We start from the raw sequence: 49,068 nt of genomic DNA, 5'->3' as shown, positions 1-49,068 counted from the left end.
GTGGGGCTGCGTTATGACTGGCTCGAGGCCGACAATACCATCACCAACTTTGTAAACGACGGAATCGATCAGGATGAATACCTGGAAGAGTCCGGCCTGGGCACAGAGGCGAAGGACCCCGAGCGCTACAGTATGATGATCGACTATTCACCCAGCCATTACAGTCGCCTGCGCCTGCAGTACAGTGAGCTGGACAACGGGCACGAGCAGAACGACATGCTGATGCTGCAATACATCATGAGCCTGGGTGCGCATGGCGCACACCGGTATTGAAGGGGGAATGATGAGAAGCGTCAGGCATCTGCTGTCCATTGGATTGATTGCCCTGCTGTGGGCCCCGGCCGCTCAGGCCGGGGCAACGCTCAATGTACTGGCCTGTGAGCCGGAATGGGCCGCGCTGGTACAGGCGATCGGCAAGGAGCATGTTGAGGTGAAGTCGGCAACCACGGCCTTCCAAAATCCGCATCACATCCAGGCGCGGCCCTCATTGATCGCACGGGCGAGAAATGCCGACCTGGTGGTCTGCACCGGTGCTGAACTGGAAGTGGGCTGGTTGCCCCTGTTATTGCGCCAGTCCGGTAATGCACGCATCCAGCGGGACAAACCCGGTTATTTTATGGCCAGCGAACAGGTCGAGCTGATTGAGCAGCTGGAGAAGGTGGATCGCAGCATGGGTGACATCCACGCGGGGGGTAATCCGCATGTGCATCTTGACCCCTATCGCCTTCTGCAGATTGCCCGGCAACTGGGCGAACGCATGAAGCAGATTGACCCGGTCAATGCCCGAGACTATCAGGCCAATCTGGAGAGCTTCGCCAGCCAGTGGCAAACGGCGATCGAACGTTGGGAAACAAAGGCCCGTCCGCTGAAGGACATAAAAGTGGTGGTACAGCATCGTAGCTGGAGTTACCTGTTCACCTGGCTGGAGATGGAGGTCGTGGCGGATCTGGAGCCGAAGCCCGGTTTACCACCGACCAGCGGACATCTGGCGGGTCTGTTGGACGTTATCCAGGCGGAGCAACCGCGGTTTATTGTGCTGACAACCTATCAGAGCGATCGCGGTGCCAGCTGGTTGTCGCGCCGTACCCAGCTGCCGGTCATTACACTGCCCTATACGGTGGGCGGCCATGAGCAGGCCACGGATCTGTTCGGGCTGTACGAGACAACGCTCGATATGCTGCTGAAGGCTATAGAATGATGCCGGACGGCCTGGGCGCACAGCTAGCCATTATTCTGCCGGCATTGCTGGCCGGGATGGTGGTATTGAGTACTCATGTCCCGCTGGGTCGGGAGGTACTGCAGCGAGGCATTATTTTTCTCGATCTGGCCATTGCACAGATGGCAGCGCTGGGACTGATCGTGGCCCATTTCGCGGGGCTGGAGGCATATGGCGCCTGGCTCAACCAGCTGGTGGCGATCGGTGCCGCGGTGATTGGTGCAAGTTTGCTCTACCAGGTTCGACATGCGCCAACGGGCATCCAGGAGGCACTGATCGGAATATTATTCATGTTGGCGGCTACCGGCAGTATTTTGTTATTGTCCAAGGATCCGCACGGTGGCGAGCGTCTGCAGGAAATGCTGGTGGGTCAGATACTGTGGGTGGAGTACAGTGATCTGGTGATGATCGCGCTGGTGTATCTGGCGGTATTGTGGCTGTGGTTTGGCTGGCGGCAAAAACTGGGCAGTTACGGGTTTTATCCGGTCTTCGCGATTACCATTACACTCTCCACGCAACTGGTCGGCGTCTATCTGGTCTTTGCCAGTCTGATTATCCCCGCGCTGGCGAGTCTGCAGCAAAAGAATCCCTGGCTGATCGCGTACGGGATCGGTATGACAGGCTATGTCGCCGGTTTACTGGTGTCCGCATTAATTGATCTGCCGTCGGGTGCGACGATTGCCTGGTCTCTGGCCGTGGTGGCCTTGCTGGTGACGGGGCTGCGCCGCATCAGCGGCGGACCTCATGCCGATGATCCGGTATAGCAGAGGCGGTTGCGGCCCTGCCCTTTGGCTTCATAAAGCTGGATGTCGGCCTGCTCGATTATCTGGTTGAGGGTTTGTCCACGTATATGCTTTGCCAGACCGGCGGAAGCCGTCACCTGGATACTGTCGCCACTATCATCGATGGTAATGGAAGTATTTGCCAGTGATTGGAGATGGGCGTTGAACAGATTGGCCGCATCTTCGAGACAGGTGCCGGGTAAAAAGGCAATGAATTCTTCCCCGCCAAAACGGCAGAAAACATCACTGCTACGTAGCCGTTTTTGCACCAGGTCGGCAGTTTCCTTGAGTATCCGATCACCTGTGAGGTGACCATAGCGGTCATTGATCTGTTTGAAGTGATCGAGATCGATCATCGCAACCACATAACTTTCACCGGTGCGCTCGGCCAGGGAATGTTCTTTTTCCGCGATCAGATAAAAAGCATTGCGGTTGATCGCCCCGGTCAGTGGATCGAACGAGTATGAGCTCTCGATTAGCTGATCCCGTAACTCGCCCATCAATCGGATCAGTTTCTGCTGGTCATGATAAAAAGTGGCATAGTCCACGGGCGTGATCGCCTCACCGCGGGAAGATTTTTGAGCAAGCAGACGCGCCACGTCATGCATGCGGGTATGAAGCTGTTCAAGTTGTTCGAATTTTTTAAAGGACCTGAGGGAGTCAGGCGCATGAGTGTAATACCATTGTCCGAGCTTGCAATGACGATGGGCATCTTCCCGGTAGACATCATCATTAAAAGGGGTGTTGCAGATCAGACTTTCATGCAGATGCTTGAGCCACTCCAGGTGATAAAAGATGGCTTTTTCCAGAATGGCAATAGTGCTTTCGGTTTCCTGGTTGGTGAGATTGTTTTTTTGCGTTAAAACCATTGGCTACTCTTATCACTGGCCATACCATCGAGTATAGAACATATTGTCCGGTTTTCCGGCCTGGGGCGAAAATTATTTAAAGCGGCTCATAGCTGAAACGCTGCCCACCGACCGTGGCCTCGTACATCAACCCGCCTTTGGCCATGGTAAAGACTGCGACACCCTGCTCATAACTGGCGTCGGCCGAAGCACCGGTCGTGACAGCAACAGCCGAGAGCTGGGCCGAGAGTTTTAGTTGGCCAGACTTGAAACGCTCGAAGGCGCGTTTATCGCGGAAGAAAATCATTTCATGGTAGGCCTGGCCGCCGAGCTGTAAACCTACCGTCACCTGGGTCAACGAGGTGAGGGCCATCGCTTTACCTTCACGATAGACCAGCCCCTCGCCGTAGGCACCGCCGATTCCCACGCCACCTTTGGCCACGGTTGGGAAGACAGCATAGGCATAGGCGTTGTCGAAAAAGCGCTGCAGACCCGGATCCCGGTTACGGAATGCCTTTATCGTATTGGCCGCGTTTTTATGCAGATTGGCTTTATTATCCGGATCCCAGGTTGTGCAGCCTGTCGTGGTTGCGAGTAACGCGACGATGAACAGTATCAGGTTAAACGTGCGCGGCATGCGTATAAATCTCCGGTGTAAGCTTGCTATGTAGTTTACTCGCTTTGCCGCTGTTGTCGAATTTCGCTCAGGGTTTGACGATAGGCCTCGAGGTGCTCGCCACCCAGACTCACGGCGCGTCGGGCGTGTTGCTCGGCCCTGCTGCTGCGACCGCTCTGCAAATAAAGATGGGCCAGATTGTTATGGGCCGGAGCATAGTCGGGATGGTGATGAATGGTCTGTTCCAGGGTGGCGATCGCTGCCGCAGTTTGTCCCCCTGCATGCTGACTGTTGGCCAGCCCCATGAGCAGGCGGGTGTCATTGGGCCATTGTTGCAGGCCGGCCTGGTAACCGGCCTGTGCCTGAGTATGACGATTGACCTGTTCCATGGCGGATAACGCTTGTAAATAACGCCAGTATTCAACCGTGGCCGGCATTTGTCCCGGCCTGAGTGCCAGCATTGCCCAGCGATCGGCCCGTTGCCAGGTACGCTCGAACTGGGCCAGGGTATTGATGCGCCGCCGGTCAGTACCTGAACGCAGGATGATTTCATCCTGTTGCAGGTCATAGCCAACCAGGACTGCATAATGCCAGCGTGGATACCACTCCAGTGCGAGGTTCTGGAATACCAGTACCGGGTTGCCTGCCTCGACTTCGCGCAAGAGATCATCCAGTTCGGGTTTCAGAACATAAGGGATAAGCCCCAGTTGGCGGGTATTGCTGAGCAACTCAATCTGCAGACTCCCTTGTTTACCGGGGATATAGAGTTTCGGCGTCAGTTCCTGCGGTGTGATATCAACGCCCTGCCAGTTGGCGAGCATGGCCAGCGAGGCGGGACCGCACTGATAGGCCTCCTGGGGATGAAACGGGACCTCGTTCAAATCCGACGCCGGGCTGATATCTGCTGGCGGTGCATCGAGCAGGCGATCACTTTGTGGTGTTCCGGCACAGCCGCCAAGCAGCAAAACTGTCAGGATTAAAAGAAAAACCCCCGCAAGGCGGGGGCCGGTATAACAGCGAATCATCAGGGTGAATCTCAGATATTGTAGACGTTGGTCAGATTAAGCAGATCGGTGATCAGCAGTACGACCAGGACAAAGGCGAGCAGCCCCAGTGCGCCTGCGCCGGCGGGCAGTTCTTCAAGCTGACCCGATAACATCTGGATCTCCTGTTCGGTCATAGCGTCAACGCGTTCGATCGCATCGGCCGGATCGACACCGAGAGTAATCAGTTGATCCTGTACTTCGTCCCGTTGGAGTACTTCTTTTACATGTGCACGTTCCTGCTGGAGGCTGTCGCCGGCCAGAATATCGTCAGTCCCGAGCATGGCGGCGTAACCCGGTGTGGTAATGCCCAGCGAAAGCATTGTGGCGACAACCATGAGGCTGATGGTCCTGCGAAGTCTGCGAAGTATGAACATGTGTGGTTCCTCTTATGTTGTTTGTTGTACTTATCCTAGATCAGGTCCGCGGCAAAAGACAGTCAGCAAGGTTGATTTCGGGGATTCACTCACGGCGTTTCTTGCGCGCCCGCGGGTGGGCCTGGTCATAGACTTTGGCCAGATGCTGAAAGTCGAGATGGGTGTAGATCTGGGTCGTGGAGATATCGGCGTGGCCGAGCAGCTCCTGGACCGCGCGCAGATCGCCGCTCGATTCCAGCAAATGGCTGGCGAAGGAGTGGCGCAGCATATGTGGATGGACCGGCACATCCAGCCCCAGCTTGCGGGCCCGATCCCGCAGCCGTTTCTGGATATTGCGGCCAGAGATACGGCGTCCGTGACGGCTGACAAACAGCGCCTGTTTATTTTCCAGCGGCATGTCCTGGCGCACCGCCAGCCAGGTCCGGATGGCGGCCAGTGCCTGTCGGCCGATGGGCAGATCACGTTCCTTGTCGCCCTTGCCATGGACCCGGACCCGGGCCTCTCTCAGATCGAGCTGTCCCAGATCCAGCTGTACCAGTTCACTCAGGCGCAGTCCCGAGGAATAAAACAGTTCCAGTATCGCCCGGTCGCGAACCCACAACGGGTCCCCGGCATCCTCCGCGGTTTCATCCAGTAGCGCGGCGGTTTTATCCACATCCAGCGTCAGAGGCAGTTTGCGTTTGACCCGGGGTGCTTGCACATCGCGCGCCGGATTGGCCGAAAGCGAGCCCTCGCGGATCAGAAAATCAAAAAATCCCCGCAGGGCAGACAATTCCCGCTGCAGACTTTTGGCAGCCAGTCCCCGGCGATGGCGTTGCGCCACATATTGACGAATATGCTGGCTGTCCAGTTGCGTCCAGTCCGTCAGATCCTGTTCGAGACAAAAAGTGGCAAGCTGTTTCAGATCGCGGCGGTAATTATTCAGGGTATGCGGCGAGAGCTGGCGTTCGGTATGTAGTCGGGCCAGATAATCTTCAATAGCCTGCAGGGTAGCCGGGCTCATGAGCCAAGGTGTAACTTGAGAATCCGGGTCAGCACATGACTGAGATGGGACAGGAACAGGGTTCCCATGTTGGCGCGAAAGCGCTGTGGATCCTGGCTGCCAATAGCCAGCAGACCGACACACTGTTTGCTGGATTCACTTGCCACCAGCGGGACGAGCGCGGCCGAGCGTGCTACGTCCAGATGGTCATTGAACAAGGCATCCAGTTGCCCCGGCTTGAGGTTGCCGCAAACCGGTTTGCGGCCGCTGATCACTTTCTCGAACGCGCCCAGTGCCGGCTCGCTCCAGTCCATCAGATCGGGGTGGGCCTTGAGTACCGGGGCACCGGAGTTGAATAGCCGGATGACTACTGCGTCGGCTTCGAAGTCGGACTTGAGGCGTTGCTGGATCAGATTCAGCAAACTCTCAAAATCATCGGCATCGAGCAGGTCCAGAATCAGTTTATTCAAACGGCTGCTCAGGTCCTCATTTTGCCGGGCATAGTCAGTCAGTTGCTGCAGGCGTTGCTTGAGTTCCTGTTTCTGATCCCGCAGCACCGTAACCTGGCGTTCGATCAGGGAGACCGCGCCCTGGGGTTGGTGGGGCAGGAGCATATCGGCCAGCAAATCGAGATGACGCTCGAAAAAGTCAGGGTTGTCACGTAAATAGCGGACAATTTCGCGTTCGAATTCCTTGTCTACCGTGATCGGGTTTTCCTGACGGTTGCTCATGGCGTGTGTTTATCCTCGTGCCTCGATATGACCTTCAAATACCGTTGTGGCCGGACCGGTCATCATCACCGGCGAGTCTGCTCCCGGCCAGCGGATCAGCAGGCTCCCGCCCGGCAAAGCCACTTCAACCATATCACCAACCCGGCCCTGTTGGCGACCTACAACCACCGCCGCGCAGGCGCCGCTGCCACAGGCCAGCGTCTCGCCGGCACCGCGCTCGTAAACCCGCAGGCGAATATGGCCCGGGTCGATCACCTGCATGAAGCCGGCGTTGACCCGCCGGGGGAAACGCGGATGGGCTTCGATCAGCGGTCCGAGCCGCGCCACCGGGGCGCTGTCGATATCATCTACTTCCAGCACGGCGTGGGGGTTGCCCAGCGCGACGGCGCCGAGGTGCACCTTTTCCCCGTTAATCACCAGATCATAAAGCGTGGCCTCGGCATCCGCCTCAAAGGGGATCTCGGACGGCGCGAAGTGCGGCAGGCCCATATTGACTGTCACCTGGCCGTCGGTCTCGATCTGCAGGGTCAGCTGCCCGGCGGCGGTGGCAACCCTGATAGTATCACGGTCGATCAGCCCCTTGTCGCGTACGAAGCGGGCAAAACAGCGCGCGCCATTGCCGCACTGCTCCACCTCGCCGCCATCGGCATTGAATATCCGGTAGGTAAAATCCACTCCCGGCTCGCGCGGCGGCTCCACCAGCAACAGCTGATCGCAACCGATGCCAAAGCGGCGATCGGCCAGCTGGCGGATCTGTTCACGATCCAGCACGACCTCCTGATTGATGGCGTCAATCACCACGAAGTCGTTGCCCAGGCCGTGCATCTTGGTGAAGCGAAGTGACATCAGTCTTCCATCAGGGTTTAAAAGATATCAACGCAGAGGCGCAAAGACGCAGAGGACGCAAAGTAATATTAATGTAGCCCTTTGGTGTGAACCGTGTCTTTTGCCTTGCAGCTTTATAATGTCTATCCAGACTTAATCGTTATTGTAACTAAAATGACAGAGTTTGGCCGGGGTTTAGCGCATCAGGTTCATGTAATCACGGTAGATGCAGCGGTCCATGATCACGGTGAGACCGGCATCGCTGGCGCGCCGGGCCTCGGCCTCGTTAATCACGCCATCCTGCAGCCAGATGGCCGGCAGATGGCGTTCGATACAGACGTCGATGATCGGTGCGATTTGATCCGGAGCGCGGAACACGTTCACCAGATCGACAGGGTCCGGCACGTCGGCGAGATTCGCGTAAGCCGGTTCACCCAGCACCTCGTCCACTGCCGGGCGTACCGGAATAATATGATAGCCGAACTGTTGCAGGGCACTGGCTACCTGGTGGCTGGGACGGGCCGGTTTGGGGGAGAGACCGACCACCGCGATATGACGGATCGTATCGAGCAGGTTGCGGATGTCTTCCGGGCGGGGGTTCGTAAAGGTCATAACGAAAAGCTACTCGCCCAGGTGGCCCTGCACGACCAGATGCCGGTCGCTGACGCTTTTGACCTCCAGATAATCCAGTCCGACCCGGTGTAACTGCTGGCGCACTTCGTCCGGCGTAAAGGCGGCGCACAGCGAGTGATAAAAATCGCGTTGCAGGATCGGCGGTTCATCGGCGGCGTAGTGTTGCATCAGCTCGCGAGCCTGTTGGGGAGTGTCCGGGCGTTGCAGGTCCATGATAAACACCGGCGTGCCAGGGCGCCCGTGCTGTTTGACGGCCTGCCAGAGTACCTGCGGATCGTGCAGGTGATGCAGCAGGCTGTTACTGATAATGACATCGTAGGCGGGCAGGGGAATCGTGTCGCGTGGCAGATTGACCCGGTACAGGTGGATGCGCTCAGTGAGTTGTTCCCGGGCCAGTCGTTCGCGGCCTTCGGCCAGCATCGCTTCGGCGCCGTCGATCCCGTCGATATGGCAGTGCGGGTAGGCGCGGGCGAAGCGCACGCTGATATCGGCCGGTCCGCACCCCAGGTCCAACACGTTGCCATGCAGATGCTTGTTGGTAAAACGCTGCTGAAAACAGTCGATGAAAAACCGGTGTGGCGCATCGAAGTCGGCCCGGGCATAGGCGCGGGCCTGTTCCGCCTCGTCCATCAGTTCCGGTTCGGGAATGCGTTGCATCATCATATTTCAGGGTAGCACCGATTCTCCGGCAAACAGTTCGGACAGGGTTTCCCGTTCGCGTGCCACGTGGATCTGTTCGCCATCGACCATAATCTCGGCGGCGCGCGGACGGGTGTTGTAGTTGGAACTCATGGAAAAACCATAGGCGCCACAGGAGCGAACTGCCAGCAGATCGCCTTCGGACACCGACAGCGCGCGGTCCTTGCCGAGAAAATCGCCAGTCTCGCAGACCGGGCCGACCACATCGTAATAGACGGGATCGCCATGGGTTTCTGTTTTGACGGGGATAATTTCCTGCCAGGCGTTATACAGCGCCGGACGCATGAGATCGTTCATCGCCGCATCGACAATGGCGAAGTTCTTGTCCGGCGTCTGCTTGAGGTATTCGATCCGGGTCATCAGCACGCCGGCATTGCCGGCAATCGCGCGACCGGGTTCGAGCAGGATAGTCTGTGGCCGATCGGCCAGCAGCTCGCGCAGGGCGGCGGCATAATCACCGGGCGCGGGCGGGTTCTCATCGTGATAACGGATCCCCAGGCCGCCGCCCAGGTCCAGATGCTCGATCGGGATTCCATCCTGCGCGAGTTCATCTACCAGCGCCAGCACCCGCTGCAACGCATCCAGAAAGGGCGCGGTCTCGGTCAACTGCGAACCGATGTGACAGTCGATTCCCACGATGTTGATATGTGCCAGATCGGCCGCCCGTGCATAGACCGCCCGGGCCTGCTCGATGCCGATGCCGAATTTGTTTTCCTTCAGTCCGGTGGAGATATAGGGGTGGGTTTTGGCGTCCACATCCGGGTTAACCCGCAAGGAGACGGGGGCGCTGACATTCAGCTCGCCGGCTATCCGGTTGAGACGCTGCAGTTCCGATTCGGACTCCACGTTAAAACAGTGAATACCCACTTCCAGCGCGCGGCGCATTTCATCGGCGCGCTTGCCCACGCCCGAGAAGACCACTCTGGCCGGGTCGCCGCCGGCAGCCAGCACCCGTTCCAGCTCACCCCGGGAGACGATATCGAAACCGGAGCCGAGGCGGGCGAACAGGTTGAGCACCGCCAGGTTGGCATTAGCCTTGACCGCATAACAGATCAGGTGCGGGTGATCGCCCAGGGCCTGATCGAAGGCATGCCAGTGGCGCTCCAGCGTGGCACGGGAATAGATATAACAGGGCGTGCCATACTGTTCGGCAATGGCCGCCAGCGGCACCTGTTCGGCGTACAGTTCGCCGTCGTGATAAGTGAAGTGATCCATGGAGTCAGGATGCCTGTCGGGTTTGTTCGTTCTGATCGGGCAGGTACAGCGGGCCCTTTTTACCGCAGCCAGATAGCATGCTCCCGACGCCCAGGAAAATAACCAGAAGGATAAACAGGATTTGTGGCCAGCAGAAGCGCATGGGCGGACTCATTACTCGAAGGTTTGTGGCATTATACGCGGAAGGTTACGCGGATGTCAGAGTCCGCGTCCATTCAAAACCGGTAATGCCCATGCTGACCAAGCTGATCATCTTGCTGATTTCCCTGCTGGGGGGCGTGCTGCTGCTAAGTGGTATCGCCCGGATATTCAGGCGCAAGCCCCTGCGCGGGGCACTGCAAAGCCTGGGCGGACTGGTCCTGATCGGCGGTGCGATCCTGAGCTGGTCTGTGGCCCTCAACCTGTACGGCTATCAGCAATTGACCCGGGAGCAGCCGGTGGCCTGGCTGCGTTTCGAGGAACGCGGTCCACAACGGTTTCAGGTCTATGTCATTCATCCGGATCAGATGGCCCAGAGTTTCGAGCTGCGCGGCGACGAATGGCAGGTGGACGCCCGGGTACTCAAGTGGAGCGGTCTGGCCACCTTGCTGGGGATGGAAACGGCCTATCAGCTGGATCGCATCACCGGCCGTTACCGGAATCTGCAGGAGGAACGCCAGTCGCCGCGCACGGTCTACAGTCTGCATGAGTCTCGCGGGGTGGATATCTGGCAACTGGCGCGCGAGCACCAGGGCTGGTTGCCCTGGGTCGACGCGGTGTACGGCAGCGCCACCTATCTGCCCATGGTCGATCGCGCCGAATACGCCCTGAGTCTGACCACCAGTGGCCTGATCGCCCGCCCCGATAACGAAGCCGCCGAAGAAGCCGTGCGACGCTGGCGCTGAATAGGTGCGTTAATGCACAGTTCATAAAAGCATTACCACCAGGACACAAAGACACAAAGAATTCGTTATTTGGATTCCTGGAAGTCCCGATTTACCACTTTATTCCTCCTGGTGTCTTCGTGTCTTGGTGGTGAGATTTTGTCGAGCCGGCTGACGAACAGGAAGCGAAACGTTGCGTATCAGAACCAACATCTTCATCTGGGTGTTCTTCGCCACGGTCGTGCCGCTGACCGGGTTGATGCTGGGCGCCACGTATTACAGCCAGAATGCCTATCAGCAGGTTGTCTCGCGGGATGTGCTGACCAGCCTGGAAAGTGTTGCCAGCGAACTCGAGCGTCACCTGCAGGACAATCAGGAACTGGCACTGGGTATGTCCCGCGCCCCGGCGGTACAGGAATTTCTGCCGGTCCTGGCCGGACAGGCCTCGGGGCGTATCCCGCCGCAAAGCCGACTGTTGCGTTCGCGGCTCAATCACTATTTCGAAGGCTTTCAGACCATCCTGCCCGGCACCTTCTATCTGCGATTGCTGGATGTCAACGGCAACACCCTGGTCAAGGTCAGTCACAACACGCGTAGCATGCAAACCTATGAAAGCCTCTCCGGGTTAGCCTACGTGGAACAGGAGATCAATTCCGATACGTTCGTGCAACGTCTGCGCGAGCTGGTCCCGAACCAGGCCCATGCCCTGGAACTGCCGCACAACCAGTTCAATGAAACGCTGGATCAGACCTTCCCCCTGCTCGATTATGTCGTACCGCTTTATACTGGCGAACAGTGGGTGGGCGCGCTGACGGTCACCCTGGGCGGGCGCAATCTGGATCGGATACTGGATAACGCCTCGCGTCTGTACCGGGGGGACCTGTTTGTGGTGGAAAACAACCCTGAACGGCAGAAACATCATGGACGGATTCTGTATGACAAGGGCAGCGATATCCGGTTTTCCCAGATCCGTTCGGATAGCGTCCATGTCGCCGACAAGTACAGCGATCAGGTGCTGAGCGAGGTAGTGGACAGTACCAGTGGCCTGTATCTGAGTAAGGAAGGGGGTTTTCATAATTATTATGTCGAGCTCAACCCCTATCGCGATCGCCTGATCAGCTGGGTGCTGACCTCGCATATCAATTCGGATGTAATCACCTCGCCCTATGCGGTGATTCGTATTGCCATCGCCCTGCTGGGGGTGGCCGCGCTGGTGATCACGCTGTTACTGACCGACATTGGTGTCCGCAAGGTGGCACGACCGATCTGTCGTCTGGCCGGGCGGCTCAAGGCTTATGCCAATGGGGATCATGCCCAGCGGGCAGAGGAGAAACAGGCCATCGATGAAATCGGTGCACTGGCTCAAGCCTTCAATTATCTGGCCGATACCCTCGATACAGCCCGCGAGCAACGGGACCGCGCCGAGCATATGATGTTGCAGAGCAACAAACTGGCCAGTATTGGCCAGATGGCGGCCGGGATCGGACATGAGATTAACAATCCGCTCAATAATGTGCTCTCCTATGCCAAGCTGTTACAACGCACACTGGAAAAAACGGAATACGGAGATGCGCAAACCCGTCAACGTTTACTGGATGATCTGAATGCATTGCGTGACGAGGCGCTGCGCGCCTCGGATATTGTGCGGGGGATTCTCAACTTTGCCCGCCAGGTACCGCCGCAATACAGTCATTTCGAGGTCCGGCCCTGGCTGGAAAATACCCTGGCGCTGGTACGCCAGGCGGCCAAAAGCAAACATGTCGAGCTGCAGCTGGAGTGTGACTACGACGGTGAGCTCGAAGGGGATCGCAGCCAGTTGCAGCAGGCTCTGATTAATCTGTTACTGAACGCCATCCAGGCCAGCCCGGCGGACGCAAAGGTGACAATCCACTGCCAGGCCGAGAAACAGCAATTGCAACTGACCATTTGTGATGAGGGCGAGGGGATTGCCTCCGGAAAGCTGGATAACATTTTCGATCCCTTCTTCAGTACCAAACCCGAGGGAGAAGGTAGCGGGCTGGGCCTGTCGATCAGTCTGGGGGTTATCGAATATCATAATGGCAGTCTGCATATAGACAACAACCCGCAAACCGGCGTCACTGCCACGGTGGTCGTGCCGCTGCGGGCCGTAACCGTCAACCAGAAACCGAATGCTCATGGATAACACGCCACTGATACTGTTTGTGGATGATGACCCCAAGACCGGGGAGCTGATGACCCGCTTCAGCGAAGAGGCGCCATTCGATTGCCAGGTTTTCCAGGATCCGCTGGAGGCTCTAGAATATTTCAAACATCACCCGGTCGAACTGATTGTCAGTGATCTGCGTATGCCCCATATGAGCGGCACCGAGCTGCTGCAGGCCGTGCGAGACGAAGACCACGGCATTCCGTTCATTATTATTACCGGCTATGCCAATGTCGACAGTGCCATCGAAGCAATGCGTCTGGGCGCCACCGATTTCATCAAAAAGCCGTATGACATGGACGAGCTGCAGATGCTCATCGAACGCAATCTCAAGCTCGATGCCCTGCGCCAGGAAAATCTGCTGCTCAAACGGCAGCTCAGTGACGAACGCAATCGTTTTGGCATGGTCGGCCATGCCGGGCCGATGCTGGAAATTTACAAGATCATCAGCAAGATTGCCGATATCCGCTGTAACGTGATCATCGAGGGCGAATCGGGTACCGGCAAGGAACTGGCAGCCCGCGCCATTCATTATCAGAGCGAATACGCCGACAAACCGTTCGTGGTCATCGATTGCGGCGCTTTGACCGATACCCTGCTGGAAAACGAACTGTTCGGGCATGAGAAAGGGGCCTTCACCGGCGCACACCAGAGCAAGCGTGGTTTGCTGGAAATGGCCACCGAGGGCACCATTTTCCTCGACGAGATCGGCAACATCTCCGATGCCATGCAGATCAAATTGATGCGGGCCATCCAGGAGCAGCAGATCACCCGGGTCGGCGGGATTCAGCCCACACCCATTGACGTGCGATTTATCGTAGCCACCAACCAGAAAATCGAGGAGCTGGTCAGCGAGGGCAGGTTCCGCCATGATCTCTATCATCGCCTGAATGTCGTTAAATTCAGCATGCCGGCGCTACGCGAGCGACGCGACGACATCCCCCTGCTGGTGCAATACTTTATTGATCACTATGCCAAACTGTATCAGCGCAATGTAACCGGTTTCGATCAGCCCTCACTGCAAAAGCTCATAGAGCACGACTGGCCCGGCAACGTACGTGAACTGCAGAACCTGATCGAGCGTACTATCGCCCTGGCCGATGCGCCTACCCTGCATCTGGAAGAGATCAGCAGCATTCGCAGCGGCGGCGGCATCGACAGCGACCTGCCCACCCTGGCGGAGCTGGAGCGGCGTTACATTTACAAAACCCTGGACCGTTTCAACGGCAGCCGCGAAAAAACCGCTGAAACCCTCGGTATCAACAAATCCACCCTGTGGCGCAAACTGCAAAGTTACAAGGATGCAACAGGTAGCGAATAACTACGCCGGGGTATTTCTCAATTACTCTGGAACAAACGCGAAGAACGCAAAGATGCAAACAACGCGGAGGAGTGATTTAATAAAATTGTATGGCCTGGCAATATTTCTGTCGACACACATAATTATTACTTGGCGAACTCAGCGTCTTTGCGTTCTTTGCGTTAAATTCAAGAGCAGTTAATAAGAGGACAGGGGCATCTCAGGCACTACACTACTGAATTTTTTCTCACCTGCACTGTCCCAGTTACGGGCTTTGGTGGATATTCGCGGTTATGTCATTTATTTCCAAATGGTTTTATTGCTTCAGTTTACTGCTGTTGCCGGCAGGGGCTACTGCTGAGGAGCTGCGCAATCAGCTGGTGGATCATGGTTCGGCCTACCTGGCCATGCACGGCGATGATCCGGTGCACTGGCAGCAGTGGAACCGTGACGCCGTGGCGAAGGCGAGGCAACAGAACAAGTTGTTGTATGTTTCCAGTGGCTATTTTTCCTGTCACTGGTGTCACGTGATGCAGCGCGAGAGTTATCAAAACGATCGGATTGCGGCCTTGCTTAATGAACACTTTATCCCGGTAAAAGTCGACCGCGAACTGAATCCGGCGCTGGACGATCGGCTGATCGACTTTGTCGAGCGTACCCGGGGCCATGCCGGCTGGCCGTTGAATGTCTTTGTCACACCGGAAGGTTATCCACTGGTCGGGATGGTCTATCAGCCGCCGGAGGATTTTCTGCGTATTCTCGAGCGGATTCGAAGCGAATGGCATAACGATGCCCCGGGTCTGCGGGAGCTGGCCGAATCGACCAGCAAAGAATTACAGCACCGCACCCCGGTCGACGGCACGCCGCAACCGGACGCACTGCGCGAACGCTTTGTGAACGTGAGCCTGGAGCGGGCGGATGAGTTGCAGGGCGGCTTCGGGGATCAGAACAAGTTTCCCTCTGTGCCGCAGCTGGCGACATTGTTGCGCCTGCATCAGGAGGGAAATGAGGCGATACCGGCTGACTTTCTGCATCTGACCCTTGATGCGATGGCGGAGCAGGGATTACGCGATCATCTGTCAGGAGGTTTTTTCCGTTATGTGATCGACCCCGGCTGGCAGGTCCCCCATTTTGAGAAAATGCTGTACGACAATGCGCTGCTGGCCTCGATCTACCTGCAAGCAGCGCAGGTACTGAATCACCCGGCCTATCGGCAAGTGGGATTGCAAACCCTGGCGTTCATGCAGCGGGAGTTTCAGCTTGCCAACGGTGGCCTGCTCGCCAGTTTTTCCGCACTCGACGGTCAGGGTGTCGAGGGCGGTTATTATTTATGGCAGACAGATGAACTGAAACAATCACTCAACGAAGCCGAGTTTGAGGTAGCCAGTCGCTACTGGGGCATAAATGGCCCGCCGGAGCTGGACCACGGTCATCACCTGCATATCAGTCAGGATCTGGATTCGGTAGCGCAGACGCTGAATCAGCCTCGCGCCCGGGTCGAGCAGTTACTCGACAGTGCCCGCAATAAACTGCTCGGACAGCGTCGCCAGCGCAGTCTGCCCCGGGATACCAAGCAAATCGCCGCCTGGAACGGCCTGGCTTTGTCGGCCTTTGTTAGCGGTGCGCAACAGGAACCGGCCCTGCGGGCGTCAATGCAGGCTTTACGCGATTTTCTGGTCAATCAGTTATGGGATGGCGAACGACTCGGGCGAGCCAGCGGCGGCGATCAATCGCTGGGACAGGTCGGGCTGGAGGATTACGCCTATGTGGCGCAGGGACTGCTCGATTACGCGACGGCATTCAACGATACGCGCACATTAAGTATCGCCGAAGCGGTGATCCGCCAGGCCTGGCAACGCTTTTTCAGCCCGGCAGGCTGGCAGTTACAACAACAGCCGCTGCTCAAATACGGTGCCCGGCAGGCCGTACTGGCCGACGGCCCCATGCCTTCGCCCTCGGCCGCCCTGATTCGCTCAACGCGCACCTTGCTCCGGCAACGGCCCGATCCGCAACTGGCCAAACAACTGACGCTGGCACTGGAGCAGGGCGGGGGGGAAATACACGAGAACCCCTTCTGGCATGCAACGCCGGTTTTGCAGTTGCAACAGGAACACAATTGATGAGCAGGGCTGGAATTAAATTGGGTTCAATAAAAGTAAATGTGAAATAAGCTGTTAAGCAGGACTATGTCATGCGCAAGCTTCTGCGAATGGCACGCTTCACTGTTTTTCTTGCTGACTTGTATCGCAGGTATATCCCGTATAAATATGTTTTTATCTCGTCCAGATAAGACAGGTTAAACAATTTGTTTTTTATGTAGATAGAGTCACTTCCGTCTCTGTACCATAATTTGTAACCGTGCTGATTAAACCAGGAAATTATTTCGACCATAAAGGGGTTAAAGTACAGTCCGCCATGTGTCTCTATAGAGATAACATCGGGACGACTTAGCATATGTTTTATAACATACCATTCTCCCCCTTCGATATCGATGCTGATTAAATTTATATCTGTTGGGTCAATCTCATTAAAGCGAACACACCTGACCTCTAATATTTCGCTTGTGTTATTGATGCTGCCGTCGTTTACGATAGCAGGTGTAAATTCAAGATTTCTGGCGTAGGTGGAAGCCCCTGCTTTTACCAGTTCGAGTTTGCCGCTCTCGTCACCGACGGCTACAGGATATACTTCAACGTTTTTATATCCGGAATATCGGTTGTTTATTTTCTCGAGTGACTGGGGATCCGGCTCTATTAATAAAGAAGGTATACCATCATCTATATAATTTCGAATATTCGAGTTCTCGGGAAAATAAACACCAACCTCGGCAACTTTTTCGGGGTAGTAACCTTTTCTGGACAGGTTCTTATATAGTGGTGTTTGTGACACGTTGTATGCTCGGGGACGATGTTGTTTTGTTAATGGGTCATTGTTGCAGGGAGAGTGTCGACAGGCATTTTGCATGATCGATTTGGATGCTTGATATATAAGAGAAAGTCCAGAGACCCGCTAACCGATCGTATCACAGTATCGAACTATACTGTCTGATTTTTGCCTGCGCTGAAATAAGGCTGCAATGCTTCAGGCAATAAATAATGTAGACGGATCCACCGGTGGCCGTTCCATAACATCGAACTCGAACTGGTTAAAGGAGTGGGTCGACAGCTGCAGTTTTTTCAGGCGTACGTAAAACAGCCGGCGTTTCATGTTGATCGACAGTACCGAGTCGATATCAAAGACCGAGGACGGAACGATCAGGCTGCGTCGCTGCTGTGCCGAGACCTGCCTGGGAATCAGCAGACCACGGAAATAGTCGGTGCCCTCGCCGGTACCCTGCAAGCCCTTCACCGCGACCGCGACCGCCGAGTTGGCGAGGCGCATGATGCCCAGTTCCATACCCTCGGCCGGACGGGTTTTGAGCCAGCGAATCACGCCCGGTTGCCAGTGCAGGCAATGTTCATTGTCGCACCAGGCTACGACTTCACCTACTTTGACGTTGGAACAGCCCGATTCGGGGGTACAGGCCAGTGCCGCACCATGAGTGCTGGCGTTCTGCTGCCACCAGGGATTGGCGCTGTAATCATGCGTATGGTAACTGTCTTTTTGCATGGCAGTATCATAGGCCGTTGCCATGAGCTCCCGCGTGATGTCGGTTTCATCGCGATACTTGATCACGAACTCATCCATCTCCGGCGTAAAAGCGTTACGCTGATTAATATAATGATGCGCGGCATTTAACCCCATTGCCATGCGAATGTTGGCCGGCTGGCTATGGCGCGTGGACTGGCGTTTGAGCGCTCCTTCCCACGCATCCGAGAGCCGCAGCAACATGTCACGTTGATAGCGCAGTACCCTGGAGTGGCGATCTTCTTCCAGGTTATGCATGGCGGTCTTGAGGATACGCTGCAGATGCGACTCAAGGCGTTGTTTAACCTCGCCGATCTCGATGAGGCGTCCGTCCCTCGGCTGCCACTGAATCTCCTCGCTGATAAAGCGCGGCGGCTGATCCGATTCAAAGTCCAGGGCAAACTCCCCGGCCGGCGAAGGAGTGGCCAATGGCAACAAATGGCAATAGGGTGTCCAGGCGGAAACAAGATAATGAATATCATCCGCTTCACCGGACATCAGGTGGTAGGGTTCGGCAAGTGACAGCAACAGGGAGCGCTTGTAGACCAGGTCAATAGTATAGCCAACAGGCAGGCTGTAATCAGGAACCGGATCATCGACCGGCTGATCCTGAAAACCCTGCGATTCGGCATAACGATATAACTGATGCAGTTCATACCATACGTGCTCCGCCTCGGTGGCGTAAACCATATAGCAGGTCAGCAGGCGCCGGCCCAGATACTGGATGCTGTGATAGATCGCTTCACGTAACAGTAGCCGCGGATGTTCCTTCTCCGGCTTGCTCAGGACCAGTTCGCTGACCACGATTTTGTAGCCTGCTGCCATGCCGTCCAGCAGGGCATGCAGGTCGTTGTAGGTTTCCAGGTTTTTCTGGCTCAGCGGGATACCGGCCTGCTTCAGATGCCGCGCAAGAGTCACCAGAAGTTGGCGTGCGATCGGCCGCAGGGTATCCATCAGTTGCAGGCGATCCTCGGGCGGGCAGGCGGTCTGATTGAGCTGCTCCAGTTGCTGGATAAACAGGTGAACGGTTTTGCGGGTATTGGCGGTCGGCAGATTGTGTAGCCACTCACGCAGCTTCTTGATGCGCATGGGCGGGGGCGCCCGGCGAGAGAGGTCCTGGGAGGGAATATCCAGAGCGGGTAGAGTCACTTGCACGGTATCCGGTAATCAAGCCAGTGACAGGGAGTATACCTCAGCTGAGGAAAATTGTGCGGTGCAAACTGCAAACAACCGCACTGCAGAGCGCAGTAAAGGCACATCAAAATATGGTGGCGGGGGAACCGCCGCCCGAACAAATTTTGAGACCGGCGTGTCGATTTGAGAATTTAAGGCTCTTCATGGGGGAATATTCAGGGGAAGATATACAGCGGTGCAAAGTTTGCATAGAGATAAAGACTGGAATGTCTTGCTCTGTGTGCCGGGGCAGACTTTTTACTCTTGCTAGCAATATCAATCCCGGTGTTATCAATAAGGAAGCTCTGATCAAGTCATTGCGGCGGAAGCTGGAATCCAGTCCCTCGCCGATTAATTCTGGACCCCGGCTTTCGCCGGGGTGACGAATAAAGGCTTATTCAGAGCTTCCCCAATAATTAAAGGGGGCACCATGAGAGCTCGCATGCTTTTGCTGGCACTTGGTTTTTCTGTCGTACAGCCGTTGCTGGCCGATGCGTTGATCATGACGGCGCCGCCGCGGGAGTCTGAACAGGCCGGGATAAAACAGTATGAAATCACGGCCCGTTATATCAGCGATGTTCTGGGCCGACCGGTGCGCTACCAGCACCCCGGGGCCTGGTTGCGCTATCAACATGACATGCGCAACGATGTTTACGACATCGTCTTCGACGGCCCGCATTTCGCTTCCTGGCGGGTGACCCATCTCGATCACGAAATGCTGGTCAGGTTACCGGGTTCATTACAGTTCCACCTGCTGGCCGCGGCGGACAATGACCAGGTAAGTGAACCGGATGATATGATCGGTCGCAAGTTCTGCGGGATTTCCCCGCCCAACCTTTCCACCCTGAGTGTCCTGGGGGACTTTCGCAACCCGGTGCGCCAGCCGGTAATACGGGGAGTCAAGGGCGGCATGGGAGCGGTCTACAAGTCCTTTCAACAGGGGCAGTGCGACGCGTTTGTGGTTCGTACCGCCTACTATCGAAATGCCATGGGCGAAGACGATCGCAAGGGGCTGAAAGTTGTCTATACCTCGCCGGCCATGCCCAATCAGTCTATCTCGGTGAGCAGTCGTTTAACTGCTGAAGAGCGAAGCAAGTTACGTCAGGCGCTGATTGCCGAAGCGGGAATAAAGGCGTTACAACCCACGTTGAATCGTTTTGCAGGTAAAGCCAAAGGCTTTATCGCTACCGATAACACGGAATTCGAGGATTACAATACCCTGCTTGAAGGTGTGATCTTCGGCTGGTAATAACCGGAACGAGTCCGGGTTACTTATCTTTCCGGTTAGCTGGCAGTAACCAACCGGAAAAGCGGAGTATATTCATGAGTGCTGAGTGCTAAGAACTAAGAACTAAGAACTAAGAACTAAGAACTAAGAACTAAGAACTAAGAACTAAGAACTCAGCACTATATTCAAGCTGCCTGATTATTCTGCTCATTCAGATAATCCCAATCCAGCGGCGTTGCGTTGCGGTCGAAGTGATAAACTATCGGCGTGGCCGTCGGAATCTCGAAGCGTTCGACCTCTTCGGTGGTCATGTTCGACAGCGCCATGATCAGCGCGCGCAGGGTGTTGCCGTGGGCGCTGATCAGCAGGCGCTCGCCGCAACAGATGCGCGGGACGATTTCGTCGTTCCAGTAGCGCATCACCCGCTCGCGGGTTTCGGCCAGGTTCTCCACGTCGGGCAGGTGGGCCGGGTCGATATCCTGGCAGAGCGGATCATGGCAACTGTGACGTTCGTCCTCACGGCTCAGCGCGCCGGCGCGATCGTGATAACCCCGACGCCAGCGCCAGACCTGTTCCTCACCATGGCGTGCCGTGGCCTCGCCCTTGTCCAGCCCCTGCAGCGCGCCGTAGTGGCGTTCGTTCAACTGCCAGGCCTGTTCGCGCGGAATCTCGTCCTGGCCCAGCTCTTCGAGCAGGATATCCAGCGTGGTCACCGCCCGCTGCAAGCGTGAGCTACAGGCCGCGTCGAAGACAAAGCCCTGTTCGCGCAGGCGGGTGCCAGCGACACGAGCCTCGGCGATACCCGCCCCGGTCAGCGGCGGATCGGCCCAGCCGGTGAAGCGGTTCTCCCGGTTCCACTGACTCTGGGCATGGCGTATCAGCACCACCGGTATGCGGTCGAGGAGGTTATTCATGGTTTTATCGTTGCTCGGGTTCATGTGGATAACATGCGCCCGGTTGCTTTATTTTTAAAATCGTTTGTTTATACTGTAGTTATCGGTAATGCCTATCGTAAAGATGATCTGAAAAACTCATGAATCTCAGAGACTTGCAGTACATTATTGCCGTGGCCGAAACCCGTCACTTCGGCCGGGCGGCCGAGCGCTGTTTCGTCAGCCAGCCAACCCTGAGCGGGCAGATCAAAAAGCTCGAAGAGCAGCTGGGCGTGGCGATCTTCGAGCGCACCAACCGCTCGGTGGAGGTGACCCCCATCGGCGAGGACATCCTGCGCCATGCCCGGCTGATGATGGAGCAGATGAACGCCATCGAGCAGCTGGCCCGGGCCCATCAGGACCCGCTGGCCGGGCCCCTGCGCCTCGGGGCGATACCCACTATCAGCCCCTATCTGATGCCGCTGATCCTGGTCCCGCTCAAACAGCAGTTTCCGCAGCTCAAGCTGATCCTCTCCGAGGAGATGACCGATACGTTAATCCGGCGCCTGCAACAGCACGAAATCGATGCCGCGCTGCTGGCTACCCCGGTGGACGAGCCGGAGCTGGAAGCGATCCCCCTGTTCGACGAGCCGTTCTGGCTGGCCCATCCGCGGGATCACGCTTTTTATAATAAAGAGACCATCACTCGCGAGGATCTGGAAAACACCGAACTGCTGTTGCTGGCGGAGGGGCACTGCCTGGCCAGACAGGCGATGGAAGTGTGCCGCCTGAAGGAGCGCAGCGAGCGTGGCGAAATGGCCGATCTGCGCGCCGCCAGCCTGGAGACATTATTGCAACTGGTCGGCGCCGGCTTCGGCTCCACCCTGGTGCCGGCGCTGGCCATGCGCGGCAGCTGGACCACCGGCAGCGGCATCGTTACCCGCGAACTCGATTTGCCCGACGCCTACCGCCGCGTGTCGCTGGTCTATCGCGCCAGCTTTCCGCGCAGGGAAGCCCTGCATACCCTCGCGCGCGTCATCTTCGAAAAGCTGCCCAACACTGTGACGCCATTGGACGCCGTTGGCGTCAAGGGCTAGTTTCCAGGGGCCAGGTGCTAGCACCTGTTTTTGTAGGAGCGCTTTTCAAGCGCGACCGGAAAAATGGCAGAGAAGTCGCCGCTGCAAGCGCCTCCCACCGGTCCTCCATAAACCCGCCACTCAGAACTCAGAACTCAGAACTCAGAACTCAGCACTCAACTGACTGGCCCCTGTATCTATATCCGGCTATGATGCTCTGAAGAACTGCGGGGGAATAAAAATGGATGTCTCGACAATCATTACACTGGTAGTGCTGGGTCTGCTCGTGCTGTACATCATCGCCATCTTCAATCAACTGGTGGCCCTCAAGAACCGGCTTAAAAATGCCTTTGCGCAGATCGAGGTGCAGCTCAAGCGCCGCCATGATCTGATCCCCAACCTGGTGGAAACCGCCAAAGGTTATCTCAAGCACGAACGCGAAACCCTCGATGCCGTGGTCCAGGCACGCAACAATGCCGAGCAACAACTGGACCGGGCGCATAACGATCCCGGCGATCCGTCAGCTATCAACGACCTGGGCCGGGCCGAGGGTAACCTGGCCGGGGCACTGGGCCGGTTCAACGTGGTGGTCGAGGCCTATCCCGATCTCAAGGCCAACCAGAACATGATGCAGCTTACCGAGGAGCTGACCAGCACCGAGAACAAGGTCGCCTTCGCCCGTCAGGCATTCAACGATGCGGTCATGGCCTACAACACCTACAAGCAGTCCTTCCCGCAACTGATGTTTGCCGCGCTGTTCGGTCATGCCAAAGACGCCGCCCAGCTGGAGTTCGAGGACAGCGCGGCCATCCAGGCGGCGCCGAAGGTCTCGTTTTGATCCGGCGTTATGATAAGCAGGCGTTTCGAATGCCGGCTCACAGCGATTGCTTCGTCACGTTGTTCCTCGCAATGACCCCCCTGTTTCCGGTCGTTGCGAGGCCCGCATGGACGCAGGTGGTAGAGCGACGCAGGACGCCAAAGCCGAGCAAAGCGAAGCAATCTTTTGCACAAAGCGATCGGACGTTCGGAACATTCAGATAGGCCATGGACTTTTTTGCAGCACAGGATCGGGCCCGGCGCCAGACAGGCTGGCTGGTTGTACTGTTTATGCTGGCGGTGGCCGGGCTGATCCTGCTGACCAATCTGCTGGTGCTGGCTGCCCTCGCCTATAACCAGGCCGGGGTATTCACCCTCTCCCCTGAACTGCTCGCGCAGCAGTTTCAGTGGGATGTTTTCCTCGGCGTGGCGGCGGTGATCATCGCGCTGGTATTTGTCGGCAGTGCCTATAAAACAATGTCGCTCTCCGGTGGCGGTCACAAGGTGGCCGAGATGCTCGGCGGACGCGCGCTCAGTCCCGACAGTCGCGATCCCGACGAACGCCGTTTGCTCAACGTAGTGGAAGAGATGGCCATTGCCGCCGGTATGCCGGTGCCCCGCGTCTATCTGCTGGAAGAAGAAGGCATCAACGCGTTCGCCGCCGGCTCCAGTCCCAACAACGCGGTGATCGGCATCACCCGCGGTGCCATGGAAACCCTGAACCGGGACGAGCTGCAGGGGGTCATTGCCCACGAGTTCAGTCACATCTTCAACGGCGACATGCGCATGAACATTCGCCTGATCGGCGTGCTGCACGGCATTTTGTTGCTGGCGCTGATCGGCTACTTTTTGTTGCGCTCCTCATACTTTGTCCGCGCCTCACGTAACCGGCAAGCCGGCGGACTGGTGGTGGCGATCATCGGTCTGGGGGTCAGCCTGCTGGTAATCGGTTACGTGGGCCACTTCTTCGGCCAGTGGATCAAGGCCATGGTCAGTCGCCAGCGCGAATATCTGGCCGATGCCTCGGCCGTGCAGTTTACCCGCAACAACCAGGGCATCGCCGGGGCACTGAAAAAAATCGGCGGGGGTCTGCACGGTTCACTGCTGCAAAGCGCAGCCGCCCCCGAGTACAGCCATGCCTACCTGGCCAGGGGGGTTAAAGGCTTCATGCAGTCGCTGTTTTCCACCCACCCGCCGTTGCCGGATCGGATCAAGCGTCTGGATCCCGCCTGGGACGGCGCATTCGTCGCGCCGGTTAAACAATCCACCGCCGCCGATACTGAGCCAGCTTCCGAAGCAGCACCCGAAGCAGCCCCCAAACCGTCACTGGATATCGTCGGCGCCGTGGTCGCCGCCGGTGTCCTCAGCGCCGGCAAGATGGTGGACCAGGTCGGTAACTTCGACGAGCAACAGGTCGAGGCCGCGCGGGCAATCCTCGATAGCATCCCGCGCGAACTGCGCGAAGCCGCCGCCGAACCCTTCGGTGCCCGCGCGGTGATCTACGTGCTGTTACTCGATCCCCGTCCCGAAGTGGAACGTGAACAACAACGTCTGCTGGAACAACAGGCCGATCCGCAGGTAGTCCAGGTATGCCAGGCCCTCGCGCCGCAGCGCCGGGATCTGCCCGAAGCAGTGCGCCTGCCGTTGATCGAACTGGCTCTGCCGGCACTGGAAGGGTTATCGGATGAGCAGTACCGTCGTTTTCGGGGGGTGGTGCAGGCCCTGATCGCTGCGGACAGCCGCGTCGATCTCAAGGAGTGGATCCTGCAGCGGCTGGTGATACGACAACTCGATCAACACTTCGGCCTGCGCAAACCCGCCAGGGCCAGATACGGCAAATTGATACAGGTTAAAGAACAACTGCAGGTGATACTCTCGCTGGTGGCGCATACCGAATACCCCGACGCGCAACAGGCCGCACAGGCCTTCGATGTCGGCGCGGCCGAAGCGGGTATGACCGAACTCACCCTCCTGCCACGCGACGCGCTCGATCTCAACACACTCAACAACGCGCTCGACACCCTCGAACAACTCAAACCCCTGGCCAAGCCCCGCCTGCTCAAGGCCTGCGCCGTCTGTATCCTGTTCGACGGCAACACCACCGTCCCCGCCCAGGAACTGCTGCGCACCCTCGCCAGCTGCCTGGACAGCCCGATGCCATTGTTAGTTAAAAGTACTGAGTACTGAGTACTGAGTACTGAGTACTGAGTTCTGAGTTCTGAGTTCTGAGTGCTCAGTGCTCAGAACTCAGTGCTCAGTGCTCAGTCTTCGCATCTGCCCGAGGGGACACTGACTGTAGTGGTCGGGAGGAAATTCAGAGCTAATAATAAGGCCTGGTGGTTGTACGAAAATCAGGCCGCCCGGGTTTTCACCGCCTTGCGAATTGCCTGGCCGTGCTCAAGCGCCGTCTTCCGTCCAGCGGAAAACCAGGCGCCATTGATCAGCAAGGCGAGATCATTCAAGGGGCTAGACAGGCAGCTCCGTGCCCTGGTTCATGATCGCGATATAGCCGGCGTAACTGTAAACCCGGTTGCGCTTTTGAGCGGTAAGTTCATGGACAATACCAAGGCTTGTCAGCCGTTTTAGACACTTGTTGACCGTAGCAGGGGTAAGGCCGGTATTCTCCACCAGCGATCCGGCAGTGGTGATCGGGTGTCCCATCAGCGCGTTGTGTACGGTCAGAGTCGAGGCTGCGGCACGACCGAGTTGCTGGATCTTGTCGCGATCGGCAGCGGACAACGCCACCAGTTGCTGTGCGGTGTCCACGGCCTGGGTGGCGGTGACAATGATCGCCTCGGCGAAAAAATCCAGCCAGGCCCCCCAGTCACCGGTCAGGCGTACCGTGTTCAACAGGTCATAGTAATATTGCCGATGCGTTTTGAAATAGAGGCTCAGGTAAAGCATCGGCATGCGCAAGACGTTCTGTTCACACAACAACAGGGTTATCAACAGCCGGCCGAGGCGGCCATTGCCATCGAGAAACGGATGAATGGTTTCAAACTGCACATGCGCCAGGGCGGCCTTGAGCAACACCGGTGTCGCTTCGGGCTCGTCGTGTAAAAAGCGTTCAAGCGCCCCCATGCAATCGAGCACCTGGTCAGGTGGCGGCGGCACAAACACCGCGTTACCCGGTCGACTGCCGCCGATCCAGTTTTGACTGCGCCGGAAGTCCCCGGGCGTGTGGTGACTACCCCGGCCCATGCTGAGCAGGATTTCATGGATCTCCCTGAACAACCGCAACGAGATCGGAAAGCCTTCGGCCAGCCGCTTGAGGCCGTGGTCGAGCGCGGCAACATAATTGCTGACTTGCTGGACATCGTCCAGCGGCACCCCCGGTTCTTCATCCAGTTCGAACAACAACAGATCCGAGAGCGAAGATTGCGTACCCTCAATCATCGAGGAGAGGACCGCTTCCTTGCGGACGTACATATAGATAAACAGGCCCGTATCCGGCAGCAGGGTGGAGACGCTGTCCAGCCGGCCCAATGCCAGAAGCGCCTGATCAAACTTGCCGCGCAAGGCCGGCCCCCATTCAATGGGCGGGTCTGGCGGCAAGGGCGCCGGCACAAACGCCTGTGCCTGCTCGCCCGGGGTCGTGATCGGCACGTAATGTCCCTGGAGTTCCCGCTTCATCTGACCGGTTCCGAAGTTAAAATAAGATTTCTGCTTATTTTAAGAAAAGTCATTATCCTAAAATAGTGGGGAGGCTCATGAAAAGCAAGTGAAAGACTCGCCAGGCAGGCAGCCGGGCAAGGCTGTCATTACGAGCAAAGCGTGGCAATCTCCCCAGCGCTTCCATCTACCTCTCTCATGGATGACGTACAGGGAAGTGCTAATGTCGCGAGCGGGCTGGGAAGCCCGCTTGCGAGCGACTGGGGTCAGGGGGAGGGGATCAAAAACAGCCCTGGCAAAACACTTTGTTCCTCGTCCCTCGTAACTCGCCCCTCGACCCTGTCCGAAGGACATTGTGGGAGGGCCTTGCAGGCGCGATTTTCAGATTCAGGCAGGCTCAGCCTTCAGCCCGACTGATCAAGCCGTTCAGCTGCGGCTGATATCTGCCGACTGGGGGCTATTTCTCTGCGTCACTCTTCCCTGCCGAAATAGCCAGAAGGACTCATTTCGGCTAAGGGTTGTCCCTCATATTCATGCAGGTAAATCTGGGTTAGGCTGGATAGCACGGTTGAATAATAAATAGTGTCAGACGACTCGGCAGTGCCCCCGAACGACAGACTACTGGTAGCTCAAACATGTGAAGTGTTTGACCATAAGCTCATCGCGGAGAGTAGTGTTGTGCAGGATAAAGATCAGGTTGAATGATAATGGTACTTATATGTCCCAGACCTCTTGATTAGGTTTGCGAGGTTGGCTAGAACGTCGGCAGGTATTTAAAGGGCTTTGACCCCTTAAATTTTTTCGGTGATCTGCCGGGGTCAGTCGTTATTATGCAATTAGGATATGGTGTTGATGTGCTAGGTCATTTGCCTTGGGTCACTAAGGCTCACTGTATATATTGGGGCGATTTGGATACGCATGGTTTTGCGATTCTCAATCGTGCCAGAAATTATCTTCCCAATCTTAAATCCGTATTAATGGATGAAGAGACTCTACACGGCTATCGGGATATGTGGGTAGAGGAAAGGAATCAACATAGTGCAGAAACATTACATAAATTGACTGATTCTGAGCAGAGAGTATATCAAGCTATTAAACGCAATAGCTGGGGACAGAATGTCCGCCTGGAACAGGAGCGGATTGCTTGGGATGTCGCTTGGAAGGTTTTACAGGAGGTTATATGATCGAGTTGATCGAAATTATGCTGCATCGATGAAATCAGGACAGTATACCTAATTTTATTGTTGGTCTACATAAAAGGGTTTGGTAAAAAAGACGAATCATTATCATTCTACGCAAGTAACTCTAAAGCTCATTAAACGCAAAATGAATAAAAACTGCCCATTCTGTAATATTGTAGATTTAGATAGCGCGGGGCGCATAATCATGCAGAATGATCATGCTATCACTATCCATGATGGTTACCCCATCAGCAATGGACATACGCTCATCATTCCTAAACGTCACTCATCTTCGTTTTTCGATGCCTCTCCCCATGAAAGAGAGGCTCTTTTATCTCTCATTGATATGGCAAAACTAGAATTGGATAAAGAGTTCCGCCCGGACGGCTATAATATTGGAATTAACGACAGTCCAACAGCAGGGCAAACTATTCCTCATCTGCATATCCATTTGATTCCCCGTTATAAATACGATGTCGATGACCCAAGAGGTGGAGTCCGTTGGATTATTCCTGAAAAAGCAAAATATTGGGATGATTGAAAGTATGACTGCATCTCCAAATGACAAAAAATATCTTTGTGCTGGAGCAGATGACCCGTTCTTGCCCAAATTACTAGATAAGATTAATCATGCTATTCAGATAGATATGGCGGTTGCTTTTATACGCACTGCTGGGCTGAACTTAATTTACCAGGCGCTAGAAGACGCACTGAAACGAGAACAGCCTGCAAAACTTCGCTTGATTACTGGTGATTACCTCGAGGTTACAGAGCCACAGGCACTTCGGCAATTAATGCTTTTGCAGGAATTAGGTGCAGAGGTAAAGGTATTTGAGAGCAAGGGACAGCAGAGTTTTCACATGAAAGCTTATATTTTTATTGCGCAGGATGAAGCTGCGGCTGAAAGTGGTAGCGCTTTCGTTGGCTCTAGTAATATAAGTAAAACCGCATTGACTGATGGGCTAGAATGGAATTTAAGAGTTGATAGTATTGAAAATGAGTTACGATTTAGAGAAATAAAAAAGGAGTTTAAGAGGTTATTCGTGATCGGTAATTCTATCCCACTATCGCATGAGTGGATTGATGGCTATCAAGTACGATATCAAAACACACAAATATCTCACAAACCAGAGCCAGTCGACCCTCCAGAGCTACCACCAGTTCCAACAGATGCACAGTCTGAGGCCTTAGATGCTTTACATCAGACCCGCGAACAAGGTTATCAGCGTGGTTTAGTTGTACTAGCAACTGGGATGGGTAAAACTTGGCTATCTGCCTTTGATGCTAAAGCTATGAGTTCAAAGCGTATATTGTTCGTTGCGCATCGCGAGGAAATATTAGATCAAGCTGAACGGACTTTTGTAAGAATTTTCCCTGAATCTAAAGTAGGGCGCTATACGGGACGAGAAAGCCAAGTAAATGTAGATATGATGTTTGCCTCTGTACAAACCCTTGGAAAGATTAGGCATTTAGAAAAGTTCTCGGAAGATCATTTTGATTATATTGTTATTGATGAGTTTCACCATGCGGCAGCGCGTACTTACCTGAAATTATTAACGCACTTTAAGCCGCGATTCTTGCTCGGATTAACAGCGACACCAGAGCGTACGGATCAGGTGGATATTCTTCATCTGTGTGATGACAATCTGGTCTATCGTCAGGGATTGGCCGATGGTATCGATAAACAACTGCTTTGTCCGTTTCATTATTATGGCATTGGCGATGAGCATGTGAATTACCAAGAAATACCCTGGCGCAATAATCGATTTGATCCCGAAGCGTTGATCAATCAATTAGCCACCCAGGCCAGAGCGAGACATGCCTTAACAAAATGGCATGAATTACATCAGAGCCGTACTCTGGCATTTTGTGTTTCACGCCGACATGCGGATTTTATGGCGGAGTATTTCAACCGGCATGATGTTCCGTCCGTTTCGGTGCACAGTGAGTCAGAAATAAGACGTAATGAGGCTCTGGCACAACTGACTCGTGGTGAGGTGTCCGTAGTCTTTTCAGTTGATTTGTTCAACGAAGGAGTGGATGTCCCAGCGATTGATACCGTGATGATGCTTCGGCCGACGGAATCTAAGATATTATTTCAGCAGCAGTTAGGTAGAGGCCTGCGTTTTAGCCCTGAGACCGATAAAAGCCATTTAGTGGTGATTGATTTTATTGGCAACCATATTAGTTTTTTTAAAAAAGCCGAAGCCTTATTTCAATTGGCATCAAACAATAGTGCAAGACGCGAGTTTGTTGACCAAGCGGAGGCGGATGAGCTTCCTTTACCGAAGGGGTGTTTTGTTAACTATGACATCAAGGCCATTGATATTCTTCGTGAGTTGGTAAGTACCCGTATCGATACCCAATTAGAGATATACCGTGGTCTTCGTGAAAGTCTAGATCGCCGTCCCACCTTGTCTGAATTTTATATGGGAGGCGGGGCTTTTACGACTGTACGGCATGAGCATGAACAGTGGTTAGGCTTGGTGGCCTCAGAAGGCGATCTTGATACTGTTGAACAAGTAGTCTTTGAGAGATACAAGGACTTTTTTCGTGAAGTTGAAGTCACGCAAATGACGAAGTCATTTAAGATGATTTTATTGGGAGCATTCATCGAATTAGATGGGTTCATTGGAAATGTCAATCTCAATGACTTGGCTAACAAGTCTTTTGAATTATTGCGTCGTAGACGCCAGTTACTCAGAGATTTACCAGACGAGTTTCGCGATGTGTTAACCCTTGATGAGAAAAATAGTAGAGTATGGTTAGCCTATTGGAAGAGAAATCCAGTTGCAGTATGGACGGGAGCCAATCGCAACGGTGCTAAGGCATTTTTTACCCAACAAGAAGACAGTATTTGCTTTAGCCAGGAGGTACCGCCGGAGCAGGTAGAGGCTATTTCTTGTATGACGCAGGAGTTACTTAATTTCCGTCTTCTGCAATATGAGTCGCGTGATGAGGAATCATCAAATGTGAATGTACTGCCAAGTTCCGAAGAAGAAAAGCATCAGGTACCATTCTTTTCAGACTTAAAGATTGCTTGTGGTTATTTTCGGACTAGTGAGCACAGTTCAGAGAAGATTGAATACATTGCTTTGCCTCTTAGCTATGGTCACTTAGATCCTGCAAGTCACTTTATTGCGCGGGCCTCAGGTGATTCCATGAAGGGTACAAAAAATCCAATTAAGGATGGAGACTATCTACTCTTAGAGCTAATTCGCAGTGACAAGGCTGGCAGTCTCAGTAGCCAAACCATCGCTATTGAGCAGCAAGATACTGCTGGGGGTGATCAATACCTTCTACGTGATGTAAAAAAGCGACCGGGTGGGCGGTACGATTTAATTGCGCGAAACCCCGCTTATCCAATATTACAAGCAAGTAATGAGATGCGAACTTTCGCGCGCTTAATAACGGTTATTGATCCACAATCCTTAGCTCTGCACGACTCATTCATGCGCGAAGAAATCCCGCCGTTATTCGGCTATGAATTTAACCCCGGATCATGGCAGGCAGGACATGTCAGAATCCGAGATTCTAAAGATCAATATCTACTAGTTACACTAAATAAACAGGGCAAGCTGAAAGAGCATCAATATCACGATTATTTTATCGATAAAAGTCATTTTCATTGGCAAAGCCAAAATAGTACGGCCCCAAATGGTTCTAAAGGTGAGGGGATTGTTAATCATGTTCGAGATCGAGGTGATGTACACTTGTTTGTTCGAAAGAATAAGCTAGAAGGTAAAACTGCTGCACCGTTTATATATTGTGGGAAATTAGTCTATGAAAGTCATACTGGGGCTAATCCTATGAGCGTGGTATGGCTGATGAATGAACCGCTCACAGATGAGCTTTTTGAGTATTTTAGGTTATAAGTAGATAATAAGCGATAGGATAAAAATGGTCGGTGACAAATGCTAATACGAATAATTTTCGGTTGTCACCGACCATTTTGGTTCACCTGACTGAAATTTCTATCATACCGTCCTTTTAATAACCCGAAATACCCTCCAGTCACAAGAGATGAACATCTCGTCCGAAATTAGGGTCTGGTCTTGCCTTTCGAGAAGCAAACTACAAGACCTGCCCCCGGCGTGCAGATTCAAGGGGATTTAAAGCGAAGTTTTGATGCAGCTTTGACTATAATGGGTAAGATAGCCTGTTAATTTCGGCAAGGAGAGACCAGATGAGCGAGACCATCCACGACCAGTACCAGAAAGCCGCCGCCATTAATCGTTCACGACAAAAATATGGAACGATTGCCGAAATCGGCGCCGGCCAGGAAACAGCCCGCTGGTTTTTTCGTGTCGGTGGAGCAGCCGGCACCATTGCCAAAACCATGTCAGCCTACGATATGACTTTTTCTGATGCGATTTATGGCAGCGCTCCGCGTTATGTCTGCCGCGAACGTTTACAGGCCATGCTCGAAGTCGAATACAACCTGTTACTGGAACGCCTTGCTACGACACGCGGCAGTGATACAACTTTTTTTGCATTCGCCAATACCGTCTCTGCCCGCAGCTACAGCCATAAAAAGGATGGCCAGGGCTGGCTTGGGATCCGCTTCCAAACACAACCCAACCAGCCGCCTTCCCGGATTGAGTTACATGTTAACCTGCATGGTAAAAGCAATTTACAGGATCAGGAGACCCTGGGTTTACTCGGCGTCAATCTGATCTATGGTGCGCTGATGTTACACGAGGATCCGACGACTCTGCTCAGCTCATTACAGGATAATGTTCATGCGGACCAGGCGGAACTGGATATGATTGACTTCTCAGGTCCGGCATTTGCCCGGGTAGATAATCGCCTGATGGCTCTGCAACTGGTCGAACAAGGCATGAGTGATGCTGCCATGTTTACTGCTGACGGGCGAGTTGCCCAGGTAGCCGATGTGCTCTGGCAACGCCCGGTTTTAATTGAACGTAGTCGATTTCGTCCACCAACACATCTGACCGTTGATTTACTTGAAAAAACTCGTCAAACCCTGACGCGTGAAAACGATATTGATGATAGCAAACTGGTCGTGCTTGCCGAGATGACCTTGAATAATCTTTGCGAAGAAGATGGCGAGTGCGTGGATGCCAGTGATTTTTTGAATCGTGCAGACATACTGGCTGCACTGGGTATGAACGTATTAATCTCCAACTACGGTGAGTACTATCGCCTCGCTCAGTACCTGTTCCGCTACACCCGGCAACCGATCGCCATTGCAATGGGGCTGCCCTCATTGTATGAGCTCTTCGACGAAAAGCATTATGAAGATCTATCCGGAGGAATACTCGAAGCTTGTGGCCGCCTGTTTCGTCATGACCTGCGTCTGTATGTCTGTCCAATGCACGATCAGACCAATGGTAATTTCATTGGTCTGGACCAGTTTCGACCGGCAGAAAACTTACAAAACCTTTTGGCTCATCTGAAAGAAAATGGCTATATTCACGGATTAGAATCTATACCAACTGAATACCTGAAGATCTACTCACATGAAGTCTTACAGGAATTACAGGCTGGAAATAAACAGTGGGAATCCAGCGTACCCGAAAATGTTACAGAACTCATCAAGTCAAAACGCTTGTTTGGGTTTGCAACAGAATAGCAGGGAACAGACCACGGCTTTTATTTAAACTTGACGGGCATATAATCACGGGGTCGGGTAACAGTAAATATAAAAGGTTACCGACACGTTTAAGTAAGAGTCCCTCATTGTATGACGCTATTTTCTTTTGAACCCCTGCGCTGATATAGAGTCTTATTCACAACGCCTCCGTTTGCATGGCATAGTGAAGATCAGATTAAACAGTGTCTAATTACCCTATGAAAAATCAAGTATTGCAGGAATCTGCCCCCGGCATCTCGACGCTGGAGGATCTCGCAGAATGTGCGGATTACTCCTTCATGGATACACTCAATCGCGATCCCGAGGCGAGTGAACACGGGGCGGATCATGATCCGCGTCAGATCTCTTCGGGACATTATGTCCCGGTTAAACCCACGCCCATCGAAAATCCCGAGTATGTCGCGCACAGCCGGGGCTTTTTCCAGGAACTGGGCCTGGCCGACAGCCTGGCCGAGTCGGCCGATTTTATGCGGGTGTTCAGCGGCGATCTTTCACAGGTTCCGGCGCCGATGCGCCCGGTGGGCTGGGCCACGGGTTATGCCCTTTCCATCTTCGGCACCGAATACACCGCGCAGTGCCCGTTTCGGACCGGTAACGGCTATGGGGATGGTCGTGCCATGTCGGTGCTTGAGGCGGTCATTGGTGGTCGACGCTGGGAGATGCAGCTAAAAGGAGGCGGTCGCACGCCCTACTGCCGCGGCGCGGACGGTCGCGCGGTGTTGCGCTCGAGTGTTCGGGAGTTCCTGGCCCAGGAACACATGCACGCCCTGGGGGTGCCGACCTCCCGGTCGTTGAGCCTGTATGTGTCGAAAACGGAGACGGTCGATCGACCCTGGTATTCAGAAGGTTCGCACTCGTTCGAACCCGACCGAATGGCCGAGGAGAACGTGGCGATCTCGACGCGCGTTGCCCCGTCATTCATTCGGGTGGGCCAGCTTGAGCTGTTTGGTCGCCGGGCGCGCAAGCAGGAACACCCTGATGCGCTGGCGGAACTGGAGCAGCTGGTGTTGCACCTGGTCGACCGTGAGTACGCGGATGTCATCGACCCGAGTCTGAGTACCCCCGAGAAGGTGGTCCTGCTCGCACAGGAATTTCGTAGCCGCCTGACCTCGCTGGTGGCCAACTGGATCCGGGTCGGTTATTGCCAGGGCAATTTCAACAGCGATAACACCCAGGCCGGTGGTGTGACCCTGGATTATGGCCCGTTTGGCTTCATGGAGGTCTTTGATCCTTACTACCAGCCCTGGACAGGCGGCGGGGAGCACTTTGCGTTCTGGAATCAGCCCGTGGCCGCCGAACGTAACTTCGAGAGTTTCTGTACCGCGTTGCGGCCGCTACTGGAATCGAATCACAAGGCGACGCAACAGCTTGACGAGATTCGAAACGGCTTTGCCAACGTGATGCAGGAAGCATTGCAAAAGATGTTTGCGGCCAAACTGGGGTTGGAGACGTTGGACGTCGACCTGTTCAATGAGCTTGCCAACCTCATGCTGCAAACCTCGGTCGATTACACCCTTTTCTTTCGCGAACTCTCATCGATACCGGGTGATATTGGCCCGCTGAAAAAGAGCTTCTACGGCCAGTTGACTGACGAGCTGGAACAGCAGTGGTCAGAGTGGCTGAGCCAATGGCAGTCGCGGCTGGGCGATGAGCCGGGCACGCTGGAAGATATCACCGTACGAATGAAACGCGTGAATCCCAAATACACCTTGAGGGAATGGTTGCTGGCCCCGGCTTATCAGCAGGCGGCCATGGGAGACTACACGCTGATCAGAGAACTGCAAGACGTGATGACACAACCTTACGCCGAGCAGTCGAAAGAAGTGGAAGAGAAATACTATCGCCTGAAGCCCCCCGAGTTCAGTGAGCTCGGCGGGGTGTCGCATATGAGCTGCTCGTCATAACAAAGGGCCCGGAATGCTTTTTAAATCGAAAACTGACAATGATGTTTATCTCTCTCGTCAGGATGTGAACGATCCCCTGTCGAGCTATTCCAGGTTCGGTTTTCATCTGGACGAGGCGGATTGGCCCTCAGTGGAACATTATTATCAGGCAATGAAGTTCGAAGACGAGGCCATTCGAGAAACCATTCGCCAGGCCCCGCACCCCATAGATGCTGCGAAACTTGCAAAGCAGAATAAAAAACAGATCCGCAAGGACTGGAAGAAAATCAAGTCAACAGTGATGACGCGCGGTACCTACACGAAATGCCGAAGCCATGAGGAAGTGGCCCGTGCACTGCGAAAAACCGGTGATCAAAAGATCGTCGAGAACAGCCTGTATGATTATTACTGGGGCTGCGGTCGGGATGGCCGTGGTGAGAACATGTACGGCAAGATACTCATGGATATTCGGGATAAACTCGCTGAGTCGTAGCATGAGCGGAGTCTGACCCGCGTGCCAGTCCGGCCTGGTGTCGGTGACAAGAGTAGGCAATCAGTAACATTTTCAGGCTAATCCATCATCTCCGGTCTTTGCCGAGCTGCGTGGTCTTGCGATCAAGACTTTCGGGATGGTGGATGTGATTCGTGAGGCTTTGGTGCCGTTTGATAAAGCGATAGAATGCGCCTTTATCTATGGCTCGATTGCCAGGGGTGAGGATACGGCCAGCAGCGATGTGGATCTGTTTGTGGTCTCTGAATCGGTTGCCTGCTCTGACCTCATGAGTCTGTTAGCAGAAACGGATGAGACATTGGGAAGGGAGATCAATCCAACAATTTATGCCAGGTCAGATATAAGAAAGAAAATCATGGATAAGAATGCATTCTTAACACGGGTAATGGAACAACCCAAAATCTGGGTGAAAGGAAGCGCCGATGACATTACAGAATTTGGACAACCTGGTAAAAATCAAACAACTCAAAAAGGAACCGCCTGATCAGGCGGAATTTGAAGGGCTGGTCGCATCAAGCGAAACGAAGGCTAAAGGATGCACAGGTAGAAGCGTTATCCGAGGAAAGCCGGTTTTTATTGGCCTACGATGCAGCACACACGTTGGCTACCGCTGCATTGCGTTGGCATGGTTATCGCTCCGAGAACCGTTACCTGGTATTTCAATGCACCCAGCATACCGTTGGGCTGGATAAAGCAAAGTGGCTCGTGCTCGACAAATGTCATAAACAACGTAATTTAGCCGAGTATGAAGGGCAATTGGATGTGAATCGACAGTTGCTTCTGGAATTGACTGAAATAACAACAGAGCTTTTGGAGTTAGCCGAAGCGCTGGGGCCAGTAAAAAATGAATAGCTATGCATCAAATTACTACAGAACGCCCTTTGAATACTCCCGGTAATCCCCCGGTAATCCCTGATGAAAGCGCCCCCGGCATCGAATCCCCAATCGTTATCTGACCTGATCGCCAGCTGTATGCTGCGCGATCAGTTCCGTTTTCGTCGGCGGTTGAAGAAACTCCGGCAGTCAAAGGGTAAGACTGACGCTGCCGAATCGCAATGGCAGCAACTGGCCGCGGATATCCAGGCCTCGGCGTCGCGACGTGCCCGGCGACGGGTCGGGCTGCCGGTACCGACTTACCCGGAAAATCTGCCGGTCAGTGAGCGGCGCGAGGATATCCGCGAGGCAATCGCACAGCACCAGGTGGTGATCGTGGCCGGGGAGACGGGCTCGGGCAAGACGACCCAGTTACCCAAGATCTGCATGGAGCTGGGGCGGGGCGTGGCCGGGATGATTGGCCACACCCAGCCGCGGCGCCTGGCGGCGCGCAGTATTGCCAGCCGGGTGGCTGACGAGCTGCAGACTGACCTGGGTGAGGCGGTAGGCTACAAGGTCCGGTTCAAGGACCGGGTCGGTCCGAATACGTATCTGAAACTGATGACCGACGGGATCCTGCTGGCCGAGATCCAGGGCGATCGGTTCCTGAACGAGTACGATACCCTGATTATCGACGAGGCCCACGAGCGCAGCCTGAATATCGATTTTCTGCTGGGTTATCTCAAACAGCTGTTGCCGAAGCGGCCGGATCTGAAGGTGATCATTACCTCGGCAACCATCGATACCGAACGCTTTTCCCGCCATTTTGACAATGCCCCCATCATCGAGGTCTCGGGCCGCACGTACCCGGTCGAGGTGCGATACCGGCCATTGCTGGAGAGTGAATGTGCTTCAGGCGATGACGACAGCGACGCGACCACCCGGGACATGCAACAGGCCGTGCTGGAGGCGGTGGATGAGCTGGCGGCGATCGATACCGAGCAGGGCAAAAGCCCGGGGCATATCCTGATCTTTTTCAGTGGCGAGCGGGAGATCCGCCAGGCGGCCGAGGCGCTGCGCAAGCATCATCCGCCGCAGACCGAGATACTGCCGTTATATGCCCGACTGAGCGGCGCGGAACAGAACCGGGTGTTCAGCCCGGCCAAACACCGGCGCATTGTGCTGGCGACCAATGTCGCCGAGACCTCGTTGACGGTGCCCGGTATCCATTACGTGATCGACACCGGCACGGTGCGGATCAGCCGCTACAGTTATCGCAGCAAGATCCAGCGCCTGCCCATTGAGCCGGTGTCGCAATCCAGCGCCAACCAGCGCAAGGGCCGCTGCGGTCGGATTGCCGAGGGCGTGTGTATTCGCCTCTACTCGGAGGCCGACTTCAACGCGCGGTCCGAGTTTACCGACCCGGAGATCAGGCGCACCAACCTGGCGGCGGTGATTCTGCAGATGGAGGCCTTGCGGCTGGGGCATATCGAAGACTTCCCGTTCATCGAGCCGCCGGATGCCCGCTACATCAGGGACGGTTACAAGCTACTGCATGAGCTGGGCGCGGTGGATGAACACGAGAATGTCACAACACTGGGCAAGGAACTGGCGCGCCTGCCGGTGGACCCGAAGATCGGTCGCATGTTGATCGCCGCAAGGCAGTTCAACTGCCTGCAGGAGCTGTTGATCATCGGCAGTGCGCTGAGTGTGCAGGACCCGCGGGAACGCCCGGCCGACAAGCAGCAACAGGCTGATGAGCAACACCGGCTGATTTATTTCCCGCCGGAAGACCAGGAAGCGGATAACAACGCCAACACACCCAAGCATAAACAGAAAAAAGACCAGAGAAATCAAATCAAGCCAAAGTCCGACTTCCTGTTTTATCTGAATTTATGGCGCCTGTACGAGGAGAAGCGCAAACACCTCAGCCAGAACAAGCTGCGCAAGTTCTGCAAGCAGCATTTTCTCTCCTACAACCGCATGCAGGAGTGGCGGGACATTTACCAGCAGGTCTATACACTATTTAAAGAGCAGGGCGTTCGGCTCAATACCACACCGGCCGGGTATGACGACATCCACCGGGCCTTGCTGTCGGGCCTGCTGGGCAATATCGGTAACAAGGCTATCGAGTCCAACGAGTTCCATGGCGCGCGCAATATCCGCTTTCATATTCACCCGGGCTCGTGGCAGGCCAAAAAGCCCCCCAAATGGATCATGTGTGCCGAGCTGGTGGAAACTACCCGCCTGTACGGGCGCATGGTGGCCCGGATAGAGCCACAGTGGGTGGAAGAACTCGCGGCCCATCTGCTCAAGCGCAGTTATTCGGAGCCTCACTGGCAGAAGAAACCGGCCCAGGTCGGCGCCTTCGAGCGCACCACCCTGTACGGGATTACGATCTGCCCGAAACGGCGAATTAACTATGGCCCCATCGACCCGGTGCTGGCGCGGGAGATCTTTATCCGCGAGGCCCTGGTACAGGGGGACTATGAGACCCGGGCGGCATTCTTTAAATATAACCAGTCGGTGATCGAGGAGATCGAATCGCTGGAGGCCCGGGGCCGGCGCCGGGATATCCTGGTGGATGAACAGGCGTTGTTCGAATTTTACGACGCGCGTATTCCAGAGGGGGTTTACAGCGGCAAGGCCTTCGAGAAATGGCTCAGGACCGTGCAGCAGACCCACCCCGAAATACTCTATCTGCAAAAAGAATCGTTGATGCGCCATGAGGCGGAACACATCAACGAGCAGCAGTTCCCCGGGTCCATGCAGATCGACGGGGTCACGCTGGATCTGGATTACCACTTTGAACCGGGCCATGCCGAGGACGGGGTGACAGTCATCGTGCCGCTGGCCATCCTGGGGCAGTTACGCGAAGCGTCGTTTGATTACCTGGTCCCCGGCTTGCTGCGTGACAAAGTGATTGCGCTGATCAAGTGTTTGCCCAAGGCGCTGCGCAAGCAGTTCGTGCCGGTACCCAATTATGCGGATGATTTTCTGGCATCAAATGATGATCGCCATCGGCCGTTACTCGACAACCTGGCCGCGCACATGCAAAAGATCAGTGGCACGAAGATCGACCGGGATGCCTGGCAACTGGATAACCTGCCGGAGTTTTATCATATGAACTTCCGCGTGGTCGATCAGGACCACCAGGTGCTGGGCGTCGGCCGGGATCTGGGGCAGTTGCAGCAGGAGCTGTCGACCCTGAGTGAAGGCGTTCTGGCCGAACTGCCCACATCAAGTATTGAAAAGCAAAACATTACCCGGTGGGACTTCGGGGAGCTGCCGGAGGTCGTGGAGCTGGAACAACACGGCCTGACCATTCGCGCCATCCCGGCGCTGGTGGACGATAGCGAGGATGGCGAGAGTGTATCGGTGCGCCTGTACAGTGATCCCGAGCAGGCAGCGGCCGAGCAGCGACCGGGTCTACGCCGGCTGTTCCGACTGGTGGCCCGCAAGGAGATGAAGTACCTGCGCAAGAACCTGCGCCACATCGACAAGATCCAGTTGTTCTATACCTCGATCGGCGACAAGCAAAGCCTGTTACAGGATCTCATCGATGCCATTATCGATGAGGCTCTGCTGGAGGATATCGGGGATATTCGTTCACAGGAGGGGTTCAATCGTCGGGCGGGAGAGGCCAAAAGCCAGTTGATGAGCGTGGCGAATGAAATCTGTGATCGGCTGTACGAGATCCTCGAGCAATACCATCACGTCGCCAAACGTCTGCAGGGCAATATTCCCCTGGCCTGGTTCGACGCCGTCAGGGACATCCGCCAGCAACTGGATTGCCTGGTCTACGAGGGTTTTATCAGCACCACGCCGCGACAGTGGCTGAAGCACCTGCCGCGCTATCTCAAGGCCATTAATTTGCGACTGGACAAGCTGGAACGCTCGCCGGCGGCGGATAAACAACGTCAGGGCGAGATACAAAAGCACTGGAACCGGGTGTATGCGCAGATCGGCGACGCGCCGCAACAAACGCTCAGCCCGCAGTGGGAGACCTACCGCTGGATGGTGGAAGAACTGCGCGTGTCCCTGTTTGCCCAGGAGCTGGGGACCTCGGTGTCGGTTTCGCCCGGGAAACTCGATCAACAGGCGGCGCGGCTTTAGCGAATTGCCGATACCCTGTTGCTATATCCGGCCTGCCCAAAGAGAGTCGCCCCGGAATTCGCTGCTGTCATCCGGGCACAGGTCACTGGATAGCTGGCCGGATAGAATAAAAGGATATCGGGTATTCGAGTGAGCCCGGTTCGGCGGCACGGGCGAGCCGGGACCGGATAGTGATATTGATCGCCTGCTGGAATTTAAAAGGGGCAGAGAAAATATACTGGTGAGATTATACCGCCATTGTGCTGTTTTCCCGGCTTCACAACCCGTCGTCGATAAAAGGTATGGATGGAATAAATTTCAGTCACGTTGGCCGTTAAACTGAAGATTATTCACCGCCGCTGGAAAGCGGGTAGCGCATCAAACCCACGCGGCAGGCAGGGCTGAAGTCATTTGCCGGCCAGCTTATACTCGATTCTCAAAGTTATCCACGGTATCGTTCAACGATGTTTGTATTCGTCTTACTCTCGTTCACAGGGCATGATCTGCTCAGATGAAATTAAATGCTGATCTGACCCTGAGGGCCACGGCCAATACTCATCAACTGGAATGGGAAACCTCGCCGGCCAGCGGGGTGTGTCGCCTGCGCCTGGAGTGCGATGAGGATCACCCACCCGTTGAGCGGGTCACGACGGTGGTCAATTTTGCCCCGGGCAGCGCCTTTCCCGGTCATGTGCATGGCGGGGGTGAGGAGTTTTATGTGCTGGCGGGGACGTTCTCCGATCAGCATGCGGATTTTCCGGCCGGGTATTATGTGCGTAACCCCAAAGGCACCGGCCATGCGCCCCACAGTAATGAGGGCTGCACGATCCTGGTCAAGCTCTGGCAGATGCATCCTGATGATCGGCAACAGCTTGCGATCGATACACGGGACGAAAATCTGTGGCAGCAGCATGCGCGCTATTCGCGTTTGCCCCTGTTCGATGCGGACTATGAACAGGTGGATATGCTTGAGCTGGAGCCCGGTTTTGAACATCGTTTTGAGTATGAGGGTGGCGTTGAATACTTTGTGCTGGAAGGCGCATTTGACGATGACCAGGGCAATTACACACAGGGCAGCTGGTTACGACTGCCGGCAGGTTCGAACCATCGTGTTCGTGTGACTGAACCCTGCCGGGTATGGCGCAAGCAGGGCCATTTACTCCAGCCGGTGTCATATCTTGAGCCGTGATGCTGTGATCATTATTGGCGCGGGCTTGAGTGGCCTGTACCTGGCCCATCGTCTGCAACAACAGGATTACCCGGTTACGTTGCTCGAGGCCCGCGACCGGCTTGGCGGGCGCATCATGTCAAAAAAGATCGATGCGCACCAGCATGCCCGTATCGATCTGGGTCCGGCGTGGGTCTGGCCACAGATGCAGCCGCGCCTGAACCGTCTCCTCGAAGAGCTCGGTGTCGAAGTCTTTGCCCAGTATGTCGACGGAGACAGCTTGCTGCAGGCATCGGATGGCGGTGTGCAGCGACATCCCGGCCCTTCGCCGCATAGCCAGTCCTGCCGTATCGTCGGTGGCGCGCAATCCCTGGTCGAGGCGCTGGCGATTAATTCGGACATAACGATTCATCGCAATACGACGGTACGCGCGATCGATGCCCGTGCACAGACCATCACGGCCCGGAATCAGGACGGGGCCATCGAGTTCAAAGCCGACAAGGTGATCTCGGCCTTGCCTTTGCGTTTGCTGGCAGAGTCTGTGCAGCTGGCTCCCGATGTGGCCGCCAATATACGCCATGAATGGCAAGCGGTGCCCACCTGGATGGCCGGGCATTGCAAGATACTGTTCTTGTATGACTCGCCGTTCTGGCGCGAGCAGGGATTGTCCGGCGAGGCGTTCAGTCAGCGTGGCCCGTTGACCGAGATCTATGACGGCTCGCCCTTGGTCGCCGGGGACGAACCGTCAATCTGTGCCCTGACCAGCTTTGTCGGGCTCAACGCCTCGCAGCGCCGACAGATCGGTGAAGGGCCCTTGATCGAGGCCAGCCTGGCCCAGCTCGAACAGCTGTTCGGGCCGCAGGCCAGGACAGTCGACAGGGTTATTGTGAAAGACTGGAGCGCCGAGGCGCAGACCACCACCGCGGCGGACCTGGTCGGGGTACATCAGCATCCGCATTACTCCCCGGCGCTGCCGCGGCAAGTGCTCGATGGCTATCTGAGTATTGCCGGCACCGAGGCGGCGCCGGAGTATGGCGGGATCATCGAGGGCGCGCTGGAGAGCGCCGACGAGATACTGCGGCTGTTCAGGCTGCCGACATAACGTACCTTTATATACCTTTATATATAAGTGTCGATATCCCTGTTAACCCCGCCTGCCCTGATTCGGATGGGGGCTCGCTGTTTGCCGCCCCGGGCTTTCACCTGATGGGCTGTCAGTCATCGCGCGCTCCATGCCACGGCTGTTAACTAACGGTGCAGAGTCACTATTCTGGTGCATCGGCGCCCCCTCTGCTGAGGGTAACTCGCTGGCGGCGAGATACCGCTTTATATGTAAAATCAATCACCTGGAACGGGGCTTGCGCCTGGCCGGCAACTGGCACGGTACTTGAACGACTATCATCAAATCGTCATGATTTGAGCCCAGTATTATGTACATGATAGTTAGCAATCTTCGGCTGGTTGGCGCATGGTAACGGTATCCGGGGTGCCGCGACGTCCGGTGATCCTGATGATCCTGGACGGCTTCGGGGTCAATCCGAGCAAGCAGCATAATGCGGTGTTCGAGGCGCCGACCCCCAGCCTGGATCGCTATTTCTCCCATTATCCGCATACCCTGCTCAATGCCTCCGGGCAGGCGGTTGGCCTGCCCGACGGCCAGATGGGCAACTCCGAAGTGGGTCATCTGGCGCTGGGCGCCGGCAGCCTGGTTCGCCAGGATATCGTCACGATTAATGATGCCATCGGCTCCGGTGAGTTTTACGACAATCCCGCGCTGCTATGCGCGCTGGATCAGGCCAAACAACGACAGCGACCCCTGCATCTGCTCGGCCTGGTGTCGGACGGCGGGGTGCACAGTCATATTGATCATGTCCATGCGTTGATCGAGGCCTGCCATCGTCACGGGGTGAAGCCGCAGTTACACATGATTACCGACGGCCGCGATACCCCGCCGCAGTCGGCACTGAATTATCTCAAACCTTTGATGGCGGTGCTGAACACGAACGGCGGCATCATCGGCAGCATCATGGGGCGTTACTACGCCATGGATCGCGACCATCGCTGGGAACGGACCGAGCTGGCCTGGCGGGCGCTGGTCAAGGGCAAGGGCGAAAAGGCCGTATCAGCCGAGACGGCCATCCATGCGGCATACCGGCACGGCGATACCGACGAATTCATTCAGCCTATCCTGCTGCCCGGGTTCGAGCCGATCGAGCAGGGTGACCCGGTGATCAGTTTCAACTTCCGCAAGGACCGGGCGCGGCAGATCGTCGCGGCACTGGGCAGGGATGACTTCACCGGATTTGATCGGGGCGAGGCGCCGCTGGCCGACGTGACCTGTATGATGCCCTACAGTAAACAGGATTCATTCCCCTACCTGTTCGATCCGGAACAACCCGCCACCACCCTCGGGCAGGTGATCAGTACTCTGGGCCTGGCGCAGTTTCATTGTGCCGAGACCGAGAAGTATCCGCATGTGACTTACTTTTTCAACGGCGGACGCAGTGCGCCTTACCGGGGCGAGTCGCAGTTCCTGGTGCCGTCACCGAAGGTGGCGACTTACGATCTCAAGCCGCAGATGAGCGCCCCGGAGATCGCCGATGCGGTGATCCAGGCGATCAGTGGAGGGCGTTATGCGTTCATGGTGGTTAATTTTGCCAACGGCGACATGGTCGGCCATACCGCCAAACGCCATGCCGTGCTGGCTGCGGTGAAAACCCTGGACGAGCAGGTCGGGCGGGTGCTGGATGCGGCACACAATGCCGGTTACTCGGTGGTGCTGACTGCGGACCATGGCAACTGCGAGGAGATGGTGGACCCGCTGACCGGCGAACCGCACACCCAGCACACCACTTACCCGGTGCCGTGCCTGGTCATGGATGAAGACAACTGGAAGCTCTCCTGCACCGGGGTGCTGTCCAGCGTGGCCCCGACCGTGTTGCAACTGATGGGCCTCCCGCAACCGGCAGGGATGACCTCGCCGTCACTGTTGCTGACCTCGAGCAAACGGCTGCCGCGCAAGGAAGACGATCACTCCCTGCAGGGCGTGGCCTGAGCGGGCAAACTGCTGTTTGTTTATACCTCATGCCCCTTCGCTGAGGCTGGAGGAGGACGGGGTAGCCAGCCGTCAGCGGATAAAAACCAAATCAAAGTTATTTCTTTTCCAGTTTTTCCACCAGCTTTTCCAGTTGCTGGGCTACGGCATCCCAGACTCCCATCGGCCCGGCCTGTTCGATCTCCTCTTCTTGCCAGTCTTCGGCCGGGATCTGTTCAATCTTTTCCAGATGGGTGGCGAGTTCCTCCCGTCTTTCGGCGAGTTTGTTCAGTTCGGCTTTGTGTTCGACACTTTCGATCTGTTTTTGACGGGCCCGTGCCAGGAGTTCGTCCAGGCGTTTCAGGCGGGCTTGATAGCGGCCGAGGTGGTCGGAACGAAGGTTGACATCATTCATGGAGACTCTCCCGTTGATTGCATGCATCTTCTGTCGAAACATGATGGTGTGGGATGCTTTATTCAAGTATAGACACTGCTACGCTCAGGGCAATCCAGAGTGAAACGGAGTGTCAGGAGATAATCATTGGTGAAACAAACCCGGTCGGCCTGATGAAAGACACTGAATGTGCGGCGCATTCATCTGGAACAAGAACAGGGGATGGAGGTCATAAAGATTATGAACGCCTCTGCTATATCTTATCTCAACTATTCCCTGCCGGTCGGTCCGGCCCGGTGGTATGAACTCATTTGACCTCGATAACCTCCCCGATGTTCGTGACGGCCTGACCCGCAAAGAACGGATCGTGTTGTACTGTATCCAGCAGATACAAAAGGAACTCAACGGCCGGAACGCCCCGACCGCCATGCTTTATGGTCGCGTGGTGGAGCATGTTGATATGAGTGAAGCCGAGTTGCAGGCAATCCTGCAGCATCTTATGGACGCCGGATAATAAAGAGTTTTACCATTGCTCTGTATTACTCTGTCCCGGACCGGGATGGCCACAATTGCCTGGTAATTTATGAAACTGTTTGTTTATTCTTTTGTTTCGCTGATCGTTATAGTTGGCGTGATGCTGATTGCATTGTCCGTTACCTCGCGTAAACAGCCCGAGCTGGGCCTGGTGGATGGCCAGTTGCAACCCTGCCCGAAGACACCGAATTGTGTCTGCAGTGAATATCCATCGAGCAGTGCCTGGATTGAACCGTTGAGCTATCCCGTCCCGGCGGAAAAGGCCCGGACCAGGCTTGAACAGGTGATCGAGGAAACCGGCGGGGAGGTGACTGCCAAAAAGCCTGATTATCTGCACGCGGTTTATAAGACCCCGTTGTTACGTTTTGTGGATGATGTGGAATTCCGGCTGGATGCCGCACAGGCGGTCATTCATGTGCGCTCGGCGTCGCGGGTAGGCCATTCCGATCTGGGGGCTAATCGCCAGCGGGTGGAAAATATCCGCAAGCGGTTTGCTGAGAGTCGATAGTGCTGTGCCCCGGTTCTTTTATCCTTTCTCACGCTAGCTGAACGGGAACGGGCAACCGTTACATCGCAGTGGCTGAAACGCTGTTAGCGGTAGAAGCCGATTTTGCCAATACACAGATCGGCCCGAAATTGCCGGCCAATCGCCACCAGGCCGATCCGCTCCAGGTGGGTGATGTCGAATTCGGTGCTGATGCGGTGGGGTTCGAAGTCGGCAAAAGGCAGGAAGATCGTTTGCCATTGAGGTGTGGCGGTAAAGGTCGCGCGATAGGATTGCCAGGGCAGCCAGATATCGGCGGTACGCAGATGAACATTGTATTGCTCATTGTTGCCATACACCTCGAGCATCAGTCCGGTATAGGCCGAGACATCGCGCAATACTTCATTGGACAGGTCCAGGCCGATCTGTACAAAGCCACCGTTGTTCTCCAGGCTGACATCACCCTGCATATGCAGGCAGGGCTGCCCGTCAACTGTATCCGGATTGAGCTGACCCTGCGAGACACCTCCCATGACCTGGTCGGTGATCAGGCGCCACTGGTTGCCGGAGCTGGCATGGCGATTGCCACTGTCACGGGTATCGATGTAGTTGATGTCTTGAGAAGCCATAAGGTTTACCGTTTGTAGAAATAACAGTATTGCAATGATAGCGTGACGCTGCTGTTTGTTGGGTGTCATGGTGAGTCTTTGCCGCAGTCGCCCGGATTTTGGCCCATCTCGTTCTGGCGCATGGGCATGCCGTCGATCAGGGCAAAAATCCCATCCAGGTCGGGTACCTCATACAGCCGGTATTTCTCGCCACCGTCCTTGCCGATTAAAATGACCGCGAATCGCCCGGGTTCGATTCCGTAGCGTTCGCGCAACTCGGCAGCCGTTTTGCTTGTAACAGGCTTGTCTGCCAGGCGACTCTGTCCCTGTGCGACAAACTCGCCGAGGATTATCTGCCGATCGTCCAGTTCACAACGATGTTGATCCAGTCTCGTACGGGTTTGTTGCAGGCGCGGGTCGTCGCTGTCCGGGGCGAAGAGCAGCAGCGGTCGGTTTTGCCATTCATAGTCCGACAATTGACCCGCTGTGAGAGTGCTGGCGATGCCATACAGTGCAAGCAGTATCAGCGCTGATGCCAGCCAGCGACGAAACGGGTGGCACATTGTTGGTATTACCATGGCAGTAGTTCTCCATCGAAGGCCCGGAATTTTCCCGTCTGCTCGGGGCTGAGATTGTCGAGGACATTCAACAGGGCATTGACGGTATAGACAGGCGATTGCAGTTGCCCTGGTGGAACATGGCGTTGAAACGGTTTGGACAGGGCCGTATCCGTGGTGCCCGGATGCAGAGCGACGACGGCAACATTGGGCAGGGTGCGCTGCCATTCGATCGCCAGGGTTTTGAGACCCATGTTGAGCGCGGCCTTGGAGGCACGGTAACTGTACCAGCCGCCCAGCCGGTTATCTTCGATGCTGCCCACTTTGGCGGAGATGGTGGCGAAGATCGCCGGTCGCTCGTGTTTGAAACGGGGCTGCAGGTGCTTGGCCAGCAAAAAAGTGGGCAGGGCATTAAGAGTCATGTTCTGCATGAAAAACGCCGGGTCGAGGCGGCGGATGCTTTTTTCGGGACCCTGTTCGGGATCGTGCAACATGCCGACAGCATTGATCAGCCAGTCGATCTCGCCCAGGTTCTGCGCCCAGCGCTGGATAGCAGTCTCATCCGTGATATCCAGCGGGTGCCAGCTGACGATCGGGTGATCAAATGGTGGTGGAGTGCGATAGTGGGTGGCATGGATTGCACTGATAGCGGGTCGGTCCGCCAGGACTTCGACAAAAGTGCGACCTATCCCGCCAGAGCCGCCAATGATTACGATGTTCATGGAGTCACCGGGTTACTTATCCAATGCGCGTTGTAGTTGATTTCTGTCAACGGAACAGGGGTCAGTTGATTCTCAACAGTGATTGACCGGCGGTGTGAGACTTCGTTCCCGGCTAACGTGGGTTGTTGATGTTCCCATAAAGCTATTAATAGTATTTAAGACATGACGGCTGTGGGATTACCCGCTACAACACATCGATGAATAGTCAAAGTCTGTCATCCCGGAGCAGGCATGTCCATGAGAAACAGACGGGCCGTCAACGCATTAAATGTTGCATAAATGTCACATGGTTGAAAAAACTGTCGAGTTGTTTATCGTTGTCTTTTCCAGGTTTATTAGTCAGGGAGATAGTTATGCAAGTCAGCGAAGCGGTTCGCACACGACGCGCCATTAAATGGTATGACCCCGATCACCAGATGCCGGAGGAGACGTTTAACCAGTTGATGGAGCATGCGATCCTTTCTCCCACTGCGTTTAACATTCAAAACTGGCGTTTTGTGCGCGTACGCGATCCCGGACAGCGCGAGGCGATTCGAGCCGTTGCCTGGGATCAGGCGCAGGTGACCGAGGCCTCGGAGCTGCTGGTGCTGTGTTTCGACAACAAGGCCTGGGAACATCAGCCGCAACGTTACTGGCAAAATGCTCCGCAGGAAGTTCAGGATATGCTGGTGCCGGCAATCGACGGTTATTATCGGGGTAACCCGCAGGTGGAGAGGGATGAGGGCATGCGCTCCTGCGGGCTGGCCGG

At 55.4% G+C, this 49,068-nt stretch carries 44 protein-coding genes and 1 pseudogene; 26 read left to right on the top strand and 19 right to left on the bottom strand.

Translation table 11 applies throughout. The annotated features are described in order from the left end of the window. The 3 genes and pseudogenes from R6U90_RS04270 to R6U90_RS04260 all read left to right on the top strand — a co-directional run. Positions 1 to 273: pseudogene (locus R6U90_RS04270) on the top strand (hypothetical protein); the annotation flags it as partial. Further along, positions 254 to 1,198 (top strand): metal ABC transporter substrate-binding protein, encoded by a 945-nt coding sequence (locus tag R6U90_RS04265; RefSeq protein ID WP_410351428.1) that lies wholly within the window; start codon positions 254 to 256, stop codon positions 1,196 to 1,198. The pseudogene R6U90_RS04270 and the gene R6U90_RS04265, both read left to right, overlap by 20 nt. Beyond that, a complete protein-coding gene (locus R6U90_RS04260; protein WP_410351427.1) occupies positions 1,195 to 1,980 on the top strand; it encodes a metal ABC transporter permease in 786 nt (261 codons plus the stop codon). The genes R6U90_RS04265 and R6U90_RS04260 overlap by 4 nt, the downstream gene beginning before the upstream one ends. On the opposite strand, the gene R6U90_RS04255 is transcribed toward R6U90_RS04260, so the two are convergent. From R6U90_RS04255 to lptM, 11 genes are all read right to left on the bottom strand, one after another. Further along, positions 1,959 to 2,867, bottom strand: coding sequence for a diguanylate cyclase (locus tag R6U90_RS04255; protein WP_410351426.1), 909 nt, complete (start codon positions 2,865 to 2,867; stop codon positions 1,959 to 1,961). The genes R6U90_RS04260 and R6U90_RS04255 overlap by 22 nt on opposite strands. A gap of 76 nt (positions 2,868 to 2,943) precedes the next feature. Next, a complete protein-coding gene (locus R6U90_RS04250) occupies positions 2,944 to 3,483 on the bottom strand; it encodes a YSC84-related protein (RefSeq protein ID WP_410351425.1) in 540 nt (179 codons plus the stop codon). A gap of 35 nt (positions 3,484 to 3,518) precedes the next feature. Next, positions 3,519 to 4,487 (bottom strand): PA2778 family cysteine peptidase, encoded by a 969-nt coding sequence (locus tag R6U90_RS04245; protein WP_410351424.1) that lies wholly within the window; start codon positions 4,485 to 4,487, stop codon positions 3,519 to 3,521. Positions 4,488 to 4,498: 11 nt separating this feature from the next. Then, entirely contained in the window at positions 4,499 to 4,882 is a 384-nt protein-coding gene (locus R6U90_RS04240) for a PA2779 family protein (RefSeq protein ID WP_410351423.1), read from the bottom strand. An 85-nt stretch (positions 4,883 to 4,967) separates the two neighbouring features. Further along, a complete protein-coding gene (xerC, locus tag R6U90_RS04235; protein ID WP_410351422.1) occupies positions 4,968 to 5,885 on the bottom strand; it encodes a tyrosine recombinase XerC in 918 nt (305 codons plus the stop codon). After that, a complete protein-coding gene (locus R6U90_RS04230) occupies positions 5,882 to 6,595 on the bottom strand; it encodes a DUF484 family protein (RefSeq protein WP_410351421.1) in 714 nt (237 codons plus the stop codon). The genes xerC and R6U90_RS04230 overlap by 4 nt, the downstream gene beginning before the upstream one ends. Positions 6,596 to 6,604: 9 nt before the next feature. Continuing rightward, complete coding sequence (dapF, locus tag R6U90_RS04225; RefSeq protein WP_410351420.1) at positions 6,605 to 7,441, bottom strand: diaminopimelate epimerase; 837 nt, start codon at positions 7,439 to 7,441, stop codon at positions 6,605 to 6,607. Between the two features lie 174 nt (positions 7,442 to 7,615). Beyond that, positions 7,616 to 8,032, bottom strand: coding sequence for a CoA-binding protein (locus R6U90_RS04220; protein ID WP_410351419.1), 417 nt, complete (start codon positions 8,030 to 8,032; stop codon positions 7,616 to 7,618). A 9-nt stretch (positions 8,033 to 8,041) separates the two neighbouring features. Continuing rightward, on the bottom strand, positions 8,042 to 8,713 hold the full coding sequence (locus R6U90_RS04215) for a class I SAM-dependent methyltransferase (protein ID WP_410351430.1): 672 nt from the start codon (positions 8,711 to 8,713) through the stop codon (positions 8,042 to 8,044). A 6-nt stretch (positions 8,714 to 8,719) separates the two neighbouring features. After that, the gene (gene lysA / locus R6U90_RS04210) at positions 8,720 to 9,967 is read right to left on the bottom strand and encodes a diaminopimelate decarboxylase (protein ID WP_410351418.1); all 1,248 of its coding nucleotides are present in this window, start codon (positions 9,965 to 9,967) and stop codon (positions 8,720 to 8,722) included. Between the two features lie 4 nt (positions 9,968 to 9,971). Next, positions 9,972 to 10,109: an LPS translocon maturation chaperone LptM gene (lptM, locus tag R6U90_RS04205; protein ID WP_410351417.1), complete on the bottom strand. Its 138-nt coding sequence runs from the start codon at positions 10,107 to 10,109 to the stop codon at positions 9,972 to 9,974. Between the two features lie 91 nt (positions 10,110 to 10,200). On the opposite strand from lptM, the gene R6U90_RS04200 reads away from it, so the two are divergent. The 4 genes from R6U90_RS04200 to R6U90_RS04185 all read left to right on the top strand — a co-directional run bounded on the left by R6U90_RS04200 (position 10,201) and on the right by R6U90_RS04185 (position 16,435). Beyond that, positions 10,201 to 10,851, top strand: a complete 651-nt coding sequence (locus R6U90_RS04200; protein ID WP_410351416.1) for a cation/multidrug efflux pump — start codon at positions 10,201 to 10,203, stop codon at positions 10,849 to 10,851. 172 nt (positions 10,852 to 11,023) lie between these two features. Further along, a complete protein-coding gene (locus tag R6U90_RS04195; protein WP_410351415.1) occupies positions 11,024 to 12,994 on the top strand; it encodes a sensor histidine kinase in 1,971 nt (656 codons plus the stop codon). After that, positions 12,987 to 14,336 carry a sigma-54-dependent transcriptional regulator gene (locus R6U90_RS04190; protein ID WP_410351414.1) on the top strand — a complete coding sequence of 450 codons (1,350 nt, stop codon included), beginning with the start codon at positions 12,987 to 12,989 and terminating at the stop codon, positions 14,334 to 14,336. Before R6U90_RS04195 ends, R6U90_RS04190 begins: the two co-directional genes overlap by 8 nt. A 272-nt stretch (positions 14,337 to 14,608) precedes the next feature. Beyond that, positions 14,609 to 16,435, top strand: a complete 1,827-nt coding sequence (locus R6U90_RS04185; protein ID WP_410351413.1) for a thioredoxin domain-containing protein — start codon at positions 14,609 to 14,611, stop codon at positions 16,433 to 16,435. A gap of 64 nt (positions 16,436 to 16,499) precedes the next feature. On the opposite strand, the gene R6U90_RS04180 is transcribed toward R6U90_RS04185, so the two are convergent. Continuing rightward, complete coding sequence (locus R6U90_RS04180) at positions 16,500 to 17,204, bottom strand: FkbM family methyltransferase (protein ID WP_410351412.1); 705 nt, start codon at positions 17,202 to 17,204, stop codon at positions 16,500 to 16,502. A 192-nt stretch (positions 17,205 to 17,396) separates the two neighbouring features. Next, complete coding sequence (locus R6U90_RS04175; RefSeq protein ID WP_410351411.1) at positions 17,397 to 19,091, bottom strand: hypothetical protein; 1,695 nt, start codon at positions 19,089 to 19,091, stop codon at positions 17,397 to 17,399. Positions 19,092 to 19,557: 466 nt separating this feature from the next. Here R6U90_RS04175 and R6U90_RS04170 point away from each other — a divergent pair, with 466 nt between their 5' ends. Next, positions 19,558 to 20,364, top strand: coding sequence for a phosphate/phosphite/phosphonate ABC transporter substrate-binding protein (locus R6U90_RS04170; RefSeq protein ID WP_410351410.1), 807 nt, complete (start codon positions 19,558 to 19,560; stop codon positions 20,362 to 20,364). 164 nt (positions 20,365 to 20,528) lie between these two features. Here R6U90_RS04170 and R6U90_RS04165 read toward each other — a convergent pair whose 3' ends face one another. Next, positions 20,529 to 21,257, bottom strand: a complete 729-nt coding sequence (locus R6U90_RS04165; protein WP_410351409.1) for a 2,3-bisphosphoglycerate-dependent phosphoglycerate mutase — start codon at positions 21,255 to 21,257, stop codon at positions 20,529 to 20,531. Between the two features lie 119 nt (positions 21,258 to 21,376). Here R6U90_RS04165 and R6U90_RS04160 point away from each other — a divergent pair, with 119 nt between their 5' ends. The 3 genes from R6U90_RS04160 to R6U90_RS04150 all read left to right on the top strand — a co-directional run bounded on the left by R6U90_RS04160 (position 21,377) and on the right by R6U90_RS04150 (position 25,294). Further along, positions 21,377 to 22,312, top strand: coding sequence for a hydrogen peroxide-inducible genes activator (locus R6U90_RS04160; protein ID WP_410351408.1), 936 nt, complete (start codon positions 21,377 to 21,379; stop codon positions 22,310 to 22,312). Positions 22,313 to 22,532: 220 nt separating this feature from the next. Then, complete coding sequence (locus R6U90_RS04155; RefSeq protein ID WP_410351407.1) at positions 22,533 to 23,129, top strand: LemA family protein; 597 nt, start codon at positions 22,533 to 22,535, stop codon at positions 23,127 to 23,129. Positions 23,130 to 23,335: 206 nt separating this feature from the next. Continuing rightward, entirely contained in the window at positions 23,336 to 25,294 is a 1,959-nt protein-coding gene (locus R6U90_RS04150; protein ID WP_410351406.1) for a M48 family metallopeptidase, read from the top strand. Between the two features lie 279 nt (positions 25,295 to 25,573). On the opposite strand, the gene R6U90_RS04145 is transcribed toward R6U90_RS04150, so the two are convergent. After that, positions 25,574 to 26,740: a Fic family protein gene (locus R6U90_RS04145; RefSeq protein ID WP_410351405.1), complete on the bottom strand. Its 1,167-nt coding sequence runs from the start codon at positions 26,738 to 26,740 to the stop codon at positions 25,574 to 25,576. 788 nt (positions 26,741 to 27,528) lie between these two features. Here R6U90_RS04145 and R6U90_RS04140 point away from each other — a divergent pair. The 12 genes from R6U90_RS04140 (at position 27,529) to gpmI (ending at position 45,042) form a co-directional block, all read left to right on the top strand. Continuing rightward, positions 27,529 to 27,903: a Wadjet anti-phage system protein JetD domain-containing protein gene (locus R6U90_RS04140; protein ID WP_410351429.1), complete on the top strand. Its 375-nt coding sequence runs from the start codon at positions 27,529 to 27,531 to the stop codon at positions 27,901 to 27,903. Between the two features lie 142 nt (positions 27,904 to 28,045). Further along, positions 28,046 to 28,441 (top strand): HIT family protein, encoded by a 396-nt coding sequence (locus R6U90_RS04135; RefSeq protein ID WP_410351404.1) that lies wholly within the window; start codon positions 28,046 to 28,048, stop codon positions 28,439 to 28,441. After that, complete coding sequence (locus R6U90_RS04130; protein WP_410351403.1) at positions 28,374 to 31,775, top strand: DUF3427 domain-containing protein; 3,402 nt, start codon at positions 28,374 to 28,376, stop codon at positions 31,773 to 31,775. The genes R6U90_RS04135 and R6U90_RS04130 overlap by 68 nt, the downstream gene beginning before the upstream one ends. A 311-nt stretch (positions 31,776 to 32,086) precedes the next feature. Continuing rightward, complete coding sequence (locus tag R6U90_RS04125) at positions 32,087 to 33,496, top strand: TonB-dependent receptor (protein ID WP_410351402.1); 1,410 nt, start codon at positions 32,087 to 32,089, stop codon at positions 33,494 to 33,496. 218 nt (positions 33,497 to 33,714) lie between these two features. After that, positions 33,715 to 35,421, top strand: a complete 1,707-nt coding sequence (locus tag R6U90_RS04120) for a protein adenylyltransferase SelO (protein WP_410351401.1) — start codon at positions 33,715 to 33,717, stop codon at positions 35,419 to 35,421. Positions 35,422 to 35,434: 13 nt separating this feature from the next. Next, positions 35,435 to 35,893, top strand: coding sequence for an NADAR family protein (locus R6U90_RS04115; RefSeq protein ID WP_410351400.1), 459 nt, complete (start codon positions 35,435 to 35,437; stop codon positions 35,891 to 35,893). Positions 35,894 to 36,029: 136 nt separating this feature from the next. Beyond that, positions 36,030 to 36,395 carry a nucleotidyltransferase domain-containing protein gene (locus R6U90_RS04110; protein ID WP_410351399.1) on the top strand — a complete coding sequence of 122 codons (366 nt, stop codon included), beginning with the start codon at positions 36,030 to 36,032 and terminating at the stop codon, positions 36,393 to 36,395. Between the two features lie 11 nt (positions 36,396 to 36,406). After that, the gene (locus R6U90_RS04105) at positions 36,407 to 36,763 is read left to right on the top strand and encodes a hypothetical protein (RefSeq protein ID WP_410351398.1); all 357 of its coding nucleotides are present in this window, start codon (positions 36,407 to 36,409) and stop codon (positions 36,761 to 36,763) included. 63 nt (positions 36,764 to 36,826) lie between these two features. Further along, on the top strand, positions 36,827 to 40,840 hold the full coding sequence (gene hrpA / locus R6U90_RS04100) for an ATP-dependent RNA helicase HrpA (protein ID WP_410351397.1): 4,014 nt from the start codon (positions 36,827 to 36,829) through the stop codon (positions 40,838 to 40,840). Positions 40,841 to 41,330: 490 nt separating this feature from the next. After that, positions 41,331 to 42,008 (top strand): cupin domain-containing protein, encoded by a 678-nt coding sequence (locus R6U90_RS04095; protein ID WP_410351396.1) that lies wholly within the window; start codon positions 41,331 to 41,333, stop codon positions 42,006 to 42,008. Continuing rightward, positions 41,998 to 43,089, top strand: a complete 1,092-nt coding sequence (locus R6U90_RS04090; RefSeq protein ID WP_410351395.1) for a flavin monoamine oxidase family protein — start codon at positions 41,998 to 42,000, stop codon at positions 43,087 to 43,089. Before R6U90_RS04095 ends, R6U90_RS04090 begins: the two co-directional genes overlap by 11 nt. Before the next feature lie 366 nt (positions 43,090 to 43,455). Beyond that, positions 43,456 to 45,042, top strand: coding sequence for a 2,3-bisphosphoglycerate-independent phosphoglycerate mutase (gene gpmI / locus R6U90_RS04085; RefSeq protein WP_410351394.1), 1,587 nt, complete (start codon positions 43,456 to 43,458; stop codon positions 45,040 to 45,042). Between the two features lie 97 nt (positions 45,043 to 45,139). Here the strand turns inward: gpmI and R6U90_RS04080 are convergent, their stop codons facing one another. Next, on the bottom strand, positions 45,140 to 45,436 hold the full coding sequence (locus tag R6U90_RS04080) for a hypothetical protein (protein ID WP_410351393.1): 297 nt from the start codon (positions 45,434 to 45,436) through the stop codon (positions 45,140 to 45,142). 280 nt (positions 45,437 to 45,716) lie between these two features. Between R6U90_RS04080 and R6U90_RS04075 the strand changes: the two genes are divergently transcribed. Together R6U90_RS04075 and R6U90_RS04070 are read left to right on the top strand one after the other, a co-directional pair. Further along, positions 45,717 to 45,929 carry a hypothetical protein gene (locus R6U90_RS04075; protein WP_410351392.1) on the top strand — a complete coding sequence of 71 codons (213 nt, stop codon included), beginning with the start codon at positions 45,717 to 45,719 and terminating at the stop codon, positions 45,927 to 45,929. A gap of 69 nt (positions 45,930 to 45,998) precedes the next feature. After that, positions 45,999 to 46,457: a DUF1499 domain-containing protein gene (locus R6U90_RS04070; RefSeq protein ID WP_410351391.1), complete on the top strand. Its 459-nt coding sequence runs from the start codon at positions 45,999 to 46,001 to the stop codon at positions 46,455 to 46,457. Positions 46,458 to 46,540: 83 nt separating this feature from the next. On the opposite strand, the gene R6U90_RS04065 is transcribed toward R6U90_RS04070, so the two are convergent. The 3 genes from R6U90_RS04065 to R6U90_RS04055 all read right to left on the bottom strand — a co-directional run bounded on the left by R6U90_RS04065 (position 46,541) and on the right by R6U90_RS04055 (position 48,320). Then, on the bottom strand, positions 46,541 to 47,062 hold the full coding sequence (locus R6U90_RS04065; RefSeq protein ID WP_410351390.1) for a CIA30 family protein: 522 nt from the start codon (positions 47,060 to 47,062) through the stop codon (positions 46,541 to 46,543). Positions 47,063 to 47,127: 65 nt separating this feature from the next. Then, a complete protein-coding gene (locus tag R6U90_RS04060) occupies positions 47,128 to 47,619 on the bottom strand; it encodes a DUF4174 domain-containing protein (RefSeq protein ID WP_410351389.1) in 492 nt (163 codons plus the stop codon). After that, positions 47,613 to 48,320 (bottom strand): SDR family NAD(P)-dependent oxidoreductase, encoded by a 708-nt coding sequence (locus tag R6U90_RS04055; protein WP_410351388.1) that lies wholly within the window; start codon positions 48,318 to 48,320, stop codon positions 47,613 to 47,615. The genes R6U90_RS04060 and R6U90_RS04055 overlap by 7 nt, the downstream gene beginning before the upstream one ends. 353 nt (positions 48,321 to 48,673) lie before the next feature. Between R6U90_RS04055 and R6U90_RS04050 the strand changes: the two genes are divergently transcribed. Next, a partial coding sequence (locus R6U90_RS04050) for a nitroreductase family protein (protein ID WP_410351387.1) occupies positions 48,674 to 49,068 on the top strand: 395 nt, incomplete at its 3' end.

It is taken from the genome of Thiohalophilus sp., assembly GCF_046483665.1.
In the GTDB taxonomy this organism is placed as follows: Bacteria; Pseudomonadota; Gammaproteobacteria; order UBA6429; family Thiohalophilaceae; genus Thiohalophilus.
The sequence above is the reverse complement of the archived record's forward strand: the minus strand, read 5'-3'. Positions and strand labels throughout refer to the sequence as shown.

Bases quoted from the DNA above. Each gene is read 5' to 3' on its own strand.
- R6U90_RS04150 (WP_410351406.1), top strand. From the start codon at position 23,336: ATGGACTTTTTTGCAGCACAGGATCGGGCCCGGCGCCAGACAGGCTGG.
- R6U90_RS04155 (WP_410351407.1), top strand. From the start codon at position 22,533: ATGGATGTCTCGACAATCATTACACTGGTAGTGCTGGGTCTGCTCGTG.
- R6U90_RS04070 (WP_410351391.1), top strand. From the start codon at position 45,999: ATGAAACTGTTTGTTTATTCTTTTGTTTCGCTGATCGTTATAGTTGGC.
- R6U90_RS04060 (WP_410351389.1), bottom strand. From the start codon at position 47,619: ATGGTAATACCAACAATGTGCCACCCGTTTCGTCGCTGGCTGGCATCA.
- R6U90_RS04250 (WP_410351425.1), bottom strand. From the start codon at position 3,483: ATGCCGCGCACGTTTAACCTGATACTGTTCATCGTCGCGTTACTCGCA.
- R6U90_RS04165 (WP_410351409.1), bottom strand. From the start codon at position 21,257: ATGAATAACCTCCTCGACCGCATACCGGTGGTGCTGATACGCCATGCC.
- R6U90_RS04240 (WP_410351423.1), bottom strand. From the start codon at position 4,882: ATGTTCATACTTCGCAGACTTCGCAGGACCATCAGCCTCATGGTTGTC.
- hrpA (WP_410351397.1), top strand. From the start codon at position 36,827: ATGAAAGCGCCCCCGGCATCGAATCCCCAATCGTTATCTGACCTGATC.
- dapF (WP_410351420.1), bottom strand. From the start codon at position 7,441: ATGTCACTTCGCTTCACCAAGATGCACGGCCTGGGCAACGACTTCGTG.
- R6U90_RS04220 (WP_410351419.1), bottom strand. From the start codon at position 8,032: ATGACCTTTACGAACCCCCGCCCGGAAGACATCCGCAACCTGCTCGAT.
- R6U90_RS04075 (WP_410351392.1), top strand. From the start codon at position 45,717: ATGAACTCATTTGACCTCGATAACCTCCCCGATGTTCGTGACGGCCTG.
- R6U90_RS04110 (WP_410351399.1), top strand. From the start codon at position 36,030: ATGGTGGATGTGATTCGTGAGGCTTTGGTGCCGTTTGATAAAGCGATA.
- R6U90_RS04260 (WP_410351427.1), top strand. From the start codon at position 1,195: ATGATGCCGGACGGCCTGGGCGCACAGCTAGCCATTATTCTGCCGGCA.
- R6U90_RS04145 (WP_410351405.1), bottom strand. From the start codon at position 26,740: ATGAAGCGGGAACTCCAGGGACATTACGTGCCGATCACGACCCCGGGC.
- R6U90_RS04160 (WP_410351408.1), top strand. From the start codon at position 21,377: ATGAATCTCAGAGACTTGCAGTACATTATTGCCGTGGCCGAAACCCGT.
- R6U90_RS04115 (WP_410351400.1), top strand. From the start codon at position 35,435: ATGCTTTTTAAATCGAAAACTGACAATGATGTTTATCTCTCTCGTCAG.
- R6U90_RS04080 (WP_410351393.1), bottom strand. From the start codon at position 45,436: ATGAATGATGTCAACCTTCGTTCCGACCACCTCGGCCGCTATCAAGCC.
- R6U90_RS04120 (WP_410351401.1), top strand. From the start codon at position 33,715: ATGAAAAATCAAGTATTGCAGGAATCTGCCCCCGGCATCTCGACGCTG.
- R6U90_RS04130 (WP_410351403.1), top strand. From the start codon at position 28,374: ATGTCGATGACCCAAGAGGTGGAGTCCGTTGGATTATTCCTGAAAAAG.
- R6U90_RS04190 (WP_410351414.1), top strand. From the start codon at position 12,987: ATGGATAACACGCCACTGATACTGTTTGTGGATGATGACCCCAAGACC.
- R6U90_RS04245 (WP_410351424.1), bottom strand. From the start codon at position 4,487: ATGATTCGCTGTTATACCGGCCCCCGCCTTGCGGGGGTTTTTCTTTTA.
- R6U90_RS04125 (WP_410351402.1), top strand. From the start codon at position 32,087: ATGAGCGAGACCATCCACGACCAGTACCAGAAAGCCGCCGCCATTAAT.
- lptM (WP_410351417.1), bottom strand. From the start codon at position 10,109: ATGCGCTTCTGCTGGCCACAAATCCTGTTTATCCTTCTGGTTATTTTC.
- R6U90_RS04135 (WP_410351404.1), top strand. From the start codon at position 28,046: ATGAATAAAAACTGCCCATTCTGTAATATTGTAGATTTAGATAGCGCG.
- lysA (WP_410351418.1), bottom strand. From the start codon at position 9,967: ATGGATCACTTCACTTATCACGACGGCGAACTGTACGCCGAACAGGTG.
- gpmI (WP_410351394.1), top strand. From the start codon at position 43,456: ATGGTAACGGTATCCGGGGTGCCGCGACGTCCGGTGATCCTGATGATC.
- R6U90_RS04265 (WP_410351428.1), top strand. From the start codon at position 254: ATGGCGCACACCGGTATTGAAGGGGGAATGATGAGAAGCGTCAGGCAT.
- R6U90_RS04065 (WP_410351390.1), bottom strand. From the start codon at position 47,062: ATGGCTTCTCAAGACATCAACTACATCGATACCCGTGACAGTGGCAAT.
- R6U90_RS04255 (WP_410351426.1), bottom strand. From the start codon at position 2,867: ATGGTTTTAACGCAAAAAAACAATCTCACCAACCAGGAAACCGAAAGC.
- R6U90_RS04200 (WP_410351416.1), top strand. From the start codon at position 10,201: ATGCTGACCAAGCTGATCATCTTGCTGATTTCCCTGCTGGGGGGCGTG.
- R6U90_RS04230 (WP_410351421.1), bottom strand. From the start codon at position 6,595: ATGAGCAACCGTCAGGAAAACCCGATCACGGTAGACAAGGAATTCGAA.
- xerC (WP_410351422.1), bottom strand. From the start codon at position 5,885: ATGAGCCCGGCTACCCTGCAGGCTATTGAAGATTATCTGGCCCGACTA.
- R6U90_RS04095 (WP_410351396.1), top strand. From the start codon at position 41,331: ATGAAATTAAATGCTGATCTGACCCTGAGGGCCACGGCCAATACTCAT.
- R6U90_RS04185 (WP_410351413.1), top strand. From the start codon at position 14,609: ATGTCATTTATTTCCAAATGGTTTTATTGCTTCAGTTTACTGCTGTTG.
- R6U90_RS04215 (WP_410351430.1), bottom strand. From the start codon at position 8,713: ATGATGCAACGCATTCCCGAACCGGAACTGATGGACGAGGCGGAACAG.
- R6U90_RS04170 (WP_410351410.1), top strand. From the start codon at position 19,558: ATGCTTTTGCTGGCACTTGGTTTTTCTGTCGTACAGCCGTTGCTGGCC.
- R6U90_RS04055 (WP_410351388.1), bottom strand. From the start codon at position 48,320: ATGAACATCGTAATCATTGGCGGCTCTGGCGGGATAGGTCGCACTTTT.